The sequence below is a fragment of the Bartonella doshiae NCTC 12862 = ATCC 700133 genome, from assembly GCF_000278155.1.
Lineage (GTDB): Bacteria > Pseudomonadota > Alphaproteobacteria > Rhizobiales > Rhizobiaceae > Bartonella > Bartonella doshiae.
Map to the genome: position 1 here is coordinate 173,014 of NZ_JH725096.1, position 57,671 is coordinate 230,684.

The window sequence follows — 57,671 nt, forward strand, 5'->3', positions numbered from 1 at the left end:
AGGCTCTCTTAGGACTTACAATTGGTGTGCGGGCGCCAGGTGGTGTCTTAAAGTGATTGGCAGTATTCGCTACATTGTTTGGGACATATTGTGTGTTGTAGTTGTTCCCATTTTATGCAAAGATTTTGTTTTATAAATAATTTTTTCTCTCATTTATTTTTTTGAAGGATGGATTTTCTGTATATTTGTTTGGTAAAATTATCAACATTTGAAAAAATATATTTGATTGTTTTTATCGTAAGACGTGCCTGAGATTCTCCCGAGTGTTTTAAAAGAAAATGAGTGATGTTTTACGTGAAATAATGTTCTAATTAGCCAAGAACTTGTAAATACATGTTTGTCTTGTGATGTATGCTTGTAAGCAATCAATTAACAAGCTCTGTTGTTAGGTGTTCTATTTTCTGTCATAAATTTTGTTTTAGCCATTGTGATGCATTTTCTTGTCAGTTGTGTTTTTTTATGTTTGATACAGAACTCTTGAACAGGAGGACAGGTAAATTATGGCTTTTGCAATTGTATTTTTATTGCCGTTTTTAAAGGTGAAAAATGCTTCATATTCCATTTGAAAAAATAGCACTTATTGGGATAGGTCTTATTGGTTCTTCTTTGGCAAGAGTGATTAAAAAGAAAGATCTTGCGGCTCATATTTCTATTGCAACACGTCGTCAAGAAACTTTGCAAAGGGCGCGTGAATTAGAGCTTGGAGATTTTTATACAACCAATAATGCAGAAGCTGCTGAAGGAGCAGATCTTGTGATTGTTTCTGTTCCTGTTGGAGCAAGTGCTGAGGTGGCCAAAACCATTTGTGATCATCTAAAGCCGGGGGCGATTGTGAGTGATGTTGGCTCGACAAAAGCATTGGTTATTGCAGAAATGGCACCTTTATTGCCCAAAACAGTTCATTTTATTCCTGGTCATCCAATTGCTGGAACAGAATATTCTGGACCTGATGCTGGCTTTGCTGATTTGTTTGTAAATCGCTGGTGTATTTTAACACCTTTTGCTGAAAGTGATGCTGCGGCTGTTGCAAAACTGACGGCTTTTTGGGAAGCCTGTGGTGCGCGTGTTGAGAAGATGGATCCTAAACATCATGATCTTGTTTTGGCGATTGTTTCGCATTTGCCACATTTGATTGCTTATAATACTGTCGGGACGGCCAGTGATTTAGAAAAAGTGACAAATTCAGAAGTGATTGCTTATTCTGCTTCAGGTTTTCGTGATTTTACGCGTTTAGCATCATCTGATCCTGTTATGTGGAGAGACATTTGTTTGCATAATAAGGGTGCTATTTTAGAAATGTTGAGCCGTTTTCGTGAAGGACTTACTTTTTTAGAACAGGCAATTCGTTTGGGAGATGGTGAAACACTGTTTAATTTTTTTACACGTACACGTGCTGTACGCCGCAATATCATTGCTGCTGGACAGGAAATTGATGCACCTGATTTTGGACGCCAAAATCTTTCTAAAGAGGACGGGGAAAAATGAAGGATTTTTTGTTGAGCTTTGCTAGCTGGAAACTCATAGTCCTTGAGTCATGGATTGCTATAAAGAAGGTTAATAATTATTTAAGTACAGTTAATCAAGCTTCAAAAGTTTTTATTGGTGCAAGAGGAATATTTATAACAGAGTATGCATTGAGGGGGACTATTTAGATAATCTCGTGTACTCTATTGGTGCTTCATTGTTCTCCAGATCTTTATCCTTTTTAGTGTGTATTGCGTAAAATTTTTTGCTTTGTTCTTATCAATTTTGGTACAGAGTGAGGCTTGACCATATTGATTATTGTCCTTTATACTACAGAAGTATTTCTTTTAGGGGTTTTCTAATTTTTATAAAGCTTAGCTAGATTGAGGTAGAGAGTTACCAGAAAGTATTAAGATTTGTTAAGAAATATCTTTTGGTATAGCTATCGTATTTTTGGTGATGCACTAAGCCACTATTGGCGTGATAATGGTAGCGCTTTTGCAAGCCATGTTGCGCTTTCAGGACTTTTGGCATTGTTTCCTTTTTTTATTTTTGGAACATCGCTTGCCAGTTTTATGGGTGCTTTTACATATACGCCGCAAAAAATTAAAGCGCTTGTACAGTTATTGCCAGATATCATTGCGGAGCCTTTATCTAAGGAAATTGTCAATGTCTTAACAGTTCAGCGAGGAGGTGTGTTGACGATTTCTGTTATTGGAGCAGCTTATTTTGCTTCTAATGGTATTGAAGCTTTGCGTGCAGCCTTAAATAAAGCTTATCGTGTTGTTGATCGACGTAGTTTATTGTTGTGTCGTTTTCAAAGTTTATTTTTTGTGATCCTTGGAGCCATTGCTCTTGTTGTCATTAGCTTTTTGTTGGTTTTAACACCTTTGCTGATAAAAATTACACAACGTCACCCTTTTTTCATTACCGAATATATTGGTATTATTCGTTTGTGGCGCTACATTATTGCAGCCGTTTTTTTATTTGTAAGTCTTTTGATTGTTCATAAATGGCTTCCAGCAGGGCAACGGAAATTTATGGATATTTTGCCAGGAATCTTGGTAACAATGTTTGTTTGGTTTATGGCTTCCATTGCTTTTGCACAGTATTTAACAATGTTTGATTATATTTCTACCTATGCGGGGTTAGCCTCTATTATGGTTGCCATAATTTTTCTTTACATATTGAGCGCAATTTTTATTTTAGGTGGTGAAATAAACGCGGCGATTATGTTTTATCGAAATCATTTGCAACATTCGGATAAGTGAAAGAATTTGATGTTGCGTGAAGATCAGAAAATAAATACACAAATAAAACCTGCTATTACTTTGTTTATTGATGCAGATGCTTGTCCTGTAAAAGCTGAAGTTTATCGTGTTATGAATCGTTATCAGCTAAAAACATTTGTTGTTGCAAATCGCTTTATTTCTCTTCCAGATGAAGTACTTATTGAAAGGGTAGTTGTTGCCGGTGGGCTTGATTGTGCTGATGATTGGATTGTAGAACATGTGCATGAAGCGAGTATCGTTATTACTAGTGATATTCCTTTAGCAGCACGGGTTGTGCGGGCTGGAGGTGTTTGTCTCTCACCAAGGGGGCGTATTTTTGATGTAAACTCAATCGGTCCAGCTTTTGCAATGCGTAATTTGATGGAGGATTTGCGAGGACAAGGTAATATAACAGGGGGACCTTGTCCTTTTTCTCCTAAAGATCGTTCTGTTTTTTTATCAGCATTAGATCTTGTTATACAGCGTTTGAAACGGCGCGGTTATGACAGTTAGTATGTTGCTTCTATAACTGCTTTTATGAGCGCTTTGGCATCGTCATTAGCCCATGGAGCAGCGCCATTGAATGAAGCAATAAGATATCCTTCTTTATCTATGAGGAGTGTTATGGGTAATCCTAAAGCGAGTCCTTGTTGTCTTATATTGTTGAAAACAGCCATTGTTTCATCGTGGTAGTAAAGCAGATTATCAGCATGAACGTTTTGTAAAAATTGTTGAATTTTTTCAGGAGAAGCTGTTTTATCAATATTAATGGCGATTACATCGAAATTTTTTCCTCCAAATTCTCGTTTTAATTGCGCCAATTCTGGCATTTCTATGCGGCATGGTAGACACCAGATAGCCCATAAATTAACCAACAATGGTTTTCCGTTAAATTCAGAAAGTTTGTGTTTTTTTCCTTGTATATCCTTAAAAGAAAGTTGATTCATGTCTGATGGCGTATCAGCAAAACGCATGTGTGCAAAAAAGCCTTTCGCCGCTTTTTTTATTGCTAACATTTTTTCTTTTTGTATTGTTTGGATATTCTCTCTTGGAATAGAGTGAGTAAAGAAAGATGCGATCTTGTTATGGGAGTCTTTTATTGCGTATAAGCTTATAGCAATTAAGATTACGGCAATAATAAAGAAGGATGCGATGAAGAATTGTACTTTTTTGTTCTTCTTTTTTCGGTTTGTGATAGTTTGATGAATCATAATTTTTATTCCTTTTTATTAGGTATTTTTAGAATATGACAGATGAGACGTTAAAGAACCAAATGTGGGGTGCCCGCTTTACAAGGGAGCCTGCTGCAATTATGGAAGAAATTAACGCCTCAATTGATTTTGATCAAAAACTTTATCGGCAAGATATTGAAGGTTCACTCGCTCATGCCGCGATGTTAGCGCAAACGAAGATCATTTCACAATCCGATTATGAAAAAATTGTTTATGGCTTAAAGCTTATTCGTGAAGAAATTGAGAACGGTACATTTATTTTTTCACGAAAGCTTGAAGATATTCATATGAATATTGAAGCGCGGTTGAGCGAATTGATTGGTTCTGTTGCAGGGCGTTTGCACACGGCACGTTCACGCAATGATCAAGTCGCTGTTGATTTTCGTTTGTGGGTGCGTGAGGCATTGCAGAGAATAGCACAAGCTTTAAAGCAATTGATGGAACAGTTGCTTTTTCGCGCAGAACAACATGTCGATACTTTTATGCCAGGTTTTACGCATTTACAAATTGCACAACCTATAACATTTGGTCATTATATGATGGCTTATGTTGAAATGTTTGGTCGGGATTTATCACGGATGCGTGATGCGGTTGAACGTATGAATGAATCGCCTTTAGGTGCTGTTGCTTTGGCGGGGACAGGTTTTCCAATTGATCGTTTTATGACAGCACGAGCACTAGGCTTTAGAGAACCAACACGAAATTCGATTGATAGTGTTTCTGATCGTGATTTTGCTTTAGAATTTTTAAGCGCAGGTGCTCTTTGTGCGACGCATCTTTCGCGTTTAGCAGAAGAAATTATTCTTTGGTCAAGCGAACAATTTAATTTTATTCGTTTATCTGACGCTTTTTCAACTGGTTCGTCTATTATGCCACAAAAGAGAAATCCTGATGCTGCAGAACTCGTGCGTGCTAAAGTAGGGCGATTGAATGGTGCATTGATTGGATTGTTAACGGTGATGAAAGGATTACCCCTTGCTTATTCAAAAGATATGCAGGAAGATAAAGAATACGTGTTTGATGGGGCTTTGAGTCTAGAATTATCACTAGCAGCAATGACAGGGATTATGGGTGATTTTGAAGTCAATAAAGAAGCGATGAAACAAGCGGCTGATTCTGGTTATGCAACCGCAACAGATTTTGCAGATTGGCTTGTGCGTGAATTAGGGCTTCCTTTTCGTGAAGCACACCATATTACAGGGCAAGCTGTCGCATTAGCAGAAAAAAAAGAATGTGCTTTGAATGATTTGTTATTGTTTGAGCTTCAAGCGATATATCCAGGTATCAATGCAGCACTTTTTGATGTTTTGACAGTTGAAAAATCTGTTAAAAGCCGTAAAAGTTTTGGGGGTACGGCTCCTTCAGAAGTCCTTTGTCAAATTTCCTATTGGAAAAAACGCCTTGTAACTGCTTGAATGGTTTAATTATAAACCCAAAAATAAAAAAATATCAATAGGAGAAAAAGGACATATGGTAATCATTCTAAAGAATTTAACAATCGTCCTTTTTGGGGGTATCCTTATTGTTGGGTGTGGGCGTAAAGGGGCATTGGAAGTACCTTCTTCAAGTATGGAAAAATCTGTGCAAGGGGCATTTGTTAGCAAAAGTGAAGACGATAAACCTTTTATTCTTGATCGTTTGATACGATAGGAGAGAAGTATGCATTTTTTCTCTTATCGTCAAGGTACACTTCATGCTGAAGGTCTTTCGCTTTCTTCTCTTGCGCAAGATGTGGGGACACCCTTTTATTGTTACTCTGCGAACGCGTTGGTGACACGTTTTAAGAAATATCAAAAGGCATTTCAAGAGATACCAAGTTTGATTGCTTATGCGGTCAAAGCTAATTCTAATCAAGCAGTTTTGCGACTTTTAGCAGCAAATGGCTCAGGCGCTGATGTGGTATCAGAAGGTGAGTTACGGCGCGCTCTTTCTGCCGGTATTTCGGCGGATCGTATTGTTTATTCTGGTGTTGGAAAAACGGTTAGAGAGATAGATTTTGCTCTTTCTCAGGATATCTATTGTTTTAATGTTGAATCAGAGCCGGAACTTGAGCAATTATCGGTACGTGCTGTTGCTCTTTCGAAAATAGCACGTATTTCATTACGGATTAATCCAGATGTTGATGCGAAGACGCATAAGAAAATCACAACAGGAAAGTCTGAGAATAAGTTTGGTATTCCTTTGTCATTAGCGAAAGAAGCTTATAAAAAAGCAGTGCAGCTTCCAGGGTTGCAAGTTTGTGGTGTTGATATGCACATTGGAAGTCAGATCTGTGATTTGAAACCGTTTGAAGATGCATTTCTTATTATTGCAGATTTTGTGCGTCAATTATGGCGTGATGGTTATGCGATAACACATATAGATGTTGGGGGCGGACTTGGTATTGCGTATGGTAATGAACAGCATTCAGTACCATCTCTTTCTGATTATGCGGCACTTGTGAAGAAGCATATTGCGCCTCTAGGGATTCATATTATCGTGGAGCCTGGGCGTAGTATTGTTGGTGAAGCTGGTATCTTATTGACGTCCGTTCTTTATTTGAAAAGAGGGGAAGGGCGGAATTTCGTTATTGTTGATGCGGCGATGAATGATCTTATACGTCCAACGCTTTATGATGCTTGGCAGAATGTTGTATTAGTGAAACAAGTACCTGCAGATGTAGAACTTATTCGAGCAGATATTGTTGGTTCCGTTTGTGAAACTGGCGATTATTTAGCATTAGATCGTCGTGTACCAATTTTAGCGTCCGGTGATCTTTTAGCTATTATGGGGGCAGGTGCTTACGGTGCAGTGATGGCAAACACCTATAATAGCCGGCTTTTGATACCAGAAGTTCTCGTTGAGGATATGCGTTATGCGGTTATTCGTCCGCGTCTTGATTATGCGCAATTGATAGGCTGTGATCATATTCCAGATTGGATCAAGAATTGTTAAATATTTTTGATCTTATTTTTACTAAACTTTTATTTTTATAATAAGGCAATTTATTTTCTGGAAATTGTCTTGTATGGTTTTTATGATTACGGTTTACCATTATTAAAGAGGACAAATGTTTGTCTATGAAAAATGAAAACAGCAAAAGTTTTGTAAAAATGAAGCTTTTGTATGTATACATTTTTATGTGGGCTATCCTCTTTTTTGAGCGGATATGGTTGCGGCTGTCACCATTTTTGTTGGTTGTAAGTCTTTTTTGTTCTATTTGTTGGCTGGGTATTTTTGGTTTTCTAGGATATTGGCTACATTTACTTTTACTATTGCTGTTGTTCTTTTTGGCTGTGGGAAGTTTATTTTCTTTTGCCGGTTTTCAGTTTCCAACTGTCAGGGAAGTTAGTCGTCGTCTTGAACAGGAAAATGGACTTAAGAATCAGCCCTTAAATGTTCAGATAGATCATTTATGTCCTGAAAATGATAAAGGCTTTAGTGCAATTATTTGGCGCGAACATCAACGTCGTATGGCGGAACAATTGCATCATTTAAAAACTGGATTTGTTTATTTTAATAGTGCTACTTGTGATCCCTTGGCTCTGAGGGCTTTATGTATTCTCTTTTGTGTGTGTGCTTTCAGTTTTTCTTTTGGTTCGTCAGGGGGGCGGTTGGCAGATGCATTTGATTTTCGTCCTATAGTAGATGAAACGGTAATGCGGATTGATGCTTGGGTAACTCCACCTGCTTATACAGGCGTTGCGCCTATTTATTTAACACAGGGTGAAACAACACAGCTTAGTGTTCCAGAAGGCAGCAATCTTGTTGTGCGCGTTGTTGATGGTGCTGGTGTTACAGTAAAAGCGTTCTCTGAACAGAATGCACGTGAATTACTGCTTTCTAAAAAACAAGAAAAAATGACTTTGAATAAACAAATTGCTCATTTTGAAACATGTTTGGAACGTTCAACAAATTTGATAGTATCATCACGTCATAAGCAACAAAAATGGTATTTACGAGTCATTAAAGATCAGCATCCAAAAATTCATTGGTTGGCAAAACCAGGGCGGATTTTGACTGGTTCTTTAGAACTCCAGTATGAAATGGATGATGATTATGGAGTGACAAAGGCTTTTGTTGAAATAGAGCCTATTCTTAATATGCACAAAAAGACTGCTTCTCTTTATAGGTCTCCTGAAATAAAACTTCTTCTTCCACGTGGTGGAAAGGGTAAAATGCGAATGGTACAAGATGTATCAAGGCATCCGTGGGCTGGTTCAGAAGTCAAAATTACTCTGGTGGTGGAAGATGCTGCTGGACAGCAAAGCCGTAGCAAAACTTTTGTTATGATGTTGCCGCAGCGTGTATTTTCAAATCCTGTCGCACGTGCTGTAAGTGAATTGCGTCGTTTATTGGCTCTGAATAGTTTTACACAAGAGCGTGTACTTGATATGCTCTCTGCTTTGCTTGTACGTCCGGAAAAGGGACTTCAAAATACAATAGACTTTCTTGTCTTACAGAGTGCATGGACAAGGCTTTTTCTGGCAAAAACAGAAGATGATCTACGTGCTGTTATCGATTATTTGTGGCAGATTGCTGTAGGTATTGAGGGCGATCAGCTGGAATCCGTTCAGAAGAATTTAAAACAAGTGCAAGCTGCTTTGCGTGATGCTCTTCGCTATGGTGCTCCAGCTGCAGAGATTGAACGGTTGATGGCGGATTTACGACAAGCCATGGATAATTATATTAATGCTTTGGCTGAAAGGGCACAAGACAATAGCAATAAAAATAATTCTGGCAGTTTTAATCTTTCAGAGGATACATTACAAAAAAAGCTGAATTTGATGGAAGAAATGGCTACAATGGGCTCTTCTTCTGCGGCTGAGCAGTTGTTATCTGAAGTCGAACAGATTCTTGATCATTTGCAAGTTCGAAAAGAAAACAAGAATGAGAGACAGAACAAAAGCCAATCTGCGCAAATGAAAGAAAAAATGGATCAACTTGGGGATTTGATGCGTCGCCAGCAGGAAATTCTCAATGAAACGCATCAGTTAGAAATGAAACAGCGACGTGGGGAAATTATACCAGAAGAGCAAAGAAAATTCTTAAAAGAGCGTCAAGCTTCCTTACAGTCTGAATTATCAGAGTTAGAAAAAGAATTGTTTGCACAAGGGTTTAAACAGAGTGATGCGTTGAAAGAGGCTGAAAAGAAAATGAATTCAGCATCGACTGCTCTTGATCATGGGGATCATGAAGGATCCATACAAAATCAGTCAGATGCTTTAGAAGCTTTACGGCAAGGTGCACAAAATATTTTAGAAAAAATGCGCGAAATGCTCAAAAAAGCAGGAGACAATCAAAATGCTGTTCTCGGTCCTGAGGATCCATTAGGACGTCCGCTTTCCTCAAAAGAAAATCAAGAACAAGAGGGGGATATTATACTACAGGAAAGCGATCAAATGCGCTCTCGGCAGATTTTAGAAGAAATCCGCAAACGTCTTTCTCAAGAGCATATTTCAGAAACAGAAAAAAACTATCTAGAAAAGTTGCTGCGTTTTAATTAATCACTTGGATTTTTCTTCATTGATGTCAAAAGAGTATGTGAGAAAATTCTCTATGAAGTGTATATTCCAAAAATAAAGAATAAAATCAAAGCAATTATCATTAAGTGATAATGAAAGTGTGCATCATGATTTTTTTGTCATTTGAGTTTAAAATATGGAATATCAAATTTTTGCCATTGCGAAGAAAAAGCAGAAGTCCATATAAATGCGTATATGGAAGTCTATGAAGTCTGAAATTTGTTTCTACACGGTATATTGAATTGGATATAGTCACACTTAGAGATTTTTACGCTTCTGCACTTGGACTGCGCGTACAGCAGACTCTTTGTGATAAGTTAAATATGTGTTGGCCGGATCTTTCTGATAAACGGCTTATGGGGTTGGGTTATGCGCTTCCTTATCTTTCTGCACTAAGTACACGTACTCAGCAATGTTTCGCTTTTATGCCTGCTAGACAAGGTGCTTCGCCTTGGCCTTGTACTGATAAGGTTGCTACAGCGCTCGTTTTTGAAGAAGATTTACCGCTTTCTGATGCTTCAGTTGATTGTGTTTTATTGGTACATGCACTTGAATATACAGAAAATTCATTGGAAACCCTGAATGAAATATGGCGTGTTTTAGTTCCTAATGGTCATTTGATCGTTATCGTTCCTAATCGCTCCGGCTTTTGGGCACGCAACGCTTGTACACCTTTTGGTTATGGTGAACCTTATAGTCGTCAACAGATTACTCGTTTGTTTGAGAAAACAAATTTTGTTTCTGGACCAGTGCAAGAAATAATACATTATATGCCTTTTTCAGGTCCCTTCTCTCAGCTGTTCTCATTTTTTTATGAGCCATTTGCACGTCATCTTTTACCCTATTTTGGTGGGATTTTAATGTGTCAGGCACAAAAACGTGTTTATCAAGGTTTGCTTGTGCAGCGCCGTCAATCGCGGCGTGTTTTTATTCCTGCTCTGTCACCACAAGCGCGTGAAAGCTTTTTCTTGTCTCGATTGCATTTTATTTCAGAAAAAAATGGTGTCAGTGGTGATAGATCTTAGAGTTTTAAACAGTAGCCATTTTGATTTGTAATAAGAATTTGTGCGTTAGAAGGATCTTTTTCGATTTTCTGTTGCAAACGATAAATATGGGTTTCTAAAGTGTGAGTGACGACATTTTCATTATAACCCAAAATTTGCTCTAATAATGTTTCACGATTCACGATTTTATTGTTGGCAGAATGGAGGTATTTGAGAATTGCTACTTCTTTTTCTGTAAGGCGAATTTTATTGTTGTGTTCATCAATGAGAAGTCTTTTCTTGGGTTTCAAAATATAGGGACCAATGTGAAAAGTAGAATTTTCATTTTGTTCATATTGGCGTAATTGAGCGCGAATTCGCGCCAAAAGCACCGCAAAACGAAAGGGTTTTATTACATAATCATTGGCACCCACTCCAAGATCTAAAAGAGTGTCACAATCCGTATCATTGCTCGTAATCATGATAATGGGAGCATGGAATCCTTGGATACGCAATTTTCTAACGGCTTTATAGCCATCAAGATCGGGGAGTTTGGTATTAAAAATGGCAAGATCAATATTTCTTTCTTGTGCTGTGGTGATACCTGCTTCAGCTGTCTTTTCTTGGAAAACTTTAAATTCTTTATGTATTTGCAATTGTTCTATCAAAATCTGACGTAGATCATTATCATTTTCAACGATTAAAGGCTATATTGGTTCATTGTTTATCCTTATAATATATGTTGATACTACGTTTGTAGAGAGTAATGTCACGAAAAATAAGATCTCATGCAAGGAAAATTAAAGAAAAAATCCTATAAAAAACAAACTTCTGTTTTTTCTATGGTTGTTCGTCGACAAGCGGGAAATTATGCACGAGGTATTTTGTGTGTTGGTCATAACCGCTTTTTCTGTGCTTTAGGGCGAGCCGGTATTTCTGCTTTTAAGCGTGAAGGCGATGGTGCAACACCTCTGGCACATATGCGTTTTTTAGGTGGTTTTCGTAGCAATTCTTATCGTTCTTTTCCGCGTCATCTTTTGCCATTGCGCCGTATTCGTGCGCAGGATGGTTGGTGTGATGCAAGTGGAGATGCTAACTATAATCGCTTGGTTCGTCTCCCTTACTGCAATAGTGCTGAAAAGATGCACCGTGAAGATGGCCTTTATGCAATTGTATTAGTTCTGGATTGGAATATTACAGAACGAAAAATGGCAAGAGGAAGTGCTATTTTTATGCATTTAGCACGAGAAAATTATACACCAACAGAGGGATGTATTGCACTTGCTCGTCGGGATATGGAACGTCTTTTACCGCATATTAATCGACGAACAAAAATGATAGTTTTAAGATGAAAGAACTTCCATCTTAAGGTTGCCCATCAAACAGACTTCTTTCCATTCATCTGCTGTTACGGGTTGTACGGATAAGCGACTGGAATTGATCAGTACCATATTTTCCAGTTTTGGGTTTGCTTTGATTTGTTTTAATGAAACAGGGGTTGGCATGTCATAGAGTGCACGGATATCCACACATTCCCAGCGTGGATCAGAGGTGGTAGAATCAGGATGTGCTTCAGCACAGACTTCTACAATGCCTACGATTTCTAATCCCTTGTTGGAGTGATAAAAAAAGCCTTTGTCGCCATATTTCATGGCGCGCATATTGTTACGGGCTTGATAGTTGCGTACACCATCCCATTGTTCGCCCTCAGCACCTTTTTGCTTTTGCATATCCCATGACCATTTATTAGGTTCAGATTTAAAAAGCCAATAAGCCATGCAGCTCTCCTTTTCATGGATTGTCATGATTTTTACACTTCATGTGTATCTTTTTATAAGTATCTGTGTCGCACCATCAAGTATGATTTTCAAAATGTGGTAAAGAGTCGTTTGATTGATTTATTACTTTTTAGAAACACTTAAAAAATGATTCATATTTTTTATCTATCTTTATAGGGCGTATAAAAGTATTTTGCTTCCATTGTTAGAAAAGAAGATCTGTGTGGGGAGAAAAAACTAGCTTAAAGTTAATCGTTTAGCATGGAAAGTTTTGTTGTTTTATGGAGTTTTGTCTAGAAGTGCCTATCAATATGATTACTTTGCATTGAAAAACGCGTTAGGAAAATTGATTCTAAAAATCTCAAAGACGGCAATGATTATTGCAATAGGTACGACCTTTAATGATAGTGATTTTATATTATGCTTCGTGAATAATATAAGCACTGCTCTTCTTTTTTATGCTTTTGTTCCACGGCGTCCCATCCCTATTAGGGGGGCGGATTTTTCATCCAATGGCCAGCGTGAACGAGGAGCAATATCAAGAGAGCTTGTTTCTCCTTGTGAAAATCGTACAGCTCCAGCAAAAGCGATCATTGCGGCATTATCGGTACACAAAGAAAGGGGAGGAGCTATAAATTCAAAACCATGTTGATGTGCAAGTTCTTGCAGTGTCGATTGAATAGCTTGGTTGGCGGCAACTCCTCCCGCAACAACTAATGCAGGAGGACGACATCCTTGAAATTGAGAAAGAGGATATTGGTTTGTAAAGTGTTGCAAAGCTAAATGAACGCGATCATGGACTGTATCGGTAACGGCGGCTTGAAAACTTGCTGCAATGTCAGCAACATCACTTTCTGTAAGAGGCGCTATGGTTGTTGCTGCTTGCCGAACAGCGGTTTTAAGACCAGAAAAGGAAAAATCTAACCGTTTTTCACCTTTTAAAGGTCGAGGAAGAGGAATACGATTTTTATCACCCAATAGAGCCGCTTTTTCAAGTGCTGGGCCTCCAGGATAGGGAAGACCTAAAAGTTTTGCTGTTTTATCAAAAGCTTCCCCCAATGCATCATCAATGGTGGTTCCTAAACGCTGGTAGTTTCCTACTCCGTGAACAAGGATTGTTTGTGTATGGCCGCCTGAAACCAATAGCAACAAATAAGGGAAATTGACATTATGCGTTAGCACGGCTGTTAACGCATGTCCTTCCAAATGGTTTACTGCAATAAAAGGTTTCCCAGTTGCAAGGGAAAGAGCTTTTGCACTCATAACGCCTACCAAAAGTCCTCCTATTAAACCAGGACCACTGGTAGCTGCAATAGCATCAATATCTTTTAACTTTGTGTTTGCTTTTGTAAGCGCTTCTAAAATAATACTATCAAGAATTTCAACATGAGCACGTGCGGCAATTTCAGGAACAACACCGCCGTAAGGTGCGTGATTATCAATTTGACTCCAAACGATATTGGAAAGAATACAGCTTTTTCCTTCATTGTTGTGTTCAACAATAGCAGCAGAAGTTTCATCGCAACTTGTTTCTATTCCCAACAGGCGCATTTTAGACAAGACCTTATGTTGAAAGAGTATTTTGTATGTGGGTATCACGGATGGATAAAGTTGCAAAGAACTTCTCTCAAAGTTGATCCCTCTATGAGAAAATACGTTTTTGCTCTTTAAATTATTATGATAATTATGTTGACTAAAAATTAATATATATTTCTCAGTATAAAATGTTACTCTGTTTCCAGAAGCTTGTTTATTAAAATATATAATTGTAAGTGTATTCACTTAAAATGCAGTGTTGGAAATATTAGTGAAGTTATATTCTTGTTAAGAAGAATGTAAAATAAATTATGTTATAAGATAAAGTCTTAGTTTTTAAAGATTTTTTCATTTTGTTTTTTTATCGTTAAAAAGAAATGTGCACAAAAAGTTACAAATATGGTAGATTCTTCAAAATCAAAAGTTAAACCGCATTATGCTGGTGCTCACCGGAAAAAAACAGTGATTGAACATGATACTGTAAGCCATGTTTCAGAGCAAACGATACAAAATACAGTAGAATTGGATGCGGTAAAGAAAAAAAGCAAGCAGCATACGCAGAAAAAATGTCTTTCTAGTATAATATGGATTGGCTTGCCAATTTCGGGGATTTTGGGTGGTGTTATCGCTTTGGGGCTTTTAATCGGGTTACAATGGGTGGGTTTATTTTCTTCTTCTTTGCTGGAAAATCATGCTGGAGGGGAAAAAGCTTTGCAAATTGCTGAAACTGCAAAAACTCAAGTAGAAGAAACGATGGAAAAATTGGAGCGCATTTTTCAAGAGATTGATGCATTAAAAACAGAGTTTGCTTCTTTTTCATCACAACACGCTGAAACACTTCAAGGTGATGAGGTATCACAAGAGAATAGCAGAAAAGTTTTTTTGGCTTTAGAGGAAAAAATAAAGAGTCTTGAAGAATCTGTGCAAATTTTATCTGGAAATTTAAAAGATACGCAAAAAGCTCTGTTTGTTGGACAAAGTAATGCAAATGATCTTGTTGCATTAAAGGAACAATTACAGACTATGCAGGAAAAAATTGTTGCTGAAAAAGGTCAGAAAAAAGAAATAGATACTGCGCTGTTTATTGCAATGAGTGCGCTGAAAAGTGCTGTAGAGCGCGGTGGATCTTATAGCAATGAATTAAAAATATTACAGCAATTATCACCTTCGATAGAGGGACTTGATCTGTTAGAGAAAACTGCCAATATAGGTCTCCCAAATTCAGTGCAGCTTTCAACTGATTTTGCTAGTGTTGCTGATGCAATAGTTGGTACGCAAAATAACATTGCGTCAGGTGCGCATTTTGGAGAGCGGATTTGGACATGGATAAAAGGTCTTATTATCTTTCGCCCTATTGGAAATGTTGAAGGTATGTCTCTGGGGGCAATCGCAGCACGGATGGAAGTTGCAGTTCAAATGGGTGATTACGAAAAGGCTTTGAGTGAATGGCAAACATTGCCTCAAAGTGCAAAAGATGTTTCAGTGGATTTTGTTCATCGGCTTGAAAAGCATATTGCGGTTCATCATCTCCTCCAAAAATTACTAATGTCTGTGCAACAGGGATCTTTAAAGGTAACAGAGATGTAAATAGGCTTAAGATGATGCGTGTTATTGTTTATACTTTTATTTTGTGCGCGCTCGGTCTTGCTTTCGGGTGGGTTGCTAATCACAATGCTGTTTTTATTATAATGTTTTCACATTTTCGGTTTTCTGTTTCATTGCTCACAGCATTAAGTGTACTTATTATGCTTGGCGGTATATTGGTGATTTTGTGGTGGCTCTTGTATACACTTTTTTCCATACCGCGTACTCTCTCTAATTATTTTTATAAACGTCACAAAAAGCGTGGTTATGAAGCTCTTTCTCATGGAATTCTTGCAGCTTTTGTTGGCGATAGTATTGTTGCACAAAAAATGGAGGCACGTGTTGTAAAATATCTTGCAGGAAAACACGAGCCGTTGGTGAAACTTTTACAAGCACAAACCTCGTCTTTGCAAAATAACTCTCTGCGCGCTATTGGTCTTTATGAGGAGATGAGAAAAGAAACAGTTACACAATTAGCGGGGCTTTATGGTTTATTTCGTGAAGCTATGAAGAGCAAAGCTTATGAAGCAGCTCACCAATATGCAGAAGAAGCACTAGCTTTGTCACCAGCACTTTTGTGGGCTCATCAAGCGGTACTTGATCAGTTGAGTGCTAAAGGGCAATGGGATAAAGCTCTTAGTATTTTTGAACGCGCGCAAAAAGCTTTACCGCGCTCTGTTCGTTCAACTCCAGAGCGTTATTATATCCAAGCTTTGTTATTAAGCGGAAAGGCACTCCATCTGTTTGAGACGCATCCTATAGAAGCGCGTACGGCTATTTTAAAAGCACATAAATTTTTGCCTGATTTTGTGCCTATAACGGTTATTGCTGCTGATATTCTTTATAAACTAAATGAAACACGCAAAGCTGATAAAATGATTATTGCTGCTTGGCAAAAGGATCCTCATCCTGATTTGGGAGCACTTTATCTTGAAAGAGAAGAGAGCGCCGTTGGGCGGTTAAAAAAAGCTAAAACACTGGCTTCTTATAATAAAGACACATTTGAATCGGCGTTTCTCATTGCTAAAGCTGCGCTAGATGCTGGTGAAAGGGGGTTAGCAAGAGAACAGGCACAAAAAGCACTCCGGTATCATCCGCGGGAAAGTGTTTATTTGTTGCTAGCAGATATTGAAGAAGCAGAAGGAAATAATCAAGGAGCAGTACGGCAATGGCTTTCTTTGGCATTGCGTGCTGAACGTGATCCCGTATGGATGTGTGATGGGTCCATTTTTTCTTCTTGGTCAGTGGTTTCTCCAATAAGTGGACGTTTGGGATGCTTCGAATGGAAAACGCCTCCCAGCATGCCTCCTCTCACATTAGAGGCTGACAGTATTGCACTGAAAAAAGAAGATAAAAAAGGTATCGTGGAAAAAACTGCTTTTGTTGAAGATAAATTGCTTGAAGAGGTATCATCTTTAGGAGATGGTTTTTTGCATCATGTTCAGACAAAGGAACAAGATATAAAGAAAAAAGATACTGAACTACTCAGCCAAACGTACTTAAATGTTGATGATCCAGGGATTAAAACAGAAGAGGATGATGCGTCTTTATCGAAAAAGAAATTTCAGTTATTTTAAAAAGAAGAACCAGAGTGAAAAGTGTTGATCGAAATTATTCTTGTTTTAAAAAAGTTAAATTTAACTTGATTGTAGAGGTGATTGGTTACAAATGTTTTTGATACAAAGCTGTCGTGGTAAAAATAAAAAAAACAGCAAACCAAGAATAGCGGTCGTTGTGCATCGCCAATCTACATATACTGGTCGTTTGGGAAAATTTTTGCAACAAAGTGGTTTTGTTCTTGATATTTATCGTCCTATTTTAGGGCAGAAGCTTCCCCATACATTAAAGCATTATGCTGGCGTTGTTATTTTAGGGGGGCCGATGAGTGTGAATGACAGTGAAGCCTATATCTGTGAAGAAATTGATTGGATTTCTTTGTCATTGAAAGAGAATAAGCCTTTTTTGGGCATTTGTCTTGGAGCACAAATGTTAGCGCGAAATCTAGGGGGGCGTGTTGGTACAAGAAGCGATGGGACTGTTGAAGTCGGCTGGTACCCATTGAAAGCAACCTCGCAAGGCAAGGAATTGATGAATTGGCCGGAAATGGTTTACCATTTTCATGATGAAGGGATTTATGACTTACCTAAAGAGGCCATGCTTTTGGCAACAGGTCATACATATCCTACACAAGCTTTTCGTTATGGAGACAATGCATGGGGTTTGCAATTTCATGCCGAATTCACACGTGCTATGATGCGGCGTTTGGTGGTTCGCTCATCACACAAATTGACCGAAAAAGGTGCTCAACCTGCTTCTGCACATTTGAAAGGTCGTTTAATTTATGATCAGGCTTTAAGTCAATGGTTTGAAAATGCATTGCAACAAATTTTTGGTGTATCTGCTACAGTTGCATGAGTATTAAGAATACCGTTCATGTTAATTGTTATCATGTGCGTTTGTGTGTGCTATGATGCAGCATTCGGTGGTTTGTTTATCACAAAAATTGACCGAAAAAGGTGTTCAACCTGCTTCTGCACATTTGAGAGGTCGTTTAATTTATGATCAGGCTTTGAGCCTATGGTTTGAAAATGCATTGCAACAAATTTTTGATATACTTGCCACAAGTCGGAATCATCATTATATCGTCCAGTTTCCCATGTTACGATCGCTTTTGCATTTAGACGGTTTATTTTCTAAAATTTATGGCAATTTAATATATGTTTTTCATGGTCTGTTGAAGCTGTTTTTGTGAATGAGTGAAAGCTGTTGGGAACAGTGTTTGTATGGAAAAAGTAGTATTTTTAAATGCAGAAAATTGATTTTTTATAAGGCTATTAGATTGTGTGTAAACGGTTCTTTTTCTTTTGATAATAAGGAGCATTTAACAGAAAAATTTGAACTTACTTTTTTAATAAGCAGACTTTTTCATTTAGTGTGGCATTAGTCTTTTGCGCAAGCTAAAATTCTCAAAGTTTTATTTTATTCTCTTTGCTTAAAATGCAAATAGGCCAACTTTTTTCTCCCTTTTATATTTTTATAGAGGAAAAAATTGGGATTTAAAAGATTTGGCCTTTTTGCATCATTTTAGATCTAAAAACCCGTGATTTGAAGTTGTGCAATCATTCCTGCTGCAAATGTAAAGCGGGAAATGTTAAGGTCGTTTTCAATCAGAGCTCCAATTCTGTTTGTTATATTTTGAATTTGTTCTTCTTGTGATTTGCTCCAAGCGGCGAATGGATCTTGTTTTCTGCCATAATTTTTCAGGATTTTCATTACAATCTTTCGTAAGCTTGCGGTAATATTTTCTTTGGCTTGGCTTAAGGCCATACTATCATAATAATCAAGAACAGGGATTGTTTGACTTGCTTCATTTATGCGGTTTATGCGAACAACTTGAGCAAGCGAGAAATAAATTTCTGCGGTTTTAATAAGGTCGCAGTTGCTTTGTTTTGCAATCAAAGAAATGTCACAAATTATTGGAGCAGCTTCCAAGAGAGCCAATTGTTCTGCTAAAGTTTTTGGCGCTCCCTCTTCGCTATAACGTATCATTTTTTCTTTGATTTTTTGATTGATATCTTTATCACTGGGGTGCATAAGCTGTTTTTCGATAACAGTACGGGCTTTTTTAATTGTCTTTACAAGTTCTTCTAATGGGATAGAGAGGTCCATATTGCGCAACCCCCAATTCGATGCTTCAAAAAGCATCGAAGTAATCGCTGCATAGAATTTGTTTTGGACAAGACCAGGGATTTTATTATCAAGGTTATCAATCTGGTCAGACAATTGAGCAATTTCAAAGCCGTCACGCAGTGCAATGAAAACACGAATAATATTTTCAACCTTTTGCTCTGTTGTATCTTGTAACCGATTAACAAATATCGGCCCACCACGATTTATAATATCATTAGTAATGAGGGTTGCAATAATATTACGACGCAATTGGTGATTAATGATTTCTTTCTTAAAGTTTTCCTGAATTTGGGTTGGAAAATAGCTCAACAAGATTGTGTCAAAATAACTATCATCAATAAGAGGACTATGAGCAATTTCTTCTTTGAGAGTTAATTTAGCATATGCTAAAATAACAGCAAGTTCAGGACGTACAAGCCCTTGCCCTTCATTTATTCTTTGACGTAAAATTTGTTCATCAGGGAGAACTTCAATCCTACGATCAAGAAGCTTTTTTTGCTCTAGATCATGCATAAAGCGCATTTGATAAGGTAAATCAGTGAGGCTTTGACTCTCGGCTAAAGAAAGAGCAAGAGGTTGCAAATAATTGTTACGCAGGACTAATTGTTCAACTTGTGTCGTCATATTTTTTAAAAGTACATCACGTGCTTCGCGGGTAAGCCTTTTTGCGCGAAGTGCTGATGCAAGAACAATTTTTATATTGACCTCGACATCAGAGCAATTCACTCCTGCGGAATTATCAATCGCATCCGTATTACAACGTCCACCGCTTAAGACATATTCAATCCGACCACGTTGTGTAAGGCCAAGATTTGCTCCTTCTCCAATAACTTTTGCACGGACTTGTTCGCCGCTAATGCGTATTGCATCATTGGCACGATCTCCTACTTGAGCATTGGTTTCTGTTGTTGCACGGATATAAGTGCCAATGCCACCAAACCATAAAAGATCAACAGGTGCTTTAAGAAGTGCAGAGATAATTTCAAAGGGTGTTCCTGTTTGTTTGTCGAAGCCAATAGCTTGTGCTGCTTCGGGTGAGAGAGTGATGGTCTTCATTGTGCGTGAGAAAATGCCACCACCTTTTGATAATTTTGTTTGGTCGTAATCTTGCCAACTTGAGCGAGGGAGCTTAAAAAGGCGCATACGCTCAGCATAGCTTTCAGATATATTTGGATCTGGATCGATAAAGATATCACGGTGATCGAAAGCAGCAATAAGCTTTGTTTGTTTGGAAAGAAGCATTCCATTGCCAAAAACATCACCAGACATATCACCAACACCAACACAAGTGAAAGGGGTTGTTTGAATATCGTGGTTGAAAGATTCTCGAAAATGTCTTTTAACCGCTTCCCACGCACCTTTGGCGGTAATTGCGATGGCTTTATGATCATAGCCTGCAGAGCCTCCAGAAGCAAAAGCATCATCAAGCCAAAAGTTGTTTGCTTGGCTGATGGCGTTGGCAGTATCAGAAAAGGTTGCTGTACCTTTATCTGCTGCGACAACAAAATAAGGATCATTGCTATCGTGACAGATAACATTGTGCGGTGGACTTACTTTTTCATTGATCAAATTATCGGTAATGGAAAGCAAAGCTGTAATGAAATCAATATAAGCCTGCCGCGCGGCTTCTGTTATGATAGCACGGTCATTTGTTTGGGGGAGGCGATGAGGGTAGAAACCACCTTTTGCGCCAACAGGAACGATAACAGCATTTTTAACTTGTTGGGCTTTAACTAAGCCAAGTATTTCAGTGCGATAGTCCAAAGCACGGTCTGACCAACGAATGCCGCCGCGGGCAATAGGACCAAAGCGCAAATGAACGCCTTCAACTTCTGGTCCGTAAACAAAAATTTCTCGATAAGGGCGCGGTTCAGGCAAATCCTCAATTTGGCGTGGATTCAATTTTGTTGCTAAAATACGACGCGGGCTTCCGTCTTGAAGAGGGGTAAAAGCATTAGTTCGTAAACTTGCATCAATAAGATTACGATAACGGCGTAAAATGAGATCATCATCTAGGCCGGGTACTTTCTGTAATTTTTCTTCAATGCGTTGTTGAATGATTTGTTGGTTTGTTTCCCGTTCTTTTTCCGTATGACTTTGATGGAACTTTAAATGAAATAAATCATAGAGATCTTTGGTAATATCAGGATAGGCGTTTAAAGTTTGGGCAACACGTTTTTGTGAATAAGGAATCCCCGCTTGTTGGAGATAGCGCCCATAATGACGCAAAATGACAATTTCTCGCCAATCAAGCTCAGCTGTTTGGGTTAAAGCATTAAATTCATCATTGTCAGCATGTTGGGCCCAAACGGCTTCGAATGTTTCAGCATGCTTTTGTCCATTTTTGTCGAAATCGATACAGAGTTGGAAAGCACTTTCCAATTGCATATCGTGAAGATATACAGAATCTCCGTTTCCATCTGGTAATTCAAGTGTTTGTTCGGCAATAACTCCAAAGCCCATATTTTCAAGGAGCGGTACACGTTTGGAGAGAGAAAGTGCTTCATGGCGATGAAAGAGTCTGAGAGAAATTACTCGTTTTTCTTTGATGTATGTGTGGTAAAAAGTAACGAAAAGTGGTTTTTTATTATTAAGACTTAAAATATGCCCAGCATCTTTGATGGCGTCTTCTGCCGAAAATAAATCACGATAACTGTTAGGAAATTGACTCGCTAAGAGTGTCTGTTCGTCTGTTATTTTGCGGGAAAGCGCTATGGTTTGAACGCACTCTTCCCAACTTCGTACTATGGAACGAACGTTTTGTTCAAGTATCGCACGCTCGATAAGAGGAGCTCCTTCGCTTCCTTTGCGATGAATGGTGTAATAAACGCGGATAAGGGTACTTTCTAAAAAGAGCGGATAGGATTCAAAAAAATCACCTTTATAGAGTTCAACAAAATATTCACCAATTTTTTCGCGAATGTTACTGCTGTATTGGTCACGCGGTATATAAACAAGTATAGAAACAAAGCGTCCAAAAGAATCTGTATGGGCGAGCACCCGTAAACGCGGGCGTTCATCTAATTGCATGATGAGTTTGGAATTTTCTGTTAATGTATCAACATCAGAGCGAAACATTTCATCTCTTGGATATGTTTCTAAAACACCAATAAGTGCTTTTCCAGAATAGTCAACATTATTGTAGCCAAGGCGTTGTATAATGGTTTTGGCTTTCTCTTTTAAGAAAGGAATTTGTAAAATAGAACGCGTATATGCTGAGGAAGTAAACAATCCTACAATGCGTAATTCTCCAGAAAGTTGTCCTTTGCTGTCAAAGATTTTAAGACCAATATAATCAAGCCAAACAGGACGGTGAATTTTTGAACGGCTGTTGGCTTTCGTTACAATAAGTAGGTTGTCGCTTTCCATAAAGGATAAAATTTCTTGAGGAGGTTCTTCTACCCGTGCATCGCCAATAATGCGAATAGAGGCATCTGTGAGAATACCAAGCTCAATGTTGCTAGCTGTAAAGGATTTTGTAGGTTCTTGGTTTTTGATAAAATTATAAGTGCGCATACCAAGAAAGATAAAATTATTGTCCATCAGCCAATTAAGAAATTCAATGGCTTTTTCTCCTTCTTGTTTGTAGTGCGGTGGAAGGCTGGTTTGATAGGAATGGATATGCCTTTCAACTTCTTCAAGCATAGGTTTCCAATCTTGTACAGCAGCATTGACTTGTTCAAGCACTAAGGTGAGTTCAGTTTTGAGCTTTTGTACTTGTTGTCCGTTTAGTGATTCTATGTGGATTTGCATTAAGCTGATGCGTTGTCCGGAAGCGCAGTCAAGAACAGGATGTGCAATCAAATAAATATGATTTGCATGCTGATTAAAGACATTCAAAATGGAATCAAGGAGGAAGGGTTTATTATCGTTGACCAGCGTGATAACGGTTATTGGTTTATTGTTCCGAGTTAAATTCTGTTCAAAGCAGATAGTACTTTTTCCTGCTTTATGAAGGTTAAATGCTTCGACAGCAATGTCTGCGGCTTTTTGAAGTTCTTCATCTTCATAACAGATCAGGTCTTCTTTATCTGCATGAGCGAAAAGGACTTTCTCTATTTTGTCTTGATTGTTTTTGGTTTCTGTTGCCTGTTGCTTTAACACAATAACTTTCCCCTTTTTGTTTTTAGGGTCTCTTCTCTTTGATTGGACCATTCTATCATTGTTTTTACAGTGTAACATCTTATTTTTGTGAAGAATAGTTACTTAGTATTGTTTATCATAGAATGATTTCCTCCATTTTACAGTAATAATTTATCGTGCTAAAAAAATATCTTGTATTCATGAAAAGGCATTTTTAGTATCTCTTTATATTGAGTACTTGTTTCTTTGAATATGCAAAATGAAAGTAAAGAACATGACGGGTTTGCCAGAACGACTTGTAAACGGTTACCAGTCATTTATAAAAAATCATTTTGCATATAAAACAGCACATTACCAACAATTGGCACTCGAAGGACAAAAGCCTGAAGTGTTAGTGATTGCTTGTTGTGATTCGCGTGCAGTACCCGAAACAATTTTTGATGCTAAACCAGGTGAAATTTTTACACTGCGTAACGTGGCAAATTTGGTTCCCCCTTTTTCTCCTGATAACCAATATCATGCAACATCCGCAGCAATTGAACATGCGGTGCAATTGCTTGAGGTTAAGCATATCGTTGTTTTTGGACATGCGCACTGTGGGGGTGTTAGTACTGCTCTCGAGGGGACGTACAAGTCTTTAGCGTCAAACGACTTTATTGGTCAATGGATAAGCCTTTTAGGACCAGCAGCGGAAATCGTTGTTGGCGATAAATCGTTAGCCATGTTAGAATGGCAGACCGCATTAGAGCAACTTTCTATTCGCTATTCGCTGAAAAATTTAGAGACATTTCCGTGGATAAAAGCACGTAAAGAGCAGGGTATTTTGACATTACATGGGGTTTGGTTTGATATCTCAAGCGGTGAATTATGGAGTATGGAGCAGGATAAAGAGCGCTTTATTCGTGTCGAAATTGAAAGTTGTGAAGGCTAACTCTTGCTGTCTTTTCGCTTAGTATGAAAAGATCCTGCATGATAAATCTTGACAAATTAGGGGTTTTATTGTTTGAAAGAGTGAGCTTTCAGTGACAGAATTAACTTGGAGCCACCGACTGGGACCCCGTTTATGGGTATAAAGAAGATCTCAGAGGTCAACATCCGACGGCGCGGTGCGTTCTCGGGTGTCACTTTGGTTTGTGTGTTATGTTAACAATGAGGTAGATAATGTTTGAATCCTTGCAAGAGCGACTTGGTTCCATCCTGTCTAATTTGACAGGACGTGGAGCTTTGTCGGATCAAGATGTAGCAATGGCGCTGCGCGAAATTCGTCGCGCTTTATTAGAGGCCGATGTTGCACTTGATGTTGCACGGTCTTTTATTGATAGGGTTCGTGAGAAAGCTGTTGGGGCTGAAATTGTTAAATCAATTAAACCTGGACAGATGGTTGTTAAAATTGTTCATGACGAACTGGTTCATATGCTCGGTAATGAATGCGTTTTGAGTGATTTAAATGCACCAGCACCTGTTGTTATTATGATGGTTGGTTTGCAAGGTTCCGGAAAAACGACGACAACAGCAAAGTTTGCAAGGCGTTTAACTAACAAACACAATAAAAAAGTTCTTATGGCGTCATTAGATACACGCCGTCCTGCCGCTCAGGAACAATTGCGTCAGTTAGGAGATCAGGCAAAACTAGCGAGTTTGCCTATTATCGCGGATCAATCCCCCGTCGATATCGCAATACGTGCAGTACAAGCAGCCAAACTAGGTGGTTATGATGTACTGCTTCTTGATACAGCAGGGCGTAATCATATTGATGAAGCTTTGATGCTTGAGTTGGCTGATATTAAGGCGTGTTCTCTTCCGCATGAAATTATGTTAGTTGCTGATAGTTTGACTGGTCAAGATGCAGTTCATCTTGCGCGTTCTTTTGATGAACGTGTAGGGATTACGGGAATTGTTTTAACACGTATGGATAGTGATGGCCGCGGTGGTGCGGCGCTTTCAATGCGTGCTGTTACGGGGAAGCCGATTAAAGCAATCGGAACCGGTGAAAAAATGGATGCTCTGGAAGAGTTCCATCCTCGTCGCATCGCCGATCGTATTCTCGGAATGGGCGATATTGTTTCTTTGGTGGAAAAAGCTGCGGAAACAATGGATCATGAAAAAGCTGCAGCTTTTGCAAAAAAAATGCAGGCTGGAAAATTTGACCTGAATGATCTTGCAGAACAATTGCACAAAATGAAAAAACTTGGGGGTATGGGAGGTGTTTTGGGCATGCTTCCGGGTATGGGTAAAGTAAAAGATCAAATTGCCGCTGCGGGGCTTGATGATCGTTTGTTTAATCGTCAATTGGCTATTATTTCATCAATGACACCTCAAGAGCGTGCACATCCGGAGCTTTTAAAACATAGTCGTAAACAACGAATCGCTAAAGGATCTGGAACAAGTGCTGCTGATATTAATAAGCTTTTGAAAATGCATCGCCAAATGGCCGATATGATGAAAGCTATGGGAGGCAAAAGCAAAGGTGGATTGATGGGAAAAATGTTGGGAGGACTTGGTTCAAAAATGGGGTTTGGAGGTATGGGAGCTTTAGGTGGAAATTTTGGAGCTGTGACTGATTTATCAAAGCTTGATCCAAAGCAATTAGCAACATACCAGAAGCAGATTGAAACTGGTAATGGAGGGAAAGTATTACCCGGTCTTCCGGGGCATGGATTCACATTTCCTAGTCTTTCCAATGATACTGATGTGAGTGGAAAAAAAATTCCTCAGCATCCTAAGAAAAAATAAAATGTAAAGAGGAAAGGAGATGCGATGCAGGAAAAAGTATTAGATGAATTGATGCGTTTGCGAGCATCTATTGATAATTTTGATTCAATATTAATTCATATTTTAGCAGAGCGTTTCCGCTGTACGCAGGAGGTTGGGCGTTTAAAAGCACATTGTAATTTACCTACGGTAGATTCGCTTCGTGAACAACATCAAATAGCGCGTTTGCGAAAATTGGCTGTTGATACTGGTCTTGATCCAGATTTTGCTGAGAAATTTTTAAAGTTTATTATTCAAGAGGTTGTGCGTCAACATGAGGTTATTGCTGAAAATCACAAGATAAAACAAGTCAATTTAAACGAAAGCCAAAGCTGACAAGATAATAGGAGAAAAATATGGCATTGAAAATTCGTTTGTCCCGTGGAGGATCAAAAAAGCGTCCTTACTATCACATTGTCGTTGCGGACGCTCGTAGTCCGCGCGATGGGCGGTTTCTTGAGCGTATTGGTGCATGGGACCCAATGTTACCTAAAGATGCACAACGTGTAAAGTTGGACGAAGAACGTATTCAGTATTGGCTTGGGCAAGGTGCTCAGCCAACAGATCGTGTTTTGCGGTTTTTGGATGCAGCGGGCTTAAAAAAGCGTCCAATGCGCAATAATCCACGCAAGGGTGAGCCTGGCAAAAAAGCTCAAGAACGTATAGCAGCAGCAAAGCAAGCCGCAGAAGAAGCATGATATTCTAAACATCGTTAGAGATATCTTTCAAAGAATTTTATAGAGAAGGGCGATAGTTATTCGTTCTTCTCTAAAGGAAGTGTCCCTTTTTTAAGGTATGTCTTTTAAAGATCAATAGCGCTTAATTAGAAGTCAATGGCGCGGCCTTTAATTTCCCAATCCCCATAGCGTGAAGGGTCTTTGCCTCCACGTCCACCGTTTTCTAACGGTTTATCTACATGCGTTTCATTTTTACGTCTTTCTTCAGCCTCGTGTAGAGCACGCTGAGCTTCAGGAGAGAGCTGTTGTTGGCGAACAATTGTGTTCTGTTTGTTTGTTTTCTCGTCTTTTTTATCCATTTTACACCTCACTTCCATTGAAGAAGTAGAAAGAAACCCCCATCATATAGCAATGATTATATTTTATCATGGAGTTTTTGAGTAATGAATACAATGCGTACAGCAATACTTTTGGCGTTTATGACCGCTCTTTTTATGGGGGTTGGTTATCTTGTTGGTGGGGGCAATGGCATGGTCATTGCGCTTTTGATGGCAGGTGGCTTAAACCTTTTTTCGTATTGGAATTCGGATAAGATTGTTTTACGCATGTATGGTGCTCGCGAAGTTGATCAGCATTCATCGCCCGTTTATTATAAGATAGTGAGCGATTTAGCACAAAGGGCTTCCCTTCCTCAACCAAAAGTTTATGTGATTGATAATGCGCAGCCAAATGCTTTTGCTACGGGACGTAATCCTCAAAATGCCGCTGTTGCTGCGAGTACTGGATTATTAGAACGGTTGAGTCCAGAGGAAATTGCGGGAGTTATGGCGCACGAGCTGGCACATATTGAGCATCGTGATACGTTAACAATGACTCTGACAGCAACGATTGCTGGGGCAATTTCTATGCTTGGTAATTTCGCTTTTTTTATGGGAGGAACGCGTAATTCTTCAGAAAATTCTCATGGTGGAGGGCTTGGAGGTATTATTGCTTTGCTTGTGGCGCCTTTTGCAGCAATGCTGGTGCAAATGGCTATTAGTCGTACGCGTGAATATGCTGCTGATCGGCGGGGAGCTGAAATATGTGGTAATCCTTTATGGTTAGCTTCGGCATTGCGTAAAATTGCTGATGGTGGACGCGGAGTATACAATGATGAAGCAGAACATAATCCGGCAACAGCGCATATGTTTATTATCAATCCGTTGAGCGGTGAAGGCGCTGATAGCCTTTTTTCTACGCATCCGGCGACTGCGAATCGTATTGCAGCTCTTCATAGGCAAGCAGAAGAGATGAAGGAAGCAATGGCCAAAAATATGCGGTGGAGTGAAGAAGAGCGTTTTCATGAAAAAACGAATAATTTAAACTATGAAGATTTAAATCTCAGTGCTAAAAGTGACCTATCGGGTGATAAAGAGAAAAAAAGTTTTCGGCGCGTGATGAATCGCCCCTCTTGGCTTCGTTATGAAGATTCAAAGAAATAGCGATCATAAATTTTAAGAAAACCAAGATATAAAGGGCTTATTTTGAAAAATAGAAAATCGGGACATATATCTGAAAAGGATGTTCCGGGATTAGCTGTGCGGCGCGTGTGCGTTCGTCTTTTGGGGGCAGTGCTTGATAAGCAGACTCCCCTTTCTGGTTTGACAGATAATGAACATGGACATCCACAGTATTTAGAGCTTTCACATCGGGATCGCTTGTTGTGTCGAGCCATTTTAGGGGCAGCGTTGCGTTATAGGGGGCAGATTATAGCTATTTTGGCACGTTTTTTAATGCGGCCTTTGCCTTCACAAGCATTTTCACTACAGCATCTTCTCCATATTAGCGTGTCGCAAATTCTTTATCTTGATATCCCTGATCATGCTGCAATCGATTTAGCAGTCCGTTTGGCAAAAATTGATCCTCGTATACGTCGTTTTTCAGGGGTTGTGAATGCTCTTTTACGCAACATTGCACGTGAGGCAATCATATTACGCAAGAAAAATCCTACACTTGAAGGGATTCCAGAGTGGTTTGGACAGTTGTTAATTTCGACTTATGGGAAAGAAAAGGCTGAACGGATTTTAGCAATTCAAGGAACAGAGCCTTCTCTCGATTTAACTGTAAAATCTGATAGTATTGGATGGGCAGAACGGCTTGGAGGTGTTGTTTTGCCTAATGGTTCAGTTCGATTGAATCGTTTAGAATGTTCTGTTACTGATTTACCTGGCTATAAAGAAGGAGCTTGGTGGGTTCAAGATTTTGCAGCAGCATTACCTGTTTGTTTACTTGGAAATATTCAGGGCAAACAGGTTGCTGATCTTTGTGCAAGCCCTGGTGGAAAAACAGCACAGCTTGCTTTGAAAGGGGCTAATGTAACAGCTGTTGATCTCTCTCCTAATCGGCTAAAGCGTTTAAGTGCAAATATGGAACGGCTTCATTTTTCAGTTCGCACTTGGCAGGGAGATGTGAGAAACTTTCATCCTAAACAACTTTTTGATGCTGTTCTTCTTGACGCTCCTTGTTCTTCAACTGGAACAATACGGCGTCATCCAGATGTTTTGTGGACAAAGTCTATGGATGACATCATTAAATTGGCGGCGTTGCAATATGATTTACTTTTGGCAGCAATTGCTTTGGTAAAAAAGGATGGGTACATTGTATTTTCTAATTGTTCACTAGCAAAAGAAGAAGGTGAAGATCTGGTTGAGAAAGTTTTATCTGCACGCAATGACATTATTTTAGAGCCGATTTGTGTAGAAGAAATGGGTGTTATGGCACATTTGCTTTCTACGCAAGGGATTTTACGCACAACACCTGCAGATTTTTGTCATAAAAATTTTGATGCTGAGAAAAAAATATTTCTAGGAATGGATGGTTTCTTTGCAGCGCGTTTCCGGAAAGTGGTTTAATTAATGATTCATTTACTAAAATAGCCGAAATTGTGCGTAATTGAAACAGACACGGAGATGTAATTGTGGCTATTGCAGTAATGGGTGTTCAGGTAAAAGCATCAAGCTTTGTGCATACAGCGCACCAATTTATGCGGCGTTTATGGGTAGGACCTTTGTTTCGTTGGCGGTTTTCTGGATTTCGTCCCCATAAAATTTTAGCTTATCCTATTGATTTGCATCTCGCTGATCCAGCAATGGCGCATGAATTTTATCATGGTCGTTTTTCTTTTGCTGGTCATGTTGTCCATTCTGGTGCTGTTTCACCTTTTTCGTTAACTCCACCAGCGCCGGATTGGGAGGCGGCCCTTCATGATTTTCATTGGTTGCGCCATATGACAGCTGCTGGGAGTGATTTGGCGGTGGCGCATGCGCGTTCTCTTTTAGAAGATTGGCTTGACCATAATGGCAAAAAAGTAAAAGGGCTTCCTTGGAGTGGTCCTGTTGTGGCACGGCGATTGATCTCGTGGATTTGTCATGCACGAATGCTGTTGGCAGGAGCAAGTGAGCGCTTTGAAAAACGTTTTTTGCGTGCTCTTGGTTTTCAGTTTCGTTACTTGCGTACAACCATTTATAGTATGGAAAATAATGGTCAACGTTTACAAGCAGCAGCAGCTTTGACATTTGCTTCTCTCGCTTTGCCTGTTTCTACAGCAATGAAGAAAAAGGTGCAAACTTTTCTCATACAAGAGCTTTCACAGCAAATTTTACTAGACGGTGGTCATATTTCGCGTAGTCCTGCGCTTTTACTGAGCTTATTATCAGACTTATTGTCTTTGCGTCATCTTTTCATGCGCAGTAATGAAACAGCACCACGTATTCTCATCGATTCTGTTGAACGTATGTTGCCAGCTTTGCGGTTTTTTATCCATGAAGATCAAACCTTGGCACATTTTAATGGGGTTGGTCCACTTGTGCCAGCGCACTTGTCAGCACTTTTAAAATTTGATGAAACGGAAGGGCATCCTTTTAGTTATGCACGGTATTCGGGGTTTCAACGTTTACAAGCTAATCAAACGACAGTGCTTGCAGATACAGGAAAGTTTCCTCCACATTCCGTTGCAGAACATGCTTGTTCTGGGTGTTTGTCTTTTGAAATGTCTTCACAGGGAAATCGTTTTATTATCAATACAGGTGTTCATTCTTACGGGGGTGAGGCATATCGAGATTTCGGGCGTGTTACTGCGGCGCATTCAACGGCAACAATTAATGATTGTTCAGTGGGTGTTTTTCGTAAAAAAAAGAAAAATAGTCCTTCCTTTTTGCTTGAGGGACCAACAGATGTTAAAGTGCAACGTATAGATGACTCAGCAAAGATCGGTTTTATTGCAAGCCATAATGGTTATGTCCATTCTTTTAATCTTGTTCATGAGCGTGGTCTCATTTTATCGACAGATGGGGCAATGATTGAAGGGTTTGACCGCTTTTTTATGCCAAACAAAGAGGGAGCAAAGAGACGTAAGGGGGGTATGCAAAGTGAAAAAAATAATGTTGCCGTCCGGTTTCATCTTCATCCGCAGGTTCAAGTCAATTACGATGGTAAGCGTGTTCGTTTAGCCGTGGGAGATAAGCAAGTGTGGTATTTTATATCGCCTGACGTGGATATTTGTCTCGAAGATTCAATCGATTTTGCTGAATTAACAGGTCCGCAACGTACACAACAGATTGTTTTGTATTTTTGTCCTGCATCACAAGAAAAGGTTCGTTGGCGTTTTATTCGTCAATAGATGGAGTTATGAGATAATTTTTGATAACATAGATAAAATAAAAGGAAAGCTCTACTTTATTTGTTAAAATTAAAGACATTTCATCCTTTCAGTATATTTTGATAATAATGTATGTTATGAATTTATCTGTTCGCTTCTCTTAAATTTTTAACCATTTTTTTAGGGTTTCTGTTATGGGTGTTGTTGCAAAAAATTTTCCCATACCTGATTTTCATCGGGTCCGTCGCGTTCTTCTTTCAGTGTCTGATAAAACGGGTGTTGTTGCATTTGCACAAGCACTTCATGCTTATGGTGCTGAATTGATTTCAACAGGAGGAACAGCTAAGACTTTAATTAATGTTGGCTTACCGGTAAAAGATGTTGCTGAAGTTACAGGGTTTCCGGAAATAATGGATGGGCGGGTTAAAACGCTTCATCCTTTGATTCATGGTGCTTTATTAGGGGTAAGAGAGGATCCAGATCATGTGGCTGCTATGGAGGCATATGGTATTCATGGAATCGATCTTTTGGTGGTGAATCTTTATCCTTTTGAAGAAACTTCTCAATCAGGGGCTGATGGACAAACAATTCTTGAAAATATTGATATTGGTGGGCCGGCAATGATCCGCGCTGCAGCAAAAAACCATGCTTACACTGGTGTTGTAACAGCTGTGAGTGATTATGATTTGGTTCTTGCTGAATTAAAGCAGCATGATGGGTGTTTAAGTTTTCTTACACGGCGTCAGTTAGCCATGCGTGCTTACGCACGTACAGCTGCTTATGATGCGGCGATAGCGGCATGGTTCGCACAGGATTTAAAAATTGAAACACCAGATTGGCAGAGTTTTTCTGGTCATCTTAGCAGTATTATGCGTTATGGAGAAAATCCGCATCAACAAGCGGCATTTTATCGCAATAGCGATAAGCGTTTTGGTGTTGCAACAGCTAAACTTTTGCAAGGCAAAGCACTCTCTTATAACAATATAAATGATACAGATGCGGCGTTTGAATTGGTTGCAGAATTTGATCCTCAAAGAACTGCTGCTGTTGCTCTTATTAAACATGCGAATCCTTGTGGTGTTGCGGAAGGAAAGAGTTTAAAAGAAGCTTATTTAAAAGCTCTTATGTGTGATAATGTATCAGCATTTGGTGGTATTATTGCTTTGAATCAATCTCTGGATGAAGAATGTGCTGAAGAGATTATCAAAATTTTTACTGAAGTGATTATTGCTCCTGATGCAACAATGGCTGCGCGTGAAATCATTGCACAAAAGAAAAATCTTCGTTTGTTAATTACAGGTGGTTTACCTAATCCACGATGTGGAGGACTTATTGCTAAAACGCTTGCAGGGGGAATGTTAGTGCAATCACGTGATAATATGGTTGTTGATGATCTTAAATTGCAAGTAGTGACAAAACGAGCACCAAGTCAAAATGAAATGCGGGATCTTCTTTTTGCTTTTCGCGTGGTGAAACATGTCAAGTCAAATGCTATTGTTTATGCAAAAGATAGTGCGACAGTTGGAATTGGTGCGGGACAGATGAGTCGTATAGATTCAGCAAAAATTGCTGCACGCAAGGCTGAAGAAAGTGCGCAAAGAGCGGGTTTAACAGAACCTCTTACGAAAGGAGCTGTAGTTGCATCAGATGCATTCTTTCCTTTTGCAGATGGTTTATTAGCTGCTGCTGAAGCTGGTGTAACAGCAGTTATTCAACCAGGAGGATCCATGCGTGATGAAGAAGTTATTGCAGCAGCTGATGCGCAGGGTTTAGCTATGGTTTTTACTGGTGTGCGGCATTTTCGCCATTAAGTACTATCTTCATTTTTGCTATTGATTCTTTTTAACGGTGTAGAAGTTCAAAGCGGGGCCGTGCTATGTGCGCACGTCAGTTATGCAGTTATAGCACACCTTTTTTTTGTATTTTGCTCTATCTTACGCCCAGAGAATGTAACCTAAAGATTTTGGATAAAGACATGAATATTCTGCGTGCTTATCGTAATTGGCGTCGTTATCGTCGTACAGTTAATGCATTGAGTCATCTTTCAACGTATGAGCTCTATGATCTTGGCATTTATCGCGGCGATATTGATTCAATAGCATGGCATTATTCTCATAAATCTCTCTAAGATTTGTTTGTAAGAGCTTTGTTTATTAGAAGAGGGGGGGGTGTGTTGATTAGATATTCTTCTTCTCATTTTTGATGCAGCAAATAAAGGAACAGCATACAGCAAAGTAAGAAACATGTATAAAGAGCTTATTTACGTGTGTTTACTTTTCTGTGTATTATTGGTTGTTTCTTTTTCTTAAAAAATGCGAGAATGTGTAACATACCGACGTGGTGGTGCAGGGGGTGTGAGATTGTGCGTACTTCTTAAAGTAAGATTATTTCATGATCTATCTATTTCACAGGGTGGAATAGTTTGTTTTTATCTTTTTTGCCGTAACAGGAGAAGAGAGGCTGCTAAGATTCCTGCGGCTAAAGTAAACCATGTGATAGCGTAGATAAGATGGTTGTTGCGAAAGTGTATAACGGTTAAACCAGCAATAGGAAGCTTTTTCTGTGTGTCTGTTTTTTTTCCGGCATCAATAAAATAAGGAGCAACAGTCGACAAACTAAGCTCAAGCTTTTGTGCCATAGCGGGGATTTCGCGTGTGTACCATATATTGTGATCAGGATTGTTTTTACGCGGAAAAACCCCGTTTTTTTCACTCATGCGTAACAAACCTATGATTGTAGTTTGTTCCGTGTTCAGAGCAGAATATTGATGTGTGGGAGCATTTGTGTGTAATTCCTCTGTGGATTGAAAATCATTGCGGGCATCCATGGGAATAAAACCACGATTCACAAAAGTCAGTGTATTATCAGTTGTTTGTAAAGGTGTCAAAACCCAGTAGCCAGTAGTATTTTGAGCAACAGTAGTAACTAAAATATTTTTATCGGTCAGGAATTTTCCCGTGATGATGACAGGCCGATATTCATCTTTTTCAAAAGTGACATGCGCCCATTGATTTTGTGGTGGTGCTTTGACAGGAGACAAATGAACACGTTGGTTAGCGCTGGTGATAAGGTTTGTTTTCCAGTTTAATCGGTGTATTTGCCACACACCAAGTGCACTAAAGAGAAGAAAAAAACAGATACATAAGGCACCAAACAGAAGTGAAGAAAAATTGATGTGCTTTTTTTGAAGCTCCGTCATGGGATTATCTGTTTGGTTCATGATTAACGCTTCCTTTTTTATACAGTAAGCTCCTTTTTAACATGGTGTTGCCTAAAAAAAAATGTTTTATACGTTTTTTTGAGGATGAAGAGAGGAAAATGTACCAATAAGGGATGCAAAGGGTTTTATAAAAGACTTGACCTTTTCTTGTTAACACCCTATTAGAAACACAACTTTCTAATAATGCCCGTTCAAGGCAATGTTGCGTGCGCTTTGTGCTCGTTCTTTTTTGCGGGTGTTGGGATTTAAGAGTTTTTTTAGAGTTTAAAGGTGAATTTCATGTCTCGTGCCTGCGAATTGACAGGAAAAACGGTTCAGTATGGCAATAATGTGAGCCATGCAAACAATAAAACGCGTCGTCGTTTTTTACCAAATCTTTGCAATGTAACTTTGATTTCAGAGGTGTTACAACAAAGTTATCGTTTGCGTATTTCAGCAAATGCTTTGCGTTCTGTTGAGCATCGCGGTGGTCTTGATGGCTTTTTAGTTAAAGCTGATGATAAAGAGTTGTCACAACGTGCACGTTTGTTAAAACGTCAGATTCTTAAGAAAAAAGCTGAACAAGAGGTTGAGCAAGCAGCTTAGTCGCTTTTGTTTATTACAGAGTTGAATCCTTGCTCCTCATTTTTGGGGAGATCGTTTTTTGATCGTTGTATTTGATTGGTTCCATTACCCAGGTTAAAAAAATGTTCTTAATGCGCGATCCTTTATTAGAGCAGCAGAAGAAAAGTTATATTGTTTTTTCTGTTTTTACGATGTGCCTTGCTGTGACTGCTTCTAATATCTTAGTTCAGTATCCTGTTTATTTATTTGGTCTAAATGAACTTCTGACTTATGGTGCTTTTACCTATCCGTTTGCTTTTTTGATCAATGATTTGACTAATCGTTTTTATGGTCCGGCTGCGGCGCGGCGTGTGGTGTATGCAGGTTTTGTTGCTGGTGTTTTTGTGTCTTGGATCTTGGCTACACCGCGGCTTGCGATTGCGTCTAGTTCGGCCTTTTTATTTGGACAGTTAATCGATATTTTCGTTTTTACTCCTTTGCGACGTAAAACATGGTGGAAAGCGCCTTTAGCAGCAGCATTGGTTGGTTCGGCTTTGGATACAATTTTGTTTTTTGCTCTTGCTTTTTCGAGCACTTTTGCATTTATCGATCAGATGACAGGGTATACTGATAGTTCAATTGTGGAAAGTACTGTTTTTTGGGGGTTTGAGGTTTCTGTTTGGCTCTCACTTGCTTTTGGTGATTTTTTTGTAAAAATTATTATGAGCTTGTTTATGCTGGTTCCTTATAGAACAGTTCTCAGCGCTGTGAAGATTCCTCTTTATCAAGATCATGCAAAAGATGATTCGTTTTTTGTTTGTAACAAATAATATTCTTGATCCTTTATGTTCTAAATGAGACAAGATTTCTACTATATCCTTATGAAGAAGCGAGTTGACATCATCATTATATTTGTTAGCTCTCAACGGTTATTGCAATATTGGGAGCTGGAAAATACAGTTCAACATGCTGATTAGACAGAATTTTCTTAAAATCTTTTATAAGAAGAGGGCTTTTTAATACTGAAAAGTGCTTCTAGTTGTTTTGTTATAGCATCAGCAAGTTCTTCAGCATTCATAATAGTTACAGCGCGTTGATAATAACGTGTAACGTCATGACCAATTCCAATGGCAATCAGTTCTACAGGTGAGTATGTTTGGATTTCTTGAATCACAGCGCGCAAATGCTTTTCAAGATAATTGCTAGAATTAACAGAGAGTGTTGAATCGTCAACAGGGGCACCATCAGAAATGACCATGAGAATACGACGTTGTTCACGTCGTGATAAAAGACGTTGATGTGCCCAAATAAGTGCTTCACCATCGATATTCTCTTTCAGCAAGCCTTCTTGCATCATAAGACCTAAATTGCGTCGGGCGCGACGCCATGGTGTATCAGCGCTTTTATAGATAATATGACACAAATCATTAAGACGTCCAGGATGGCTTGGCTTTTGTTGTGCAAGCCACTGTTCGCGAGATTTTCCTCCTTTCCAAGCTTTGGTGGTAAAACCTAAAATTTCAACTTTGACACCACAACGTTCAAGAGTTTGTGCCAAAATATCTGCACAACTTGCTGCAACAGTAATTGGACGTCCGCGCATTGAACCCGAATTATCAATGAGTAATGAAACAACCGTATCTTGAAATTGGGTATTGCTTTCCATTTTAAAAGAAAGCGGTTGCATTGGGTCAATAATAAGACGTGAGAGTCGTGATGTGTCAAGATATCCTTCCTCAAGATCAAAATTCCAACTGCGATTTTGTTGTGCCATGAGGCGGCGCTGTAAGCGGTTTGCTAAGCGTCCAACAATTTTTTGAAGATGGTAGATTTGTTTATCAAGATATTGACGCAACTGATCCAATTCGCTTTCGGAGCAAAAATTTGTTGCCTCCAAAACTTCGTCAAATTGACGGGTGAAAATTTTATAATCAGCAAGCCTTTCCAATTGTTCAGAGTCAGACAGAATATGTTTGGGTTTGCTTTGTTTTTCTTGCTGAAAGCTTTCTTGTTCTTCATTTGCTTTATCTTTGTCATTAGATTTTGTTGCTTGCGTTTTTCCTTCGTCTTGCACATCACTTTCTTGTTCAGTGGTTGTTTTCTCCTCACTTTGAGCGTGTTTTTCGTTTTTATTTTCTTCTGTATCTTGGTTTTGAGGTTCGCACTTTTCTGTTATTTTTTCGTCATTTACATTGTCGGAAGTTTCTTCTAATTGTACTGCCATCTTAAGCGCAGCAAGCATTTGACGAACGATTCGTGCAAAAGCATATTGGTTATGAATATGATATGTGAGTTCGTTCAGTTCTGCAGCAGCTTTTTGTTCAATTGTATGCCGCCATAATTCTAAAACTGCTCCAGCTTCTTTTGGGGGAGGGCGTTCTGTTATTTTTTCCCGCAATAAAAGTGCAATTGCTTCTTGGATAGGTGCTTCATTTTGGGTGCTAATCCTATGATAGTGGGCTCTTTGATATTTATCGGCAAGCATTTTATCGAGATTTTGCGCAATTCCCTCCATTGCTAAAGAGCCAATTGTTTCCACACGCGTTTGTTCAAGGGCATCAAAGACAGCCCGAGCTTCTGATTCTATTGGGGCAAATCGTGTATGAATGCGGTTATCATGCCACGCTTTGCGTAGAGCCATAGAATCGCCTAATCCGCGAGTAACACCTATTTGTTTATCTGTAGACTGTTGTGGAAGCTCCGGTAAACGTGCATAATTTCCGCTCAGTGAAGGTTTGTTATGACTAAAGGATACTTCAAGATCAGGTGTACCAGCAATTGCACGCATACAAGCAGAAAGTGCTTTTTTAAAAGCTTGAGAATCAAAATGATTAGTGGGAGAGTCATTTTTCAGAATTTGGCTATTGTCGCCCGCTGCTGCGGTCATGATTAACGTATTCCCTTAAGGTAAAACACATTGGGTCGGTGATTCTGGAAGCTCTTGTCCAAAGGCACGTTGATAAAATTCTGCAACAGTTGCACGTTCTAATTCATCACATTTATTGAGAAAGGTTAAACGAAAGGCAAAACCAACATCTTGAAAAATTGTGCTGTTTTCTGCCCAAGTAATGACAGTACGTGGGCTCATCACTGTTGAAAGATCTCCATTGATAAAAGATTTACGTACCATATCAGCAACATGCACCATTTGCGAAATTATTTTTTTGTCTTCAGATGTTTGAAAAGACTTGACCTTTGAACAAATGATGTCAACTTCTTTATCGTGCGGTAAATAATTCAATATTGTTACAATAGACCAGCGGTCCATTTGGGCTTGGTTGATTTGTTGGGTGCCATGATAGAGCCCTGTTGTATCGCCGAGACCAATGGTATTTGCTGTTGCAAAAAGACGAAATGCTGGATGAGGAGAAATGACACGGCTTTGATCAAGTAAGCTCAGCCGTCCAGAAGTTTCAAGAACACGTTGAATGACAAACATAACATCGGGGCGACCTGCGTCGTACTCATCAAAAACAAGAGCAATATTATTTTGATAAGCCCATGGCAATATACCCTCTTTAAATTCAGTGATTTGTAGTCCATCTTTTAAAACAATGGCATCTTTTCCTATAAGATCGATGCGGCTAACGTGACTGTCAAGATTAATTCGAATACAGGGCCAATTGAGACGTGCTGCAACTTGTTCGATATGTGTCGATTTACCGGTGCCGTGATAACCAGCAACCATAACACGGCGATTAAATGCAAAACCTGCGAGAAGTGCTAAAGTAGTTTGCTTATCAAAAAGATAATCGGGATCTTTCTCAGGGACATGGGGGCTTTTTGTGCTAAAAGCGGGCACTTTCATATCTGTATCAATATTAAACAGATCACGAGCGCAGACTGTGATATCAGGCATATTTTCGACTATAATTTTTGTTTTTGTCATTGTATTTTTGGAAGAGAAAGTACGCTGTTTATTTTTATTCGCTGAAAAACGATACAAGAGTTGGAGCACTTATGCAATGCTCTATAATGGGAGTCTTGAATTTGAAAGAGACTTTATCATGTATTTTGCAATTTTATCTGTTGCAGTGCCGTAAAACGTTGTCTTTTAGAACGGTAGTGTATAGTACATCTATGCATCTTAAAATACAATATTATCTCTAATCGAATGTAGAGTAGTGAAGCTGAACAGAATATTTAGGGCAGGACTTGCCCATAGAGCCTGCGCGTATATTACATCAAGGGGTAAACAATAGGGAATCCATAGAGGCAAGTCAAATGGGATTGGTAGGAATCTTCGTTCTTTAGAGTAGAGAGAAGGTCAAAATATGATCGTATGAGTAATAAGGTGTTCTGTGAAACCATATCTTTTTTAGCAGAGACCAGATTTTTTTAATAGATTATAAGCGTTAAGAACATCGCGAAAACGCTCTTCTGAAGAACGGTTTCCACCATTAGCATCAGGATGATGTCTTTTAACCAGCTCTTTATATTTTGTTTTGATGTCTTCAGCGGAAGCGTTTGCTTGTAATCCTAATGTATCAAAAGCTTTGGCTTCTAAGGGTTTTAATTTTCGTGAAGAAGTATTACTCGTATGACGTTGGGTAAATAATGTGAATGGATCACGCACACGGTTTTGATACGCAGCCGTTCCAGAGCGGATTTTGGCATAGTTAGCAGATGTTTTTTTTGATATGCCATTGCTCAGATCAGTAGGCCATGTTGGACGATGTCCTGTGAGGGCATCCTTTTGGAATTTTGCAATATCTTTATCACTTAGGCCCGAGAAGTAATTAAAATTTTTATTATAAGCACGCACATGATCAATACAGAAGTATAAATATTGCCCTTCATGATTGCGTCCTGCTGGTGCTTTATGGGATCCAGCTTTTTCACAACCTTCCCATTGACACTGTTGTGCTTGTGATTCACTCTGCTCTTTTTTATTTGCACTGATTCTAATTGAATCAAATAATTTAGATGTTATTGTCATATCTTTGGTTTATGCAAAATCAATCGATTTGACAAGAATTGACTTTTGAAAAATTTGTTTTCACATGCATTTGGTTATGAAAAAGAGGCATTATAATACTCATTTTGTGAAGGAATAAAAAATATCTATGACAATTCAAATGATTATCAGTATGAAACTTCAGGATGCTTTTCATCCGCGGAATCTTGAGGTGATTAACGAAAGTCATCTTCATGCTGGGCATCCTCATGATGAGCATGCTTTTGATGGTAAAGGAGAAACACATTTTCGCGTGAAAATGCTTTCTTCTGCTTTTTCAGGCATGACGCGTGTGGAAATACATCGGGCTATTTATCAAGTTTTACAAAAAGAGTTAGCAACTTGTGTTCATGCTTTGGCACTTGAAGTTGAAGCTGTCTAATGTGTTGTAATTTATGCAAAAGTTTTTTAGGCACGCGGGTGCGCTTTTTGATAAATTTCTAACAAGAGGTTTGTATCAACGTGTGTGTAGATTTGTGTGGTGGATAAGCTAGCGTGGCCGAGAAGTTCTTGAATGGTGCGCAAATCTCCTCCACGTGACAAAAGATGGGTAGCAAAAGAATGGCGCAATGTATGGGGAGTGGCATTTTCTGGTAAACCAAGAATTATACGTAAGTTTCGCACAGCGCGTTGAATAATTGCTGGCTGCAAAGGGCCACCGCGGGCACCACGGAACATTGGTTGGTTGTCCACTAAAGGATATGGGCAACATGTGAGATAATTTTGTACAGTTTCGTAAACAATTTTTATGAGGGGAACTAGGCGCGTTTTTCCACCTTTTCCAATTACAAATAAACTTGTCTTTTCAGGATCAGAAAATTGCTCTGGTGTGAGTGCTAAAGCTTCTGATATTCGCATTCCGCAGCCATAAAGAAGCATTAAGACAGCCGCATTCCGAGCGGTGATCCATGGTTCATTTTCTTGTTGATTTTCTTGTTTGACGATATGAAGCGCTGATGTGATTGCTAAAGGTTTCGGTAGCGATTTTGGGTGTTTTGGGGTTCGGACAAGTTTAGAGGCAGGTATGCTGACGATTCCTTCGCGTGATAAATAGTTGAAAAAAGAACGCAGTCCCGCCATGCCTCGGCTTAAAGAGCGTGCGCTTATATTATGTGCACGGCGATAAGCTAAGTATGCACGTAAATCAATTACGCGCAAATTGGCGAGATCATCAAAGGTTGATTCGTGCCCTAAATGCTGACAGAGAAAAAACAAAAACTGTCGTGTATCTTGTTCATAAGCTTGCGCTGTTTTAATGGACATACGACGTGTTTGTACAAGACTATCAAGCCAGCTTTTTCTCGCAGATAAAACAGCTTGATTCGCTGGAATGAGAAAAACATCTTTGTCTTTTCTCTTGTCACTTTTTACGGACATTTCTAGTTGAGTGTCTCTTTCTTGTTCTGCTGTTCGTCATCAGTGTGATTATTGTCTTGGAACTGCTCTTCAGGATTGATAATATGCTTTTCACCTTTTATAGAGAGTATCTTTAAAAGATTATGTGTTGACATGAGATGTGCAAAAATTAACCCTAAAAAGCCATTTTTATGCAATTTTGCAAGCTGGCTAGCAGATAATTTATTCAGTTTTTCTTCATCAACCACCCAGAAATTTTCCAATTGCGCTGAAAGACCTTTGTCATTTTTCACATTGATTGATTTTTGACTGAGAAGATCCATTGCCACAAGAGCATCAATAAATTCAGCGGTTTTCTCCATAGCGATTTTAAAGCTTTCAAGAAAACGAATACGCTCTTCCATGAAAGGAGAAATAGAACCATCTGAATTGAAAAGTTCTGTGCCTGAAACTTCATTAAACATGCCTGATTGCGGATCAAAGCAAACAGAAAGCTCTTTTTCATCTTGCAGTTGTGCAAGTACGAAAGGATAGCGACGGACAAAAGCTGGGAGGTATGTATTTTGTTTCCAACTTTTATCAGAGGAAATGTAATCATTTTCGTCATTAGAAAGACCTACAAGAGCAGCAGATGTATAGTGCTTTTTCTTTTGCTCGTCTTCTGCGCACATAAACAAAATTGGATAGTCTAGCGCAGCTTGAAAATATTCACTACTTGCCAAAGGAACCCAATGCGTATCTTTGGCAAAAGACATATCATTTGGAGGAGAAAATTTTAGATTTTTATGAGAAACTTTATTAATAGGGATAATATCTTTATAAAAGAGCATAATATTTGCCATACGACTTTTCCTTTGTATTAATTTGTTTTGTTACCAAGAAAGGTCTTTTGAGAAGATTTTTATATGGCAACAAGATTGAGTAGAAAATTATGAAATTCTAGGAATCGTTTTTAGAAAACGACATTTTTACATGGAACATAATAGAAAAAAGCTTAAAAATAAAGTCTATCTTGCCATTATTGCTTCAGCCCATGGCATAAAAGGGGATGTTTTGGTTAAAGTTTTTGGTACTGAGCCACAGCGTTTAAAGGCTTACGGTATTCTTTATGATGAAATGGGACGTTCTTATGAAATTTTAACTCTTCGTGTGCAAAAAAGTAATGCGATCGTCCGTTTTAAAGGAATTCAAGAGCGAAATACTGCTGAAGCTTTAAAGGGGACTCGCCTTTACATTGCACGTGATCAATTGATTGATGATTTGACAGAGGATGAATTTTACCAAGTTGATTTAATAGGACTTCGTGTTCAAGATTGTGTCGGTCAAATATTAGGTGAAGTAAGAAGTTTTTTTAATTTTGGAGCTGGTGATTTACTTGAAGTGCGTTTAGAAGCGGGCAAAACTGTGCTCATTCCGTTTAGCAAGGCGGCAGTGCCAGAAGTTTGTATTCCTTCTGGATTTCTTGTTGTTGATCCAGTGGCAGCCGGTTTGCTCAGTGACGATGAGAAAGGGAAAGAAGGAGATGATTTAGGTGAAAGAATGAGAGTGAAAAAATGAAGTTTCAAGCACGCGTTTTTACACTTTATCCTGAAATGTTTCCTGGATTTTTAGGTTATTCTCTCGCTGGGCAAGCTTTAAAGAAGGGAATATGGTCGCTGGATACCGTGCAAATTAGAGATTTTGCTTTGGATAAACACCATAGTGTTGATGATACACCAGCTGGTGGAGGTGCTGGTATGGTTATGCGAGCGGATGTTTTGGCTGCTGCTCTTGATAGCTGTCCAGATGATTCACAAAGGTTGTTGATGAGTCCGCGTGGTCGACCTTTTAATCAAACTTATGCACGTTCTTTGGCGCTTGAAGGGAGCGTAACATTGATTTGTGGGCGTTTTGAAGGTGTTGATGAACGAGTCATAGAAGCACGCCAATTAGAAGAAGTGTCCATTGGTGATTATATTCTTTCAGGTGGAGAAGCAGCAGCGTTGGTTCTTTTGGATGCCATTGTACGTCTTTTACCTGGAGTGATGGGCAATGAAGCTTCTGGAAGCTGTGAAAGTTTTGAGAATGGTTTGCTTGAACACCCTCACTATACACGTCCTTCCCTTTTTGAAGGACGCAGTATCCCACCAGTGCTGATGTCCGGTCATCATAAAGCTATCGCTGATTGGCGTCAACAACAAGCTGAGTTATTAACACGTCAACGACGCCCTGATCTTTACGCTCTGTATAAGAAAAATCGTCAGAAAACTTGATTCGTGTTATAAGATGGTGTATTGCACAACGCACTTTCTAGAGAGTTTTCTTCTAAAGAACTTTCTATGAATCCAAAAATTTAAGGGATAGTGTATTCGCTCCTGTGTAAAAAGCATAGCCTGAAGAACCTTTTTTATATTCAAAAGCTTTTTTCGGCAAGAGTTGAGCGCTCTGACTGTTCGAAAAGAACATGAAGGATGAAAGAAATGAATATTATCGCACAGCTTGAAGCTGAACAATGCGCAAAAATTGTAGCAAAACGTCAAATACCAGAATTTCAAGCAGGGGATACAGTGCGTGTTATGGTGCGTGTGACGGAAGGTACAAGGACGCGTATTCAAGCTTACGAAGGAGTATGTATTGCGCGTTCTGGCGGTGGTTTAAATGAGACTTTTACAGTGCGGAAAATTTCTTATGGAGAAGGGGTTGAGCGTGTATTTCCATTTTATTCACCTTTGATTGAAGGTGTTGAGCTTGTGCGCCGCGGTAAGGTTCGTCGGGCAAAACTTTATTATCTCCGTGGTTTAAGGGGTAAGGCAGCGCGTATCTTTGAAAAGAAAGATTATCGGAAAAAAGGTGCGCAGGCTGTTGAAGGTGTGAAAACAACAGCTGCTGTAGAGGATATTAAAACACAAACGGTCGAATAAGTGTTCTGTCTAATAAAATTTACGAAAAAGCGACTTTTGGGTCGCTTTTTTTATATCATTAATGATTTGTTTTCTTAATCAAAAGGGTTTTCGTGTTTAAAAAATATTGTAAACATCAAAAAAGATGTAGGCATTTGTTTTTTTATGATAGCGGAAATTTAAGATATTATGGGATATGAGGTTGGTCTTTAGAAGCATATTTGAGTATCATTGAAAAGACATAATAAGCTAAGTGATGTCTGCTAAAATTTACAAAAATGAATTTCACTCTATTTTTTCATGATAATTGGGATTTAAGACATGGTGTAGATTGTTATTGATCTCCAGAATTAACGATGAATATAATTCTGAAAAAATGCATGTTTATAATTGAGAAATGACGTTATACCTTTGACGCGAAGATAAAATTGTATTAAACAAGACGAGTTTTGCGTTTTTTGTGTAGAACAATCGGTTTTTTTATGCGCGACCTTTAATCCGTTATTTGAGACAACCGACCTGTAATATTGGCTTTGTTAGATGCCAAATTAAGTGGAAGCGATATTTATAACCGTTTTGTGTGCGTTTTCTCACTCATGATGCGGTTGCTGTGAAAACCAGGTCAGGATATTTTATGATAGAGACAACTAGGACAAAAGAGCGCCCTCGTTCCCCTCATATAAGTATTTATCGTTGGTCCATTACTATGGCAATGTCAATTGCGCATCGTATTACTGGTATGGCACTTTATTTCGGAATGGTATTTCTTGCTATTTGGTTGATTTCAGTTGCTTCTGGGGCTGAGATGTTTAGAACGGTTTATGAAATTTATAGTTCTTTACCAGGGCGTTGTATTTTATTCCTTTATACGCTTGCTGGGGTCCATCATATGGTTGGTGGTGTTCGCCACATTGTTTGGGATATGATGCCTTTTCTTTTGGCTAAAGAAAAGGCAACGCTAACGGCTTGGGCGACAGTGTTTATTTCTCTTGTTATTACTCTTGCGATTTGGATCATTGGGTATAGCATTGTATAGTTGGGGGTGGAGAGGAATATGAATAAAGATTTTCGGACGGAACTTGGAAAAGTACGGGGACGTGGAAGTGCCCATGAAGGAACAGGGCATTTTTGGTTACAGCGCTTGACGGGTATTATAAATTTGCCTCTTTTGGTGTTTTTTATTGTTCTTGTCCTTTCGCTCGTTGGAAAAGATTATAGCTTTGTGCGTGCGCGGCTTTCACATCCTGTTGTTGCTGTTTTAATGGGATTGCTGACTTTGTCATTTCTTTATCATATGAAACTTGGAATGCAGGTTGTTATTGAAGATTATATTCCACGTGAAGGTTTTCGGTTGTTATTTTTAGTATTGAATATTTTGTTTTGTTTTGTGTTGGGTGGTGTAATTATTTTTGCTCTTTTGAAAATTGCATTAGGGGTTTGACAATATGGTGAGCACAGGATCATCTCTGGGCGCTAAAGCAGGTAACACTCCTTATCGCTACGTGGATCATAAATTTGATGTTGTTATTGTTGGTGCTGGTGGTGCTGGTTTGCGTGCGACACTTGGTATGGCGGAGCAGGGATTAAAAACAGCCTGTATCACAAAAGTTTTTCCGACAAGGTCGCACACGGTTGCGGCGCAGGGAGGCATTGCAGCATCGCTTTCAAATATGGGGCCTGACAATTGGCAGTGGCATTTGTACGATACAGTGAAAGGGTCTGATTGGTTGGGTGATACCGATGCAATGGAATATTTGGTGCGTAATGCACCTGCTGCTGTGTACGAATTAGAACATTACGGTGTTCCTTTTTCACGTACGCAAGAAGGAAAAATTTATCAACGTCCTTTTGGTGGGCATACAACAGAGTTTGGAGAAGGGCCACCTGTTCAACGTACTTGTGCAGCAGCCGATCGTACAGGGCATGCAATTTTGCATACACTTTATGGGCAGAGCTTAAAACATAATGCACAGTTTTTTATTGAATATTTCGCACTTGATTTGATTATGACTGATGGTGTGTGCACGGGGGTTATTGCTTGGAATCTCGATGATGGTACTATACACCGTTTTTCTGCTAAAATGGTTGTTCTTGCAACTGGTGGCTATGGACGTGCTTATTTTTCGGCAACATCCGCTCATACATGTACGGGGGATGGTGGCGGGATGATCGCGCGTGCGGGGTTACCACTTCAGGATATGGAGTTTGTTCAATTTCATCCTACAGGTATTTATGGTTCTGGTTGTTTAATCACAGAGGGAGCTCGGGGTGAAGGCGGCTATTTAGTAAATTCTGAAGGTGAGCGCTTTATGGAGCGCTATGCCCCTTCCTTTAAAGATTTGGCTTCACGTGATCTTGTTTCTCGTTGTATAACGCTGGAAATTCGTGAAGGGCGTGGGGTTGGAGCGAAGAAAGATCATATTTATTTGGTTCTTAATCATATTGATCCTGCTGTATTACATGAGCGTTTGCCAGGAATTTCGGAGTCAGCACGGATTTTTGCAGGGGTTGATGTGACAAAAGAACCTATTCCTATTCTTCCAACGGTTCATTATAACATGGGTGGTATTCCTACAAATTATTATGGAGAAGTTCTCAATCCAACTGCCAATGCACCTGATTGTATTCAACCGGGTTTGATGGCAGTAGGTGAAGCAGGTTGCGCTTCTGTCCATGGAGCCAATCGCTTGGGTTCGAATTCATTGATTGATCTTGTTGTGTTTGGGCGTGCAGCTGCGATTCGTGCTGGTGAAGTAATTGATAAAGATGCAGAAATTCCACCTCTTAATGAATCAGCTGTTGACGAAATTATGGCGCGTTTTGATCGTTTACGCTTTGCTCAAGGAGGGACACCAACAGCCGTATTACGTGAAAAAATGCAGCGTACTATGCAGGAAGATGCTGCTGTCTTTCGTACGGAAGATTCTTTGAAACAAGGATGCCAAAGAATAAGTCAAATTTGGGGTGAATTATCTGATCTCAAAGTGACAGATCGTTCATTGATATGGAATTCTGATTTGGTTGAAGCATTAGAGCTTGAAAATCTCATGGCTAATGCAATTATGACTGTTTATTCAGCAGAAGCGCGTCTAGAAAGTCGGGGAGCGCATGCACGTGAAGATTATCCAGAGCGTGACGATAAAAATTGGCGTAAACATACACTTTCGCATTTATCGAAAGAAGGAAAGGTGACATTGTCGTATCGCCCTGTCCATGTGGAGCCGTTAACATCGGAAGCAGATGGTGGTATCGATTTAAAGCGCATTGCGCCTAAAAAACGCGTTTACTAAGGGGAGAATGAATTATGGTACAAATTAAGCTTCCCAAAAATTCACAAGTAAAAACTGGAAAGGTTTGGCCTAAGCCTGAAGGTGCTACACAATTAACAGAATTTCATGTTTACCGTTGGTCGCCTGATGATGAGGAAAATCCACATCTTGATACCTATTATGTGGACCGTTCAGCTTGCGGTCCAATGATTCTTGATGGGCTGTTATTTATTAAGAATCATATTGATCCGACTTTGACATTTCGTCGATCTTGTCGTGAGGGTATTTGTGGTTCCTGTGCGATGAATATTGATGGCACAAATACACTGGCTTGTACAAAAGGCATGGATGATGTGAAACATCCAATTAAAGTGTATCCTCTTCCTTCTATGCCTATAGTGAAAGATTTGGTTCCTGATTTGAAGCGCTTTTATGCGCAACATCGCGTCATTGAGCCTTGGTTGCAAACCGTTTCTCCAGAGCCTGCAAAAGAGTGGTTGCAAAGTTATGACGATCGTCAAAAAATTGATGGTCTTTATGAGTGTATTCTGTGTGCTTGTTGTCAGACATCATGTCCGAGTTATTGGTGGAATGGCGATCGTTATTTGGGACCGGCTATTCTGCTTCAAGCTTATCGCTGGATTGCTGATTCGCGTGATGAAATGTGCGGTGAGCGTCTTGATAACTTGGAAGATCCTTTTCGGCTTTATCGATGTCACACAATTATGAATTGTGCGCAAACTTGTCCAAAAGGGTTAAATCCAGCTAAAGCGATTGCTGAGATTAAAAAGCTTATGGTTGAACGCCGCCTTTAAAAATATATTGATTATTAAAAATAAGGTATGGAGCAAGAATGAAGTTTTGATGCATACTTTTTTGCTTTTTGAGGTGTTGTGCGGGTTTGTTTTGTAGAGTTTATCAAATTTCTTATGAGAATGAAAAATTATAAAAAAATAAAGCATTTTGTGTTTAGGAAAAGTTTTTAAGAAAATACATTATTGATAATAGATCAATGGTCCCGATGGTGTGATATTCTTATATGATTCAATTTAGTAGAAGTTATGCTTTATTTTTTTAATTTTATGGGTGTATAATCTCACTTTTATTTGTGAAAACAGATGACTTTAGGCTATTATTTTTATTGAGATTTGTCGATTTCTCTTAATGTACTTGTGTACATATGCACTTGTTTGAACAGATAAAAATATCTGATTATTTCTCTACATGAAAGATGGAATTTTACAGCAAATATTGATGATATAAGTAATTATTGTTTGTTGTTTATATGGTCTATCATAGGGTTATTAAAATTTTTTTATTTTAGAGGTTTGTGCTTTTTAAGCCTGTTTAGGTGTAGGTATATATGATTTTTTGTGAGTTTTTCCTTAGAACATTGCTCTCATAGTTGAGATGTGATCTGCAAGTTGGCCCATCTCTTTATAAGTCAACGTGTTGTAGCAGTTATGCAAGGTGGTGTCGAAAAAGAAACCGTAGATTTGATTGGTTTATATCGGCGGCTGTAAAATCGATGCAAGGTATTTTTAGATGCATGTTTTGTTTTTATAAGTGAGCCGCATATGATATAAAAATGATTTTTAGCATCGCCGTTATTTATCCATAGCATATGACAAGATGCATATTTTTTTAATGCGTAGAAAAAGTTCTCAAAAATAATGAGAATTTTGTAAATAATTTGGTTTTTTATGATGATGGTGTGGTTATCACAAAACTTCCCTTTTCTATATTACAAGAGCGCTAAATACACATAAAAGAGGAAAATAGAATAGGGAGAAGATTACCCCTACTGAACTTGAGTGTAAAAAACCGTAACAATTCCTCATGGCTGCTATTGAACCCTTCTCGCAGTAATGCGAGAAGGGTTTTATTTTAAGTTACCTTTGATTTAGAAAAAATAGGATCATAAAAAACTTCAGAGAGCTTTCTATCCTTAAAAAACAATACCACATCCACTGTTGTGTAAAGTACTATCTTTATCATTTCTAGATCGAGTTGTCGGCCAACTTCTGATCTTTTGATTAGTGTGGCACATCTCTCAAATGTTTGCAAAGCACTGTTGGCGTGTGTAGTTGTAATTGATCCTGGGTGTCCAGTATTTAGTGAGTTGAGATATTCCCATGCTTCGTTGCCACGTAGTTCAGCGAGAAAGATACGGTCAGGTGATTGACGCATACATGCATCGAGACATTCATCAGGAGACACACGACCTGCACTGTTACCATAAATCATATGTACATGGTTTGGATGATTTGGTAGAAAAAGTTCATGAACATCTTCAATTGTGATAATGCGCTCTTCTACTGGTACCTTTTCAATTAAGGAGCGAGCAAATGTTGTTTTGCCTGATCCTGTTTTGCCTGCAATGATAATATTGCGTTTACGAAGTACACATTCTTCTAAAAATTCGAGAATTTTTCTATCACGTTTGAGACCCAGAAGTTGAACCTCAAATGGCTCCAATCGCGTAAAATCTTGCTTTGATAAAAAGTCATTTGCTTCTTTTTCCGAAGGCTTATTGAAGCTTACGTCGGTAAAAGTTTCAAAAGCACCTTCTTTGTTGAGATCCTCTAACGTCTTAACTGTGAGAGAATGTTTACGAATCACAAAAGAGAGTGTGCCATCGATGACAGCTGGTGTTTGCACAATTGTACCGCGCTGCCCTCCGGGCAACAGCACATAATTAATGCTTCTAGGTGCCATACCGTTATAAACGATAATGGCCGTGATAAGCGTTTGTAAAAAAGCATTTGTTAACTCTGGTACGCTATGCATCTGCCAACCTTTAAAGTCTTTTGTCCACACTTCACAGGGACGGCAGATTGATAATTCAGTAATTTTCGGATCTTCTAAGAAGCGATCAAGCGGCTGCAGAAGCTGTGCAACTGCTTGATCTTTCTGTATTTGATTAGCGTGTAACGAGGCTGTAGACATCACTGAAATCCAGGTCGCGAGCAACAAAAATATTCAACCGCTCGCCTTGGTTTTTGTAAAGTGTTGGTGCAATATTTATGGAGTTTTGAAGAACATCGGTAATTACTGATTCAGCACTCTGTGTGTTTTGAGATTGTGATTTTTTCTTGTCTTCATTTTCTAAACCAATTTTATTTTTCATCCAGTCTCCTAAATCACCAATTATACTCACCATAATTGCACCACCGAATCGTTCCCAAAAATGTCTATCGATCCAGCCACCAATGCCAGCTTCTCCAAGGGGACCAGAGCCGGGTGAATCCAGATTAACAATAACTCCAGAAGGTGTTTCAATACGCGACCATTGTACAAAGACGCGCGTTTGTCCTTGTTGTATACCACTTTGGTAAAAGCCGACAACTTTAGAACCACGATCTAGCAAAACAACGCGACCGCTCGTAGAATAAACATCACGTGTTAAATGACATGTTGTCATTCCCGGCTGTGATGTAATGATCTTTGTTTCCAGAACGCAATCTATTTGCGTTCCTTGCGTAATCAAGAGATCACGGTTACGAAGCTGAACTGCGTGTGATTGACCTAAACGTACAGGCTGGAGTTGATCGAATAATACATCACTATTTCTATCATTTTTAGATGCACTATTTCTTGAATCTTCTGTAGAGCTTTCACTACTACCACCGTTGTTAAGACCTGAACTTAACATACGCTGGCGCGCCAATTCTTCAGAATCTTTGATCAAATGTGGTGGAATCGTTGTTTGAATAAGCTTAGCCAAAGCTGGTGGAATCTCAAGTGTTTTATCCTCTATTTGTGTTGGTTTTTCAATTTCTTCTACAAGCTTCGGTTCTTCTATAACTTTAGGGGTATAACTTGGTATAATTTGTTGCACCGTTTGTTGTGGCTTTTCTTCTTCAACGTCTACAGCATTACGCATTTTTAATGCTTTCCAAGTTAAAGCAATTGGTACTGCTACTATGACAATAAGTCCTACCATCAATAATGCGCGTGCACCAGGAATTGTTGGACGGCGTTCTAAACCTAATTCTGAGCTACCATACGCACCTTCAATATGCTTTTGTTCAGTGTAATCCAATTTTGCACTTTTGTTGATTTCATCTCCTTTCTTATTTTCGAACATCATTTTCCTCCTTTATTGATGCGGTGAACTACCGAGGATATTGTTCCAGTTGTATTTGGTATACCATTAGGGTCGTAGGCTTCATTGAAAATAGCCAAAGCACGTTTGCCAAGTCGTATAAGCCACTTAGGATTAACCTTATGAACAGCGATAATATCATTAGAATTTCCTACAACAGTACGCGGTATTAAACTTTCATTGCCTTCAGCATCCACTACGTAAATTGATGGCATGTCCATGTTAGTAGGAAATTTGAAATAGGTAATACGTCCATTATCCCAAGCGTTGATCGGAGCAATATCTTGGTTGCCGCTCATAGTATAGCTCAGGTTATAACCTTTCACGTCTTGATAAAAACCACGTTCAATAGCAAGACGTTGGCTGTTCTCATGTGATTTTTGGGTATTTGCGTCGGGATAGTGAAAAGCTAATTCATAAGTAGCTCCAGCACGATCATTTCGAAACTGTAGTCGGAATTTGTAGCTGCGTTTGTCGGTTACAACGATGAGATTCGTATTAGCAAGTTCTGCTTTGGGTTTAATAAAGATATGACGCCCTTTATGTGCAAAAGCATAGGCATCCGAATCACCAAAAGCGTGGGTGATATATTGTTCGCCTTCTTCAAGGATGATATGTGTTGCTACACCAAGGACAGTTTCAATTTGAACTACATCAGCTACGTTATAAGTCACATAGCGAATACGGTGATCATATTGTGAATTGGATGGGGTTTTAAGTGCTTGTACGGGCAACGTATAAAATGAGGAAAGCGAAGACAGCAAAGCAATAAATGCAAGTTTTTTCATAATAATTAATTCCTCAATTATTCAAAAGTACTTCTGGATCAGAGCGGTAGCTTGTGACCTGGAAACCGAGGGGATTAAGTAATCGATCAGATGATTTCATTGGTGCACCAACATAAGTGTAGCCAATTGTCGCGATTTGGTGTTGTTTTGGTTCAGCTACGCCATTGCTGTCATGTTGTTGCGTCGTAAAACGCACGATCGCTTGACCACGCCCATTTGGTTGGATTGAGCGTACCTTAACTGTAATGCGTGCTTTGTTGGAAAGCACTTTGTCGCGTGCATTTTCACCATCATAAATTTTGTAAAACTCTTGTTGAACAGTAGGAGCACTTAAAAGCGCTGCAGTATCATAGTTCAACTGAATGGTGTCGTAGTCATAAGTTTCACGGTTAAGCACATATTGATTGAGCCAGTATCTGTCCACAACTTCGCCATAGCTAGTTTCATGCTCACGCATTACAGAAATGACATCAACAGCACCTGTCGCATTATCAACGCGTAGCACTAAAGGAGTTGGAGCTGGTTGAGAAAAACCAACAACCCCACACATCATGCCAAATAAGCCAAAAATACCAATAGCACCTGCTACACGCCATGCTGTTTTGCGCGACCTTATAAATTCGCTTATGAGTTCACGTTCCAAGCCACGACTTTCTTCATAATAACTGTTAAGTTGTTCGGCTTTTACTGGTTTAACTTGTTTTTTTTTCATATGCTTCCTCGCTGAATTTCGGCAGGGATTATTTTATTAACAGGTATACGATTCCAATTACTTGGTTGCTTTGGTTTTGGAACAGATCCGCAAGCCGATAAAAAACTTACAATCAAAATTGTAAAAATGATTTGTTTCATTCTAACATTCCTCTTTTTTAACTGCAAACATTAATCTAACACTTTATTATCATTATTTCAATTTTGAATAGTAAATATATGTCGTGTTATTGTTATTATTTTCTTGAATTTAATTTTGTTTACAGAAACGATTAACTGTAGAACCTATATTCTTTAATACGCTAACGGGTTATTTTGTTGTGGTATTGTTACGGGAGGGATTGCTTCCTATGGCATTTAATCTCCAGAGGTGTCCAAATGTCACACCCTTTGCCAACGCATTGGCAATGCTTGACAATTTGAACAACAGTACAATGGATATAATGGATAATATGAGAGCACCACCAAGGGCATATCCTACATTTTGCTTTCCATCGAATTTCAGATCGGTCATATAATTTGCAAAGATATCCATCATCAAAGTAAATACGGTGGCTAGGAGCACGATGAGAATTGTATAATTTAAGATTTGGGCTATCCATTGCTCAAAAAAGCGATAGGTTGGTTGCCAGAGTAAGGCAATGATAAAGAATGGTCCGAGTCCTACGAGTAATATAAGTGCGATTTTTGCCATTAAGATGAATGCACCGCCGATTGCGGCTAAGAAGCTTGTTGCAAGCAAGATAAGGATACCAAAGAGACCATACAGCAGTCCACCAGCATCCAAGAAAGCAGCTTCTTCGAAAGCTTTGCTTGCACATTCGAATCCTCTTTCAGCTACTTTGTCAATCAAGTTGATTAATTTATTGTTGTCTGGTGGATTTTTTATTAAAGTACTTAACAAATCATGGGGCATTTCTATTATCAAATTCGCAATTTCATTTTGGTAAAGTCCTACAGACAATGCCATTGAAGTAATAATGCTTATCCGCAAGCAACGGCTTAGGAACTCAGAGACTGGCATATCTATCGCACCACGCATGATGAGCCATCCATATATAATGAAAGCGATAGTAATACTGATTGATACGAAGGGTGTAATTGTCGTAATCACTTTTGAGGAAATGTCCATGACATATGTTTTTGTTGCTTGATCAATGTGACCGAAAAGTTGCGCAAACATTCTGAAGTCCATAGCATTCCTCTTTAGCGAATTTTTAGTTTTCCATTATCTTGAAAAATAGGTACATATCGTATGTTTTAACTTAGCATTTCTCATTGGAATTGTTTTGGGGTAGATTAAACTCTTGTGTGTTTCTTCAGAATGTTGAGAGAATAATCTGATATTATATATTCAGTTTTTCCCGAGAACGAAGCTAACAAACGGATGGCATAGGATAAATCTTTTATAAAAATTTTATCTTATTGATTTTATAATAGGCATTTCTCTATTTTTACTGTTAAGAATTTGCATGTTGCGTTTTTGCTTTTGCTGACTGATAAGTGCTTGTTCTGCATTGCGTGAATGTGCGACCATTTGTAATTTTGTTGCCTCATTTTGAACCATAGCTAACATGCCTTTTATGCGTGCCTGCAATTCTGCAATACTTTTTAGATCGACTGTTGTATTTATTTGTTCTACGAGTTTTGAGATTTGCTGAAAACGATTTTCTGTTTCTTGAAAAGTTTTTAAACTCACAGCTTTATCGATGGCAGTTGCATATTGGATGCGTTTACCGATAGAATTGCGAGATTCACCAATAGAGGTAGAAATTTCTTCTTCTTGCAAAATATTTGTAAGCAATGCAGATATATCTGACTGACCGTTTTTGTAGACCAATTCTGGATTTTTGAGAAAAAAACTGTTGTGGTCTGCTTGTGTAACCTTAGATTTTTGATTGCTCATAATAGAGTTATTTGTTTTTTTCGCTTGTTCAAACTGTTTTTTGTTCACCTCAAGCTGCTGTTTTATTAAATTGATAATTTCTATATAGTGTTGTGGTGGGGAAGATTTTTTAGACGGTTTTTTTTGGGGTGAACTCCAAAAAAAATTAGGCAAAGATGGAACTGATGCACTTAAATCTGCTGCTCCAGCTCCCCAAAAAGCCATTGCTGAATTTGTTGCTCCAAAAACTGCTGCTATTATTAAAATGATTACTCTTTTCATGTTTCCCTCCTATCAGTTTTTACATGTTGTAAAAAAATTGGTAACCACACTGCTGGATCGTCGCCTACTTTAGCGATAATGTTTTCGGCAAACTCTGCATTGTCAGGCGTTCCCGATAACACTAGAAGTTCGTCACTAAAATCCCGTTCGATAGTTTTTCCATCAATTGTCATTTGGAATTTGCCAAGATTAAGTTCTGCGAGCGCGGATTGATCTCCCTGCTTTATGAGGAATTGGCGACTAAATTCACCAATTCCTTTGATAAGTTCAAACTCAGCATCTGTAAGTTTAAAGCCCTTTGTATAATCTTCATAATTTGCCTTAGGATTGGCTAGAAAGATGTAAGTTGCACATTGCTGAATGAGCGTTTTGGCGATATTACTTTCCAAGGCATCGCTAGGCTCTTGTGTAGCGTAAACAAAAATACCATTTTGTTTACGGATAGTTTTTTGTTTATTTTTTGCCAAATCCTCAAAATACGGATCTTGCAAAGGTTTCCAGAATTCGTCAAAAATATACATAAAGCGCTGTCCGCTAATCATTCCTTCTGTGCGGTAGAGCAAATACATCATCACTGGAGTACGAGTTTCTGGGTTATCTAAGAATTCGGTAATATCAAAGCCGTAAATTTGATGTGTTGAAAGATCAAGTGCATCGTTTGGATTATCAAACAACCATCCATAATCACCACCCTCACACCATTTTATTAAGCGAGCATGAACAGATGGGTGTGCGTTATAATCATTTAGATGCGGATTTGGTAAGAATTGCACCAGAAAAGACAAGCGACGCAATGACCTATCAATATTGCTACTCATAATAGATGTGATAGCTTGGTTGATTTCCTCTTCATCGTGGTGCGTAACTTCGCCACCAGCTTCTGCCAATTTTTTAACAAATTGTTTTAAAAAAATCAGATTATCTTGTGTGGGGGGAAGCTGGAATGGATTAAAACCACTCGGTTTACCAGCTTTAAATGATAAATATCGACCTCCCATTGCCCGAATAGCAATTTCCATGCCACGATCTTTATCAAAAACAACGGTTGTCGGCTTAAATTTTTGTGCTTGTGCTAACAGAAATCCGAGCAATACAGTTTTACCAGAACCAGATTGTCCGATTAGAGCGGTATTACCAAGTAAGCGCTTGTTTGTTGAATCTTCTTCAAGTTTTGATGCGTGAAAATTGAAATAAAGTGGCGTTTTACTTGTTGTTTTAAGAATTGTAACGGCTGGACCCCATGGGTTTCCAGTTGGCTTACCTGACATAAAGTTATGAAAAGATGAGAATGATAAAAAATTCAGTGATGTAATTGGTGCAGGACGTGGTCGCCATTTCCAATTCGCGGGAAGTTGTGCCCAATAACCAGCCTCTATGGCTAAATCTACAGGTTTTGGTAATATTGCAACATCTAGCAGTGCCGCACTCGCTTTTGCCATATGGTCACGAACTTGTTGGACTGTATCACCATAGAGTGTCAAGGTGCAATGATGTTCACCCATGACAAAATGTCCACTGACAAGCTGGTTAAGCGCTTCATCAATTTGCTCAATTTGACTTGTTGCTACATCGCGTGCGTCGATAAGATTACGCTGATGCCGTTGCAAATAATCCTTGGCCGCATGTCGTGAGAGTACAGAGAAGCTCTGTGTTAACACAAATTCGAAATCGCTTTCCAGCAAAACATTAAGTTGTCCTGGTTTAGTCGTAGAGTCGTATTCCTTAATTTCCACCATTCCAAATCGACGTGTTCCAGTGGTTGTACGCAGTTCACCTAATGCACCCCATTTTGAGAAGAAAGGTCGATTGATGGATAAATAATCAGCAAAACGATCATGACATATTGGCATAGGTCGGTACTCGCCATTGATAAGCATTCCGAGAAATTCAAGCGCAGAAGAATAAGCATGCCCATTTTTTTCATAAGCACCAAGAAGTTCTGCTCCGTAGCGTTTTAATGATTGACCTAAGGTGTGATTGATATCATTGAGAGCTTTTATACAAGATTCTTGCCGTATCTTTTTCTGATCAAGGGTTTCACGCTCATGCTGAGAAAAAAATGACATAATCTTGTCAGCTATTGGCTGGAAAACAACAGTTAGATACAGGTCATTGACCATTAAATTATAGCCAGTAAAGCTTTGCCTGTATTTTTCATCAAGTTGATAACAAAATAGTTTATCAAATCCTGAATCAGGATACTCATAAACACGGCGGCGCACGATATGTGTCCACAATGATAAATTGGCCGATGCAATACCACGCAGAGTGTTATTAAGCTCTTTAGTCCATTGAAAAATATCCTCTTCCGAAGCGCTTTGATGTGAGCGCCCATCAATCTTCCAGATTGATAAATACTCCGCATTTTTTGTAGAAATAATCGTGTCTGTCACGTGGTGTGAATAGGGTATAAACAAGCTTACAGGTGTTTCTGATGCAAGCCGCTTGCTGCTTTCAACAGCTGTCATGCTTATCTCCTTTTGC

Annotated in this window: 54 protein-coding genes (2 of these 54 only partly in view); 33 read left to right on the forward strand and 21 right to left on the reverse strand. The window is 38.9% G+C overall.

The window, feature by feature from the left end:
- The 4 genes from holA to MCS_RS05505 all read left to right on the forward strand — a co-directional run.
- Positions 1–56, forward strand: the final stretch of a protein-coding gene (gene holA / locus MCS_RS05490) for a DNA polymerase III subunit delta (RefSeq protein ID WP_004856266.1). 988 nt of this gene lie to the left of the window's left edge; 56 of the gene's 1,044 nt are visible here — the last part of the coding sequence; its start codon lies beyond the left edge, outside the window; the stop codon is at positions 54–56.
- Between the two features lie 490 nt (positions 57–546).
- Positions 547–1,485: a prephenate/arogenate dehydrogenase family protein gene (locus MCS_RS05495; protein WP_004856267.1), complete on the forward strand. Its 939-nt coding sequence runs from the start codon at positions 547–549 to the stop codon at positions 1,483–1,485.
- A gap of 395 nt (positions 1,486–1,880) precedes the next feature.
- Positions 1,881–2,735 carry a YihY/virulence factor BrkB family protein gene (locus MCS_RS05500; protein WP_004856271.1) on the forward strand — a complete coding sequence of 285 codons (855 nt, stop codon included), beginning with the start codon at positions 1,881–1,883 and terminating at the stop codon, positions 2,733–2,735.
- Positions 2,736–2,744: 9 nt separating this feature from the next.
- On the forward strand, positions 2,745–3,248 hold the full coding sequence (locus tag MCS_RS05505) for a YaiI/YqxD family protein (protein WP_004856272.1): 504 nt from the start codon (positions 2,745–2,747) through the stop codon (positions 3,246–3,248).
- Here the strand turns inward: MCS_RS05505 and MCS_RS05510 are convergent.
- Positions 3,245–3,946: a TlpA disulfide reductase family protein gene (locus MCS_RS05510; protein WP_004856274.1), complete on the reverse strand. Its 702-nt coding sequence runs from the start codon at positions 3,944–3,946 to the stop codon at positions 3,245–3,247. The genes MCS_RS05505 and MCS_RS05510 overlap by 4 nt on opposite strands.
- 35 nt (positions 3,947–3,981) lie before the next feature.
- Between MCS_RS05510 and argH the strand changes: the two genes are divergently transcribed.
- The 5 genes from argH to MCS_RS05535 all read left to right on the forward strand — a co-directional run bounded on the left by argH (position 3,982) and on the right by MCS_RS05535 (position 10,496).
- Positions 3,982–5,382, forward strand: coding sequence for an argininosuccinate lyase (gene argH, locus MCS_RS05515; RefSeq protein ID WP_004856275.1), 1,401 nt, complete (start codon positions 3,982–3,984; stop codon positions 5,380–5,382).
- A 55-nt stretch (positions 5,383–5,437) separates the two neighbouring features.
- Positions 5,438–5,617, forward strand: coding sequence for a lipoprotein (locus MCS_RS05520; protein WP_004856277.1), 180 nt, complete (start codon positions 5,438–5,440; stop codon positions 5,615–5,617).
- A 9-nt stretch (positions 5,618–5,626) separates the two neighbouring features.
- A complete protein-coding gene (gene lysA / locus MCS_RS05525) occupies positions 5,627–6,901 on the forward strand; it encodes a diaminopimelate decarboxylase (protein WP_004856279.1) in 1,275 nt (424 codons plus the stop codon).
- A gap of 125 nt (positions 6,902–7,026) precedes the next feature.
- The gene (locus MCS_RS05530; RefSeq protein WP_004856280.1) at positions 7,027–9,453 is read left to right on the forward strand and encodes a TIGR02302 family protein; all 2,427 of its coding nucleotides are present in this window, start codon (positions 7,027–7,029) and stop codon (positions 9,451–9,453) included.
- 230 nt (positions 9,454–9,683) lie between these two features.
- The gene (locus tag MCS_RS05535; protein ID WP_081486268.1) at positions 9,684–10,496 is read left to right on the forward strand and encodes a class I SAM-dependent methyltransferase; all 813 of its coding nucleotides are present in this window, start codon (positions 9,684–9,686) and stop codon (positions 10,494–10,496) included.
- Here the strand turns inward: MCS_RS05535 and MCS_RS05540 are convergent.
- Positions 10,493–11,122: a response regulator transcription factor gene (locus tag MCS_RS05540; RefSeq protein ID WP_004856284.1), complete on the reverse strand. Its 630-nt coding sequence runs from the start codon at positions 11,120–11,122 to the stop codon at positions 10,493–10,495. The genes MCS_RS05535 and MCS_RS05540 overlap by 4 nt on opposite strands.
- Positions 11,123–11,242: 120 nt before the next feature.
- Here MCS_RS05540 and MCS_RS05545 point away from each other — a divergent pair, with 120 nt between their 5' ends.
- The gene (locus MCS_RS05545; RefSeq protein ID WP_004856285.1) at positions 11,243–11,806 is read left to right on the forward strand and encodes a L,D-transpeptidase family protein; all 564 of its coding nucleotides are present in this window, start codon (positions 11,243–11,245) and stop codon (positions 11,804–11,806) included.
- Here the strand turns inward: MCS_RS05545 and MCS_RS05550 are convergent.
- Together MCS_RS05550 and tsaD are read right to left on the reverse strand one after the other, a co-directional pair.
- Entirely contained in the window at positions 11,798–12,232 is a 435-nt protein-coding gene (locus MCS_RS05550; protein WP_004856286.1) for an EVE domain-containing protein, read from the reverse strand. The two genes, MCS_RS05545 and MCS_RS05550, sit on opposite strands and share 9 nt — an antisense overlap.
- A gap of 456 nt (positions 12,233–12,688) precedes the next feature.
- Positions 12,689–13,783 (reverse strand): tRNA (adenosine(37)-N6)-threonylcarbamoyltransferase complex transferase subunit TsaD, encoded by a 1,095-nt coding sequence (gene tsaD, locus MCS_RS05555; protein WP_004856287.1) that lies wholly within the window; start codon positions 13,781–13,783, stop codon positions 12,689–12,691.
- 384 nt (positions 13,784–14,167) lie between these two features.
- Here tsaD and MCS_RS05560 point away from each other — a divergent pair, with 384 nt between their 5' ends.
- From MCS_RS05560 to MCS_RS08915, 4 genes are all read left to right on the forward strand, one after another.
- Positions 14,168–15,355: a COG4223 family protein gene (locus MCS_RS05560; protein WP_004856289.1), complete on the forward strand. Its 1,188-nt coding sequence runs from the start codon at positions 14,168–14,170 to the stop codon at positions 15,353–15,355.
- An 11-nt stretch (positions 15,356–15,366) separates the two neighbouring features.
- Positions 15,367–16,929, forward strand: coding sequence for a heme biosynthesis protein HemY (locus MCS_RS05565; RefSeq protein WP_024864153.1), 1,563 nt, complete (start codon positions 15,367–15,369; stop codon positions 16,927–16,929).
- A 91-nt stretch (positions 16,930–17,020) separates the two neighbouring features.
- A complete protein-coding gene (locus MCS_RS05570; RefSeq protein ID WP_004856293.1) occupies positions 17,021–17,767 on the forward strand; it encodes a glutamine amidotransferase in 747 nt (248 codons plus the stop codon).
- 52 nt (positions 17,768–17,819) lie between these two features.
- Entirely contained in the window at positions 17,820–18,104 is a 285-nt protein-coding gene (locus tag MCS_RS08915; protein ID WP_004856295.1) for a type 1 glutamine amidotransferase family protein, read from the forward strand.
- A 338-nt stretch (positions 18,105–18,442) separates the two neighbouring features.
- Here the strand turns inward: MCS_RS08915 and MCS_RS05580 are convergent, their stop codons facing one another.
- The gene (locus MCS_RS05580) at positions 18,443–23,146 is read right to left on the reverse strand and encodes an NAD-glutamate dehydrogenase (protein ID WP_004856296.1); all 4,704 of its coding nucleotides are present in this window, start codon (positions 23,144–23,146) and stop codon (positions 18,443–18,445) included.
- Between the two features lie 253 nt (positions 23,147–23,399).
- Between MCS_RS05580 and MCS_RS05585 the strand changes: the two genes are divergently transcribed.
- The 4 genes from MCS_RS05585 to rpsP all read left to right on the forward strand — a co-directional run bounded on the left by MCS_RS05585 (position 23,400) and on the right by rpsP (position 26,574).
- The gene (locus tag MCS_RS05585) at positions 23,400–24,056 is read left to right on the forward strand and encodes a carbonic anhydrase (protein ID WP_004856298.1); all 657 of its coding nucleotides are present in this window, start codon (positions 23,400–23,402) and stop codon (positions 24,054–24,056) included.
- 230 nt (positions 24,057–24,286) lie between these two features.
- Positions 24,287–25,858: a signal recognition particle protein gene (gene ffh / locus MCS_RS05590; protein WP_004856300.1), complete on the forward strand. Its 1,572-nt coding sequence runs from the start codon at positions 24,287–24,289 to the stop codon at positions 25,856–25,858.
- A gap of 24 nt (positions 25,859–25,882) precedes the next feature.
- Positions 25,883–26,212: a chorismate mutase gene (locus tag MCS_RS05595; RefSeq protein WP_004856301.1), complete on the forward strand. Its 330-nt coding sequence runs from the start codon at positions 25,883–25,885 to the stop codon at positions 26,210–26,212.
- Between the two features lie 20 nt (positions 26,213–26,232).
- Positions 26,233–26,574, forward strand: coding sequence for a 30S ribosomal protein S16 (gene rpsP / locus MCS_RS05600; protein ID WP_004856303.1), 342 nt, complete (start codon positions 26,233–26,235; stop codon positions 26,572–26,574).
- Between the two features lie 125 nt (positions 26,575–26,699).
- On the opposite strand, the gene MCS_RS05605 is transcribed toward rpsP, so the two are convergent.
- Positions 26,700–26,912 (reverse strand): DUF1674 domain-containing protein, encoded by a 213-nt coding sequence (locus MCS_RS05605; protein ID WP_004856305.1) that lies wholly within the window; start codon positions 26,910–26,912, stop codon positions 26,700–26,702.
- An 84-nt stretch (positions 26,913–26,996) separates the two neighbouring features.
- Here MCS_RS05605 and htpX point away from each other — a divergent pair, with 84 nt between their 5' ends.
- From htpX to MCS_RS08135, 5 genes are all read left to right on the forward strand, one after another.
- Positions 26,997–28,034, forward strand: coding sequence for a zinc metalloprotease HtpX (htpX, locus tag MCS_RS05610; protein WP_004856307.1), 1,038 nt, complete (start codon positions 26,997–26,999; stop codon positions 28,032–28,034).
- A gap of 42 nt (positions 28,035–28,076) precedes the next feature.
- A complete protein-coding gene (locus MCS_RS05615; protein ID WP_004856308.1) occupies positions 28,077–29,444 on the forward strand; it encodes an RsmB/NOP family class I SAM-dependent RNA methyltransferase in 1,368 nt (455 codons plus the stop codon).
- Positions 29,445–29,509: 65 nt separating this feature from the next.
- Positions 29,510–31,210, forward strand: a complete 1,701-nt coding sequence (locus tag MCS_RS05620; RefSeq protein ID WP_004856310.1) for a heparinase II/III family protein — start codon at positions 29,510–29,512, stop codon at positions 31,208–31,210.
- A gap of 173 nt (positions 31,211–31,383) precedes the next feature.
- Complete coding sequence (gene purH, locus MCS_RS05625) at positions 31,384–33,000, forward strand: bifunctional phosphoribosylaminoimidazolecarboxamide formyltransferase/IMP cyclohydrolase (RefSeq protein WP_004856311.1); 1,617 nt, start codon at positions 31,384–31,386, stop codon at positions 32,998–33,000.
- 164 nt (positions 33,001–33,164) lie between these two features.
- Positions 33,165–33,317: a DUF1127 domain-containing protein gene (locus MCS_RS08135; RefSeq protein WP_004856312.1), complete on the forward strand. Its 153-nt coding sequence runs from the start codon at positions 33,165–33,167 to the stop codon at positions 33,315–33,317.
- A gap of 300 nt (positions 33,318–33,617) precedes the next feature.
- On the opposite strand, the gene MCS_RS05635 is transcribed toward MCS_RS08135, so the two are convergent.
- Entirely contained in the window at positions 33,618–34,409 is a 792-nt protein-coding gene (locus MCS_RS05635) for an SURF1 family protein (RefSeq protein WP_004856313.1), read from the reverse strand.
- Between the two features lie 279 nt (positions 34,410–34,688).
- Between MCS_RS05635 and rpmB the strand changes: the two genes are divergently transcribed.
- Together rpmB and MCS_RS05645 are read left to right on the forward strand one after the other, a co-directional pair.
- Positions 34,689–34,994: a 50S ribosomal protein L28 gene (rpmB, locus tag MCS_RS05640; RefSeq protein ID WP_004856314.1), complete on the forward strand. Its 306-nt coding sequence runs from the start codon at positions 34,689–34,691 to the stop codon at positions 34,992–34,994.
- Positions 34,995–35,095: 101 nt separating this feature from the next.
- A complete protein-coding gene (locus MCS_RS05645; RefSeq protein WP_004856315.1) occupies positions 35,096–35,782 on the forward strand; it encodes a queuosine precursor transporter in 687 nt (228 codons plus the stop codon).
- A gap of 158 nt (positions 35,783–35,940) precedes the next feature.
- On the opposite strand, the gene cobT is transcribed toward MCS_RS05645, so the two are convergent.
- The 3 genes from cobT to MCS_RS05660 all read right to left on the reverse strand — a co-directional run bounded on the left by cobT (position 35,941) and on the right by MCS_RS05660 (position 39,891).
- Positions 35,941–37,839, reverse strand: coding sequence for a cobaltochelatase subunit CobT (gene cobT / locus MCS_RS05650; RefSeq protein WP_004856316.1), 1,899 nt, complete (start codon positions 37,837–37,839; stop codon positions 35,941–35,943).
- Between the two features lie 15 nt (positions 37,840–37,854).
- Positions 37,855–38,841, reverse strand: coding sequence for a cobaltochelatase subunit CobS (cobS, locus tag MCS_RS05655; RefSeq protein WP_024864155.1), 987 nt, complete (start codon positions 38,839–38,841; stop codon positions 37,855–37,857).
- Between the two features lie 429 nt (positions 38,842–39,270).
- Positions 39,271–39,891, reverse strand: a complete 621-nt coding sequence (locus MCS_RS05660; protein ID WP_004856318.1) for a J domain-containing protein — start codon at positions 39,889–39,891, stop codon at positions 39,271–39,273.
- Between the two features lie 127 nt (positions 39,892–40,018).
- Here MCS_RS05660 and MCS_RS05665 point away from each other — a divergent pair, with 127 nt between their 5' ends.
- A complete protein-coding gene (locus MCS_RS05665; protein ID WP_004856319.1) occupies positions 40,019–40,291 on the forward strand; it encodes a BolA family protein in 273 nt (90 codons plus the stop codon).
- 26 nt (positions 40,292–40,317) lie between these two features.
- Here MCS_RS05665 and MCS_RS05670 read toward each other — a convergent pair whose 3' ends face one another.
- On the reverse strand, positions 40,318–41,286 hold the full coding sequence (locus MCS_RS05670; protein WP_004856320.1) for a tyrosine recombinase XerC: 969 nt from the start codon (positions 41,284–41,286) through the stop codon (positions 40,318–40,320).
- A gap of 2 nt (positions 41,287–41,288) precedes the next feature.
- Positions 41,289–42,107 carry a SapC family protein gene (locus MCS_RS05675; protein WP_004856321.1) on the reverse strand — a complete coding sequence of 273 codons (819 nt, stop codon included), beginning with the start codon at positions 42,105–42,107 and terminating at the stop codon, positions 41,289–41,291.
- 130 nt (positions 42,108–42,237) lie between these two features.
- Between MCS_RS05675 and rimM the strand changes: the two genes are divergently transcribed.
- The 7 genes from rimM to MCS_RS05710 all read left to right on the forward strand — a co-directional run bounded on the left by rimM (position 42,238) and on the right by MCS_RS05710 (position 48,228).
- Positions 42,238–42,822: a ribosome maturation factor RimM gene (gene rimM, locus MCS_RS05680; RefSeq protein WP_004856322.1), complete on the forward strand. Its 585-nt coding sequence runs from the start codon at positions 42,238–42,240 to the stop codon at positions 42,820–42,822.
- Positions 42,819–43,517, forward strand: a complete 699-nt coding sequence (gene trmD / locus MCS_RS05685; RefSeq protein ID WP_004856323.1) for a tRNA (guanosine(37)-N1)-methyltransferase TrmD — start codon at positions 42,819–42,821, stop codon at positions 43,515–43,517. The genes rimM and trmD overlap by 4 nt, the downstream gene beginning before the upstream one ends.
- 207 nt (positions 43,518–43,724) lie before the next feature.
- A complete protein-coding gene (gene rplS, locus MCS_RS05690; protein WP_004856324.1) occupies positions 43,725–44,165 on the forward strand; it encodes a 50S ribosomal protein L19 in 441 nt (146 codons plus the stop codon).
- Positions 44,166–44,778: 613 nt separating this feature from the next.
- A complete protein-coding gene (sdhC, locus tag MCS_RS05695; RefSeq protein WP_004856325.1) occupies positions 44,779–45,180 on the forward strand; it encodes a succinate dehydrogenase, cytochrome b556 subunit in 402 nt (133 codons plus the stop codon).
- A gap of 18 nt (positions 45,181–45,198) precedes the next feature.
- A complete protein-coding gene (sdhD, locus tag MCS_RS05700) occupies positions 45,199–45,585 on the forward strand; it encodes a succinate dehydrogenase, hydrophobic membrane anchor protein (protein ID WP_004856326.1) in 387 nt (128 codons plus the stop codon).
- A gap of 4 nt (positions 45,586–45,589) precedes the next feature.
- Positions 45,590–47,434, forward strand: a complete 1,845-nt coding sequence (gene sdhA / locus MCS_RS05705) for a succinate dehydrogenase flavoprotein subunit (RefSeq protein WP_004856327.1) — start codon at positions 45,590–45,592, stop codon at positions 47,432–47,434.
- 14 nt (positions 47,435–47,448) lie between these two features.
- Positions 47,449–48,228 carry a succinate dehydrogenase iron-sulfur subunit gene (locus MCS_RS05710; protein WP_004856328.1) on the forward strand — a complete coding sequence of 260 codons (780 nt, stop codon included), beginning with the start codon at positions 47,449–47,451 and terminating at the stop codon, positions 48,226–48,228.
- Positions 48,229–49,300: 1,072 nt separating this feature from the next.
- Here MCS_RS05710 and virB11 read toward each other — a convergent pair.
- The 9 genes from virB11 to MCS_RS05755 form a co-directional block, all read right to left on the reverse strand.
- On the reverse strand, positions 49,301–50,365 hold the full coding sequence (virB11, locus tag MCS_RS05715) for a P-type DNA transfer ATPase VirB11 (protein WP_195886771.1): 1,065 nt from the start codon (positions 50,363–50,365) through the stop codon (positions 49,301–49,303).
- Positions 50,337–51,503, reverse strand: coding sequence for a type IV secretion system protein VirB10 (virB10, locus tag MCS_RS05720; RefSeq protein WP_004856331.1), 1,167 nt, complete (start codon positions 51,501–51,503; stop codon positions 50,337–50,339). The genes virB11 and virB10 overlap by 29 nt, the downstream gene beginning before the upstream one ends.
- Positions 51,503–52,309 carry a P-type conjugative transfer protein VirB9 gene (gene virB9, locus MCS_RS05725; RefSeq protein ID WP_004856332.1) on the reverse strand — a complete coding sequence of 269 codons (807 nt, stop codon included), beginning with the start codon at positions 52,307–52,309 and terminating at the stop codon, positions 51,503–51,505. Before virB9 ends, virB10 begins: the two co-directional genes overlap by 1 nt.
- Positions 52,310–52,322: 13 nt before the next feature.
- Entirely contained in the window at positions 52,323–53,021 is a 699-nt protein-coding gene (locus tag MCS_RS05730; protein ID WP_004856333.1) for a VirB8 family type IV secretion system protein, read from the reverse strand.
- The gene (locus MCS_RS05735; RefSeq protein WP_004856334.1) at positions 53,018–53,161 is read right to left on the reverse strand and encodes a hypothetical protein; all 144 of its coding nucleotides are present in this window, start codon (positions 53,159–53,161) and stop codon (positions 53,018–53,020) included. The genes MCS_RS05730 and MCS_RS05735 overlap by 4 nt, the downstream gene beginning before the upstream one ends.
- A gap of 169 nt (positions 53,162–53,330) precedes the next feature.
- Entirely contained in the window at positions 53,331–54,215 is an 885-nt protein-coding gene (locus tag MCS_RS05740) for a TrbL/VirB6 family protein (protein WP_004856335.1), read from the reverse strand.
- 222 nt (positions 54,216–54,437) lie between these two features.
- Positions 54,438–55,187, reverse strand: coding sequence for a TrbJ/VirB5 family protein (locus MCS_RS05745; RefSeq protein WP_004856336.1), 750 nt, complete (start codon positions 55,185–55,187; stop codon positions 54,438–54,440).
- Positions 55,184–57,655 carry a VirB4 family type IV secretion/conjugal transfer ATPase gene (locus MCS_RS05750; protein WP_004856337.1) on the reverse strand — a complete coding sequence of 824 codons (2,472 nt, stop codon included), beginning with the start codon at positions 57,653–57,655 and terminating at the stop codon, positions 55,184–55,186. Before MCS_RS05750 ends, MCS_RS05745 begins: the two co-directional genes overlap by 4 nt.
- A 2-nt stretch (positions 57,656–57,657) precedes the next feature.
- Positions 57,658–57,671 carry the 3' portion of a VirB3 family type IV secretion system protein gene (locus MCS_RS05755; protein WP_004856338.1) on the reverse strand. 295 nt of this gene lie beyond the right edge of the window, so only the last 14 of its 309 coding nucleotides appear in the window; its start codon lies off the right edge, out of view — the gene reads right to left on this strand; the stop codon is at positions 57,658–57,660.

Coding starts and splice junctions, on each gene's coding strand:
- MCS_RS05570 (WP_004856293.1), top strand. CDS start 17,021: ATGTTTTTGATACAAAGCTGTCGTGGTAAAAATAAAAAAAACAGCAAA.
- MCS_RS05675 (WP_004856321.1), bottom strand. CDS start 42,107: ATGGCAAATATTATGCTCTTTTATAAAGATATTATCCCTATTAATAAA.
- trmD (WP_004856323.1), top strand. CDS start 42,819: ATGAAGTTTCAAGCACGCGTTTTTACACTTTATCCTGAAATGTTTCCT.
- htpX (WP_004856307.1), top strand. CDS start 26,997: ATGAATACAATGCGTACAGCAATACTTTTGGCGTTTATGACCGCTCTT.
- MCS_RS05645 (WP_004856315.1), top strand. CDS start 35,096: ATGTTCTTAATGCGCGATCCTTTATTAGAGCAGCAGAAGAAAAGTTAT.
- MCS_RS05660 (WP_004856318.1), bottom strand. CDS start 39,891: ATGACAATAACATCTAAATTATTTGATTCAATTAGAATCAGTGCAAAT.
- MCS_RS08135 (WP_004856312.1), top strand. CDS start 33,165: ATGAATATTCTGCGTGCTTATCGTAATTGGCGTCGTTATCGTCGTACA.
- ffh (WP_004856300.1), top strand. CDS start 24,287: ATGTTTGAATCCTTGCAAGAGCGACTTGGTTCCATCCTGTCTAATTTG.
- MCS_RS05745 (WP_004856336.1), bottom strand. CDS start 55,187: ATGAAAAGAGTAATCATTTTAATAATAGCAGCAGTTTTTGGAGCAACA.
- purH (WP_004856311.1), top strand. CDS start 31,384: ATGGGTGTTGTTGCAAAAAATTTTCCCATACCTGATTTTCATCGGGTC.
- MCS_RS05730 (WP_004856333.1), bottom strand. CDS start 53,021: ATGAAAAAAAAACAAGTTAAACCAGTAAAAGCCGAACAACTTAACAGT.
- rpmB (WP_004856314.1), top strand. CDS start 34,689: ATGTCTCGTGCCTGCGAATTGACAGGAAAAACGGTTCAGTATGGCAAT.
- MCS_RS05560 (WP_004856289.1), top strand. CDS start 14,168: ATGGTAGATTCTTCAAAATCAAAAGTTAAACCGCATTATGCTGGTGCT.
- MCS_RS08915 (WP_004856295.1), top strand. CDS start 17,820: ATGATGCAGCATTCGGTGGTTTGTTTATCACAAAAATTGACCGAAAAA.
- MCS_RS05495 (WP_004856267.1), top strand. CDS start 547: ATGCTTCATATTCCATTTGAAAAAATAGCACTTATTGGGATAGGTCTT.
- MCS_RS05505 (WP_004856272.1), top strand. CDS start 2,745: ATGTTGCGTGAAGATCAGAAAATAAATACACAAATAAAACCTGCTATT.
- MCS_RS05750 (WP_004856337.1), bottom strand. CDS start 57,655: ATGACAGCTGTTGAAAGCAGCAAGCGGCTTGCATCAGAAACACCTGTA.
- tsaD (WP_004856287.1), bottom strand. CDS start 13,783: ATGCGCCTGTTGGGAATAGAAACAAGTTGCGATGAAACTTCTGCTGCT.
- MCS_RS05550 (WP_004856286.1), bottom strand. CDS start 12,232: ATGGCTTATTGGCTTTTTAAATCTGAACCTAATAAATGGTCATGGGAT.
- MCS_RS05585 (WP_004856298.1), top strand. CDS start 23,400: ATGACGGGTTTGCCAGAACGACTTGTAAACGGTTACCAGTCATTTATA.
- MCS_RS05735 (WP_004856334.1), bottom strand. CDS start 53,161: ATGAAACAAATCATTTTTACAATTTTGATTGTAAGTTTTTTATCGGCT.
- MCS_RS05545 (WP_004856285.1), top strand. CDS start 11,243: ATGCAAGGAAAATTAAAGAAAAAATCCTATAAAAAACAAACTTCTGTT.
- MCS_RS05520 (WP_004856277.1), top strand. CDS start 5,438: ATGGTAATCATTCTAAAGAATTTAACAATCGTCCTTTTTGGGGGTATC.
- rplS (WP_004856324.1), top strand. CDS start 43,725: ATGAATATTATCGCACAGCTTGAAGCTGAACAATGCGCAAAAATTGTA.
- sdhD (WP_004856326.1), top strand. CDS start 45,199: ATGAATAAAGATTTTCGGACGGAACTTGGAAAAGTACGGGGACGTGGA.
- MCS_RS05635 (WP_004856313.1), bottom strand. CDS start 34,409: ATGAACCAAACAGATAATCCCATGACGGAGCTTCAAAAAAAGCACATC.
- MCS_RS05530 (WP_004856280.1), top strand. CDS start 7,027: ATGAAAAATGAAAACAGCAAAAGTTTTGTAAAAATGAAGCTTTTGTAT.
- virB9 (WP_004856332.1), bottom strand. CDS start 52,309: ATGAAAAAACTTGCATTTATTGCTTTGCTGTCTTCGCTTTCCTCATTT.
- MCS_RS05605 (WP_004856305.1), bottom strand. CDS start 26,912: ATGGATAAAAAAGACGAGAAAACAAACAAACAGAACACAATTGTTCGC.
- MCS_RS05595 (WP_004856301.1), top strand. CDS start 25,883: ATGCAGGAAAAAGTATTAGATGAATTGATGCGTTTGCGAGCATCTATT.
- cobT (WP_004856316.1), bottom strand. CDS start 37,839: ATGACCGCAGCAGCGGGCGACAATAGCCAAATTCTGAAAAATGACTCT.
- MCS_RS05740 (WP_004856335.1), bottom strand. CDS start 54,215: ATGGACTTCAGAATGTTTGCGCAACTTTTCGGTCACATTGATCAAGCA.
- MCS_RS05670 (WP_004856320.1), bottom strand. CDS start 41,286: ATGTCCGTAAAAAGTGACAAGAGAAAAGACAAAGATGTTTTTCTCATT.
- MCS_RS05565 (WP_024864153.1), top strand. CDS start 15,367: ATGATGCGTGTTATTGTTTATACTTTTATTTTGTGCGCGCTCGGTCTT.
- lysA (WP_004856279.1), top strand. CDS start 5,627: ATGCATTTTTTCTCTTATCGTCAAGGTACACTTCATGCTGAAGGTCTT.
- cobS (WP_024864155.1), bottom strand. CDS start 38,841: ATGACAAAAACAAAAATTATAGTCGAAAATATGCCTGATATCACAGTC.
- MCS_RS05510 (WP_004856274.1), bottom strand. CDS start 3,946: ATGATTCATCAAACTATCACAAACCGAAAAAAGAAGAACAAAAAAGTA.
- virB10 (WP_004856331.1), bottom strand. CDS start 51,503: ATGTTCGAAAATAAGAAAGGAGATGAAATCAACAAAAGTGCAAAATTG.
- sdhC (WP_004856325.1), top strand. CDS start 44,779: ATGATAGAGACAACTAGGACAAAAGAGCGCCCTCGTTCCCCTCATATA.
- rimM (WP_004856322.1), top strand. CDS start 42,238: ATGGAACATAATAGAAAAAAGCTTAAAAATAAAGTCTATCTTGCCATT.
- sdhA (WP_004856327.1), top strand. CDS start 45,590: ATGGTGAGCACAGGATCATCTCTGGGCGCTAAAGCAGGTAACACTCCT.
- MCS_RS05665 (WP_004856319.1), top strand. CDS start 40,019: ATGACAATTCAAATGATTATCAGTATGAAACTTCAGGATGCTTTTCAT.
- rpsP (WP_004856303.1), top strand. CDS start 26,233: ATGGCATTGAAAATTCGTTTGTCCCGTGGAGGATCAAAAAAGCGTCCT.
- argH (WP_004856275.1), top strand. CDS start 3,982: ATGACAGATGAGACGTTAAAGAACCAAATGTGGGGTGCCCGCTTTACA.
- MCS_RS05710 (WP_004856328.1), top strand. CDS start 47,449: ATGGTACAAATTAAGCTTCCCAAAAATTCACAAGTAAAAACTGGAAAG.